General features: G+C 73.3%; 49 protein-coding genes (2 of these 49 only partly in view). 20 read left to right on the top strand and 29 right to left on the bottom strand.

Annotated features, from left to right (window positions below; translation table 11 throughout):
• Positions 1-1,196, top strand: the 3' portion of a protein-coding gene (locus ACFYOU_RS13465) for an ABC transporter transmembrane domain-containing protein (RefSeq protein ID WP_391305468.1). 583 nt of this gene lie to the left of the window's left edge; the window shows 1,196 of its 1,779 coding nt (coding positions 584-1,779); the start codon falls outside the window, past its left edge; the stop codon is at positions 1,194-1,196.
• The gene (locus tag ACFYOU_RS13460; protein WP_391305467.1) at positions 1,193-2,989 is read left to right on the top strand and encodes an ATP-binding cassette domain-containing protein; all 1,797 of its coding nucleotides are present in this window, start codon (positions 1,193-1,195) and stop codon (positions 2,987-2,989) included. The genes ACFYOU_RS13465 and ACFYOU_RS13460 overlap by 4 nt, the downstream gene beginning before the upstream one ends.
• Positions 2,990-3,105: 116 nt before the next feature.
• On the opposite strand, the gene ACFYOU_RS13455 is transcribed toward ACFYOU_RS13460, so the two are convergent.
• The 4 genes from ACFYOU_RS13455 to ACFYOU_RS13440 all read right to left on the bottom strand — a co-directional run bounded on the left by ACFYOU_RS13455 (position 3,106) and on the right by ACFYOU_RS13440 (position 7,548).
• Complete coding sequence (locus tag ACFYOU_RS13455) at positions 3,106-3,714, bottom strand: LuxR C-terminal-related transcriptional regulator (RefSeq protein ID WP_385492951.1); 609 nt, start codon at positions 3,712-3,714, stop codon at positions 3,106-3,108.
• 537 nt (positions 3,715-4,251) lie between these two features.
• Positions 4,252-5,250 (bottom strand): VTC domain-containing protein, encoded by a 999-nt coding sequence (locus ACFYOU_RS13450; protein ID WP_391305465.1) that lies wholly within the window; start codon positions 5,248-5,250, stop codon positions 4,252-4,254.
• Positions 5,247-5,864 carry a DUF4956 domain-containing protein gene (locus tag ACFYOU_RS13445; RefSeq protein WP_389766340.1) on the bottom strand — a complete coding sequence of 206 codons (618 nt, stop codon included), beginning with the start codon at positions 5,862-5,864 and terminating at the stop codon, positions 5,247-5,249. Before ACFYOU_RS13445 ends, ACFYOU_RS13450 begins: the two co-directional genes overlap by 4 nt.
• Before the next feature lie 367 nt (positions 5,865-6,231).
• Entirely contained in the window at positions 6,232-7,548 is a 1,317-nt protein-coding gene (locus ACFYOU_RS13440; RefSeq protein WP_391305464.1) for a DUF1266 domain-containing protein, read from the bottom strand.
• A 391-nt stretch (positions 7,549-7,939) separates the two neighbouring features.
• Between ACFYOU_RS13440 and ACFYOU_RS13435 the strand changes: the two genes are divergently transcribed.
• On the top strand, positions 7,940-8,536 hold the full coding sequence (locus tag ACFYOU_RS13435) for a copper resistance protein CopC (RefSeq protein WP_391305463.1): 597 nt from the start codon (positions 7,940-7,942) through the stop codon (positions 8,534-8,536).
• A gap of 125 nt (positions 8,537-8,661) precedes the next feature.
• On the top strand, positions 8,662-9,141 hold the full coding sequence (locus tag ACFYOU_RS13430) for a hypothetical protein (protein ID WP_389766346.1): 480 nt from the start codon (positions 8,662-8,664) through the stop codon (positions 9,139-9,141).
• 65 nt (positions 9,142-9,206) lie between these two features.
• Here the strand turns inward: ACFYOU_RS13430 and ACFYOU_RS13425 are convergent, their stop codons facing one another.
• The gene (locus tag ACFYOU_RS13425; protein WP_389766348.1) at positions 9,207-10,241 is read right to left on the bottom strand and encodes a methyltransferase; all 1,035 of its coding nucleotides are present in this window, start codon (positions 10,239-10,241) and stop codon (positions 9,207-9,209) included.
• A gap of 324 nt (positions 10,242-10,565) precedes the next feature.
• On the opposite strand from ACFYOU_RS13425, the gene ACFYOU_RS13420 reads away from it, so the two are divergent.
• Together ACFYOU_RS13420 and ACFYOU_RS13415 are read left to right on the top strand one after the other, a co-directional pair.
• Positions 10,566-11,015, top strand: a complete 450-nt coding sequence (locus ACFYOU_RS13420; RefSeq protein ID WP_387001100.1) for a hypothetical protein — start codon at positions 10,566-10,568, stop codon at positions 11,013-11,015.
• Positions 11,016-11,227: 212 nt separating this feature from the next.
• Positions 11,228-11,623, top strand: coding sequence for a TIGR03618 family F420-dependent PPOX class oxidoreductase (locus tag ACFYOU_RS13415; RefSeq protein WP_391305460.1), 396 nt, complete (start codon positions 11,228-11,230; stop codon positions 11,621-11,623).
• 21 nt (positions 11,624-11,644) lie between these two features.
• Here ACFYOU_RS13415 and ACFYOU_RS13410 read toward each other — a convergent pair whose 3' ends face one another.
• From ACFYOU_RS13410 to ACFYOU_RS13390, 5 genes are read right to left on the bottom strand one after another with little or no spacing between them, the layout of a single operon-like run.
• On the bottom strand, positions 11,645-12,271 hold the full coding sequence (locus ACFYOU_RS13410) for a hypothetical protein (protein ID WP_391305459.1): 627 nt from the start codon (positions 12,269-12,271) through the stop codon (positions 11,645-11,647).
• The gene (locus ACFYOU_RS13405; protein ID WP_391305458.1) at positions 12,268-13,629 is read right to left on the bottom strand and encodes a hypothetical protein; all 1,362 of its coding nucleotides are present in this window, start codon (positions 13,627-13,629) and stop codon (positions 12,268-12,270) included. Before ACFYOU_RS13405 ends, ACFYOU_RS13410 begins: the two co-directional genes overlap by 4 nt.
• Entirely contained in the window at positions 13,626-14,531 is a 906-nt protein-coding gene (locus tag ACFYOU_RS13400; RefSeq protein WP_391305457.1) for an ATP-binding cassette domain-containing protein, read from the bottom strand. The genes ACFYOU_RS13405 and ACFYOU_RS13400 overlap by 4 nt, the downstream gene beginning before the upstream one ends.
• Entirely contained in the window at positions 14,528-15,484 is a 957-nt protein-coding gene (locus ACFYOU_RS13395) for a zf-HC2 domain-containing protein (protein WP_391305455.1), read from the bottom strand. Before ACFYOU_RS13395 ends, ACFYOU_RS13400 begins: the two co-directional genes overlap by 4 nt.
• The gene (locus ACFYOU_RS13390; RefSeq protein ID WP_391305453.1) at positions 15,481-16,074 is read right to left on the bottom strand and encodes a sigma-70 family RNA polymerase sigma factor; all 594 of its coding nucleotides are present in this window, start codon (positions 16,072-16,074) and stop codon (positions 15,481-15,483) included. The genes ACFYOU_RS13395 and ACFYOU_RS13390 overlap by 4 nt, the downstream gene beginning before the upstream one ends.
• 130 nt (positions 16,075-16,204) lie before the next feature.
• Between ACFYOU_RS13390 and ACFYOU_RS13385 the strand changes: the two genes are divergently transcribed.
• A complete protein-coding gene (locus ACFYOU_RS13385; RefSeq protein ID WP_389766362.1) occupies positions 16,205-16,825 on the top strand; it encodes a DJ-1/PfpI family protein in 621 nt (206 codons plus the stop codon).
• A 17-nt stretch (positions 16,826-16,842) separates the two neighbouring features.
• Here the strand turns inward: ACFYOU_RS13385 and ACFYOU_RS13380 are convergent, their stop codons facing one another.
• Both ACFYOU_RS13380 and ACFYOU_RS13375 read right to left on the bottom strand, forming a co-directional pair.
• On the bottom strand, positions 16,843-17,736 hold the full coding sequence (locus tag ACFYOU_RS13380) for a phosphotransferase (protein WP_391305451.1): 894 nt from the start codon (positions 17,734-17,736) through the stop codon (positions 16,843-16,845).
• Positions 17,737-17,852: 116 nt separating this feature from the next.
• On the bottom strand, positions 17,853-18,605 hold the full coding sequence (locus ACFYOU_RS13375) for a DUF4386 family protein (protein WP_391305450.1): 753 nt from the start codon (positions 18,603-18,605) through the stop codon (positions 17,853-17,855).
• A 60-nt stretch (positions 18,606-18,665) separates the two neighbouring features.
• Between ACFYOU_RS13375 and ACFYOU_RS13370 the strand changes: the two genes are divergently transcribed.
• The 3 genes from ACFYOU_RS13370 to ACFYOU_RS13360 all read left to right on the top strand — a co-directional run bounded on the left by ACFYOU_RS13370 (position 18,666) and on the right by ACFYOU_RS13360 (position 21,382).
• Positions 18,666-19,325, top strand: coding sequence for a TetR family transcriptional regulator (locus ACFYOU_RS13370; protein ID WP_391305448.1), 660 nt, complete (start codon positions 18,666-18,668; stop codon positions 19,323-19,325).
• Between the two features lie 404 nt (positions 19,326-19,729).
• Positions 19,730-20,731, top strand: a complete 1,002-nt coding sequence (locus ACFYOU_RS13365; protein ID WP_391305446.1) for a hypothetical protein — start codon at positions 19,730-19,732, stop codon at positions 20,729-20,731.
• A gap of 276 nt (positions 20,732-21,007) precedes the next feature.
• Complete coding sequence (locus ACFYOU_RS13360; protein ID WP_391305445.1) at positions 21,008-21,382, top strand: peptidase inhibitor family I36 protein; 375 nt, start codon at positions 21,008-21,010, stop codon at positions 21,380-21,382.
• Positions 21,383-21,467: 85 nt separating this feature from the next.
• On the opposite strand, the gene ACFYOU_RS13355 is transcribed toward ACFYOU_RS13360, so the two are convergent.
• The 3 genes from ACFYOU_RS13355 to ACFYOU_RS13345 all read right to left on the bottom strand — a co-directional run bounded on the left by ACFYOU_RS13355 (position 21,468) and on the right by ACFYOU_RS13345 (position 26,235).
• Complete coding sequence (locus ACFYOU_RS13355) at positions 21,468-22,370, bottom strand: SigB/SigF/SigG family RNA polymerase sigma factor (protein WP_391305443.1); 903 nt, start codon at positions 22,368-22,370, stop codon at positions 21,468-21,470.
• Between the two features lie 116 nt (positions 22,371-22,486).
• Positions 22,487-24,352, bottom strand: coding sequence for an ABC transporter transmembrane domain-containing protein (locus ACFYOU_RS13350; protein WP_391305441.1), 1,866 nt, complete (start codon positions 24,350-24,352; stop codon positions 22,487-22,489).
• On the bottom strand, positions 24,352-26,235 hold the full coding sequence (locus tag ACFYOU_RS13345; protein WP_391305439.1) for an ATP-binding cassette domain-containing protein: 1,884 nt from the start codon (positions 26,233-26,235) through the stop codon (positions 24,352-24,354). Before ACFYOU_RS13345 ends, ACFYOU_RS13350 begins: the two co-directional genes overlap by 1 nt.
• Positions 26,236-26,810: 575 nt before the next feature.
• On the opposite strand from ACFYOU_RS13345, the gene ACFYOU_RS13340 reads away from it, so the two are divergent.
• Together ACFYOU_RS13340 and ACFYOU_RS13335 are read left to right on the top strand one after the other, a co-directional pair.
• On the top strand, positions 26,811-27,770 hold the full coding sequence (locus ACFYOU_RS13340; protein WP_391305438.1) for a PPK2 family polyphosphate kinase: 960 nt from the start codon (positions 26,811-26,813) through the stop codon (positions 27,768-27,770).
• Between the two features lie 2 nt (positions 27,771-27,772).
• Positions 27,773-30,547 (top strand): HAD-IC family P-type ATPase, encoded by a 2,775-nt coding sequence (locus ACFYOU_RS13335; RefSeq protein WP_391305437.1) that lies wholly within the window; start codon positions 27,773-27,775, stop codon positions 30,545-30,547.
• On the opposite strand, the gene ACFYOU_RS13330 is transcribed toward ACFYOU_RS13335, so the two are convergent.
• The 6 genes from ACFYOU_RS13330 to ACFYOU_RS13305 all read right to left on the bottom strand — a co-directional run bounded on the left by ACFYOU_RS13330 (position 30,520) and on the right by ACFYOU_RS13305 (position 36,582).
• Entirely contained in the window at positions 30,520-31,434 is a 915-nt protein-coding gene (locus tag ACFYOU_RS13330) for an NAD-dependent epimerase/dehydratase family protein (protein WP_391305435.1), read from the bottom strand. The genes ACFYOU_RS13335 and ACFYOU_RS13330 overlap by 28 nt on opposite strands.
• The gene (locus ACFYOU_RS13325; protein ID WP_391305433.1) at positions 31,431-32,573 is read right to left on the bottom strand and encodes a cytochrome P450; all 1,143 of its coding nucleotides are present in this window, start codon (positions 32,571-32,573) and stop codon (positions 31,431-31,433) included. The genes ACFYOU_RS13330 and ACFYOU_RS13325 overlap by 4 nt, the downstream gene beginning before the upstream one ends.
• Before the next feature lie 74 nt (positions 32,574-32,647).
• Positions 32,648-34,123, bottom strand: a complete 1,476-nt coding sequence (locus tag ACFYOU_RS13320) for an AMP-binding protein (protein ID WP_391305431.1) — start codon at positions 34,121-34,123, stop codon at positions 32,648-32,650.
• Entirely contained in the window at positions 34,123-34,863 is a 741-nt protein-coding gene (locus tag ACFYOU_RS13315; protein WP_391305430.1) for a glycosyltransferase, read from the bottom strand. Before ACFYOU_RS13315 ends, ACFYOU_RS13320 begins: the two co-directional genes overlap by 1 nt.
• A complete protein-coding gene (locus ACFYOU_RS13310) occupies positions 34,860-35,888 on the bottom strand; it encodes a 3-oxoacyl-[acyl-carrier-protein] synthase III C-terminal domain-containing protein (RefSeq protein WP_391305428.1) in 1,029 nt (342 codons plus the stop codon). The genes ACFYOU_RS13315 and ACFYOU_RS13310 overlap by 4 nt, the downstream gene beginning before the upstream one ends.
• A gap of 109 nt (positions 35,889-35,997) precedes the next feature.
• A complete protein-coding gene (locus ACFYOU_RS13305; protein WP_391305426.1) occupies positions 35,998-36,582 on the bottom strand; it encodes a helix-turn-helix domain-containing protein in 585 nt (194 codons plus the stop codon).
• A 147-nt stretch (positions 36,583-36,729) separates the two neighbouring features.
• Here ACFYOU_RS13305 and speB point away from each other — a divergent pair, with 147 nt between their 5' ends.
• The 4 genes from speB to ACFYOU_RS13285 are packed head-to-tail and all read left to right on the top strand — an operon-like array spanning position 36,730 to position 41,032.
• Positions 36,730-37,713 (top strand): agmatinase, encoded by a 984-nt coding sequence (gene speB, locus ACFYOU_RS13300; RefSeq protein WP_387001052.1) that lies wholly within the window; start codon positions 36,730-36,732, stop codon positions 37,711-37,713.
• 9 nt (positions 37,714-37,722) lie between these two features.
• Positions 37,723-39,171 carry a purine-cytosine permease family protein gene (locus ACFYOU_RS13295; protein WP_389766394.1) on the top strand — a complete coding sequence of 483 codons (1,449 nt, stop codon included), beginning with the start codon at positions 37,723-37,725 and terminating at the stop codon, positions 39,169-39,171.
• Positions 39,168-40,073: a nitrilase-related carbon-nitrogen hydrolase gene (locus ACFYOU_RS13290; protein ID WP_391305423.1), complete on the top strand. Its 906-nt coding sequence runs from the start codon at positions 39,168-39,170 to the stop codon at positions 40,071-40,073. Before ACFYOU_RS13295 ends, ACFYOU_RS13290 begins: the two co-directional genes overlap by 4 nt.
• Positions 40,070-41,032, top strand: coding sequence for a carbon-nitrogen hydrolase family protein (locus ACFYOU_RS13285; RefSeq protein WP_389766397.1), 963 nt, complete (start codon positions 40,070-40,072; stop codon positions 41,030-41,032). Before ACFYOU_RS13290 ends, ACFYOU_RS13285 begins: the two co-directional genes overlap by 4 nt.
• Positions 41,033-41,101: 69 nt before the next feature.
• On the opposite strand, the gene ACFYOU_RS13280 is transcribed toward ACFYOU_RS13285, so the two are convergent.
• Positions 41,102-41,497 (bottom strand): GNAT family N-acetyltransferase, encoded by a 396-nt coding sequence (locus tag ACFYOU_RS13280; RefSeq protein WP_391305421.1) that lies wholly within the window; start codon positions 41,495-41,497, stop codon positions 41,102-41,104.
• Positions 41,498-41,706: 209 nt separating this feature from the next.
• Between ACFYOU_RS13280 and ACFYOU_RS13275 the strand changes: the two genes are divergently transcribed.
• Genes ACFYOU_RS13275 through ACFYOU_RS13265 form a run of 3 tightly spaced genes read left to right on the top strand, consistent with a single transcriptional unit; the run spans position 41,707 to position 45,034 of the window.
• Positions 41,707-43,716 carry a DUF2264 domain-containing protein gene (locus ACFYOU_RS13275; RefSeq protein ID WP_391305419.1) on the top strand — a complete coding sequence of 670 codons (2,010 nt, stop codon included), beginning with the start codon at positions 41,707-41,709 and terminating at the stop codon, positions 43,714-43,716.
• Positions 43,717-43,769: 53 nt separating this feature from the next.
• Positions 43,770-44,162 (top strand): VOC family protein, encoded by a 393-nt coding sequence (locus tag ACFYOU_RS13270; RefSeq protein WP_391305417.1) that lies wholly within the window; start codon positions 43,770-43,772, stop codon positions 44,160-44,162.
• Entirely contained in the window at positions 44,159-45,034 is an 876-nt protein-coding gene (locus tag ACFYOU_RS13265) for a sigma-70 family RNA polymerase sigma factor (RefSeq protein ID WP_391305415.1), read from the top strand. Before ACFYOU_RS13270 ends, ACFYOU_RS13265 begins: the two co-directional genes overlap by 4 nt.
• 87 nt (positions 45,035-45,121) lie before the next feature.
• Here the strand turns inward: ACFYOU_RS13265 and ACFYOU_RS13260 are convergent, their stop codons facing one another.
• The 7 genes from ACFYOU_RS13260 to ACFYOU_RS13230 form a co-directional block, all read right to left on the bottom strand.
• Positions 45,122-46,732: a family 20 glycosylhydrolase gene (locus ACFYOU_RS13260; RefSeq protein WP_391305412.1), complete on the bottom strand. Its 1,611-nt coding sequence runs from the start codon at positions 46,730-46,732 to the stop codon at positions 45,122-45,124.
• Between the two features lie 123 nt (positions 46,733-46,855).
• Positions 46,856-47,836, bottom strand: coding sequence for an NAD(P)-dependent oxidoreductase (locus ACFYOU_RS13255; RefSeq protein WP_391305410.1), 981 nt, complete (start codon positions 47,834-47,836; stop codon positions 46,856-46,858).
• A 44-nt stretch (positions 47,837-47,880) separates the two neighbouring features.
• Entirely contained in the window at positions 47,881-48,807 is a 927-nt protein-coding gene (locus ACFYOU_RS13250) for an ABC transporter permease subunit (RefSeq protein ID WP_391305408.1), read from the bottom strand.
• 2 nt (positions 48,808-48,809) lie between these two features.
• Positions 48,810-49,658 (bottom strand): carbohydrate ABC transporter permease, encoded by an 849-nt coding sequence (locus ACFYOU_RS13245; protein ID WP_385753474.1) that lies wholly within the window; start codon positions 49,656-49,658, stop codon positions 48,810-48,812.
• Positions 49,659-49,833: 175 nt separating this feature from the next.
• On the bottom strand, positions 49,834-51,147 hold the full coding sequence (locus ACFYOU_RS13240; RefSeq protein WP_389766410.1) for an ABC transporter substrate-binding protein: 1,314 nt from the start codon (positions 51,145-51,147) through the stop codon (positions 49,834-49,836).
• Positions 51,148-51,327: 180 nt separating this feature from the next.
• The gene (locus tag ACFYOU_RS13235) at positions 51,328-53,094 is read right to left on the bottom strand and encodes a beta-galactosidase (protein WP_391305405.1); all 1,767 of its coding nucleotides are present in this window, start codon (positions 53,092-53,094) and stop codon (positions 51,328-51,330) included.
• Positions 53,095-53,244: 150 nt separating this feature from the next.
• Positions 53,245-54,357, bottom strand: coding sequence for a substrate-binding domain-containing protein (locus ACFYOU_RS13230; protein ID WP_391305403.1), 1,113 nt, complete (start codon positions 54,355-54,357; stop codon positions 53,245-53,247).
• A gap of 468 nt (positions 54,358-54,825) precedes the next feature.
• Between ACFYOU_RS13230 and ACFYOU_RS13225 the strand changes: the two genes are divergently transcribed.
• A protein-coding gene (locus ACFYOU_RS13225; protein WP_391305401.1) for a polysaccharide lyase family 8 super-sandwich domain-containing protein crosses the window boundary here: on the top strand, positions 54,826-56,555 show its 5' portion. The gene runs 727 nt beyond the window's last position; 1,730 of the gene's 2,457 nt are visible here — the first part of the coding sequence; its start codon is at positions 54,826-54,828; its stop codon lies off the right edge, out of view.

Genomic DNA, 56,555 nt, shown 5'->3' with positions numbered 1-56,555 from the left:
CCGCGATCGCCGCCCGGCTCACCGAGACGATCGACGGCATCGACACGGTGCGCGCCGCGGGGACCGCCGAGCACGAGCGGGCCCGCGCCCTCGAACCCCTCCGGCGCCTTGCCCGGCACGGCCGGCGGACCTGGCGCGTCCAAGGCCGTGCCGCCGCCGGTGCCGGGGCACTGCTGCCGCTGCTGACCCTGCTGGTGCTCGCCGTCGGCGGGCTGCGCCTGGCCCACGGCGCGCTCAGCACCGGTGACCTGCTGGCCGTCGCCCGCTACGCCGTCCTCGCCGTGGGCCTGGGAGCCCTGACCGGCGCGCTCGCCGCGGTGTCCCGGGGCCGCGCCGCCGCCACCCGCCTCACCGCCCTGCGGGACCTGCCCGCACCACCGCACCGCGGACTCGCCCTGCCCCCCGGGGGCGCCGGGGAACTGCGGTTGCACGGCGTCGGCATCGTCCGCGACGGGCGGCCCCTGCTGGACGGCGTCGACCTGGTCGTGCCCGGTGGCACCACGGTCGCCGTCGTCGGCCCCTCGGGCGCCGGGAAGTCCCTGCTGGCCGCGCTCGCCGGCCGCCTCCTCGACCCCGACACCGGGACGGTCACCCTCGACGGCGTCCCCCTCGACGGGGTCGACCCGTGCGCCCTGCGCACCGAGATCGCCTTCGCCTTCGCCCGACCGGCCCTCCTCGGCCCGACCGTCGCCGCGGCCATCGCCTTCGGCACCGAACCCGGACCCGACGCGCACCGGGTGCGCACCGCGGCCCGCGCCGCCGCGGCCGACGGTTTCATCGGCCTCCTCCCGCAGCGCTACGACACGCCCCTCGACCAGGCGCCCCTCTCGGGTGGCGAGCGCCAACGCCTGGGCCTGGCCCGGGCCTTCGCCCGCCGCGGACGGCTCCTGATCCTCGACGACGCCACCTCCAGCCTCGACACCGCCACCGAACGCCTCGTCCAGCGGGCGCTGGCCGGCGAGAGCGGACACCGCACCCGGATCGTCGTCGCCCACCGCATCTCCTCGGCCGCCGCGGCGGACCGCGTGCTCTGGTTGGACGGCGGCCGGGTCCGCGCCCACGGCCGCCACACCGAGCTGTGGCGCGACCCCGCCTACCGGGCCGTCTTCCGCCCCGGAACACCGGCCGCGCCGCCCGCTCCCCCCACCCCCGCCGCGCCGCCCGCCCGGCACTCCCCGACGGGGGACGCACGGTGAGCGGCCGGGGCGCGCTCGCCCGGGTGAGCGGGCAGGCACGGCCGTTCCTGCGCGCCCGGCTCCCGGACGTGGCCCGGCTGTCCGTCTGGTCCCTCCTGGAGTTCGCCCAGACCTTCATCGGCGGGTACGCCGTCGCCCGCGCGCTCGACGGCGGATTCCTCGCCGGCACCCCCACCACCGGACTCCTCTGGCTCTCCCTCGCCGCACTCGCCGTGCTGCCCGCGGCCCTCGCCGCCCGCGGCGTCTTTCGCGCCCTCGCCGACCTGGTGGAACCGCTGCGCGACGGACTCGTCCGCCGCGCCGTCACCCACGGCATCGCCGGGGCGCTCACCGCCCCCGCCACCGCGACCACCACCCGGTCCGTCTCCCGGGTGACCCACCAGAGCGAGATCGCCCGTGACGGCTGGGCCGGACTCGTCCTGTCCCTGCGGTCGTTCGTGTTCACCGCCGTCGGCGCCCTGGCGGGCCTGGCGGTCCTGTCGCCCCGACTGCTGCTCGTCGCGGTGCCACCGGTGCTCGTCGGATGTGGGTTGTTCCTCGCGACCCTCGCCCCCATGGCCGTGCGCCAACGCACCTACCTCGACACCGACGAGGCGTTCGCCGCCCACACCGGACGGACCGCCTCGGCCGTGCGGGACATCGCGGCCACCGGCGGCGCCCCGACCGTCCTCGACGGGGCGGACCGCCTCAGCCGCGAACAGAGCCGGGCGGCCCGCTCCCTCGCCCGGTGGGCCGCCGTGCGCATCATCGCGCTCGGCATCTGCGGAGCCCTGCCGCCCCTCCTGCTGCTGCTCACCGCCCCCTGGCTGCTGCGCCACGGGCTCACCACCGGGGGACTGGTCGGCGCGTTCGCCTACCTCACCCAGTCGCTGGCCCCGGCGGTGCACGCCCTGCTCACCGTCCTCGGCACCGCCGGCGGGCGCCTCGTCGTGGTGCTCGACCGCTTCACCGCCCCCGGGCGACTGCCACCCCCGCCGAACCGGCACCCCGCGTACGGCCGCCCGCTGCCCACCGGCGGGGCGGCCACCGCGGAACTGCGGGCCGTCACCTTCGGCTACGGGCCCGCCGCCCGCACCGTCGTCGACCGGCTCGACCTCACCCTGCGCCCGGGCGAGCGGCTGGCCGTCGTGGGCCCGAGCGGCAGCGGCAAGTCGACCCTCGCCGCCCTCCTCGCCGGGGTGCTCACCCCCGACCGGGGCGAAGTACGCTGGCTCGGACGCCCGTTGGCGGCACCCGACGGCCCCGAGCCCGGTGCGGTGCGCACCCTGTTGCCGCAGCGCGGGTACGTGTTCACCGGCACGGTCCGCGACAACCTCAGGTACCTGCGCCCGGAGGCGGCCGACCGGGACCTCGTCGAGGCCGCGGACCGGTTGGGCGCGACCCGGCTGGTGGACCGGCTCGGCGGTCTCGACGCCACCCTCGACCCGGCCCGACTGTCGGAGGGCGAACGCCAACTGCTGGCCCTGGTACGGGCCGGACTGTCCCCCGCCCCGCTGCTCATCCTGGACGAAGCCACCAGCCAACTGGACCCCGCGGCCGAGATCCGGGCCGAGGAGGCGCTCGCCCGACGTCCCGGCACCCTGGTCGTCATCGCGCACCGGCTCGGCTCCGCCCAGCGGGCCGACCGGGTGCTCGTCCTGGACGGGGGTACGGCGGTGTGCGGCCCGCCGCACGACATGCCGCGGCGCTCCGCGTTGTACCGGGATCTGACCGGGCACTGGGCGCCCGCACCGCCGGCGGCGGACGTCGTGCCCCTGACCGGCGGGGCGTCGACGCGCGACCGGGCGGGGTGAGGGCGGTCGGACGGGGGGACCCGCGGCGCACGGCGGCCCGGCCGCCCCCGGCCGGAGCCGGCCGGGCCGACGAGGAGCGGGCGGCGGCGCCCGGACGCGGCGCAGCCCCCGACCGGTCACAGCCAGCCGAACTCCCTGGACAACCTGATGGCGTCGAGCCGGTTGCGCGCCCCGGTCTTGCGGATCGCCGCGGCGAGGTAGTTGCGCACCGTTCCACTGGCCAGACACAGGGAACGCGCGATGGAGGCCACCGACTCCCCGTCCGCCGCCAGGGCGAGCACCCGCAACTCCCGTGCGGACAGGGGGACGTCAGTGGCCTGGAGGAGACTGAACGCGAGCGATTCGTCGATGTGTCGACCACCCGCCGCGACCTTGCGCACCACCTCGCAGAGGTGGTCGACCGGACCGCACTTGTCGATGTAGCCGGTGGCGCCCGCCTCGAACGCCCGCCGCAGGTCACCGGTGCGGTTGCTCCGGGCGAGGACAGCCAGGGCCATCTCGCTCTGCGTGCGTGGCGTGCGCAACGACTCCACGAGTCTCAACACGTCCCGGGAATCCGGACAGTCCAGGTCCGTGACCAGTATGTCCAAGGACGCCTCCGCCAGCGCCGAGGGCACGCCGCCCTTGTCCGTGGCGTGTATGTACAGTTCGCTGTCCTCGCTGAGCAGGGAAACCAAGGAGGCACGCCACAGGGACACCGCGTGCACCAGCAGAACCTTCGTCATGAGCTGCTCCTCAACGCCGTTCCCACCGAACGCCGCGGCCGGGCCCGCCGCGCGCGTGATCCCGATCATCCGCACCCAGCACACCAGGGGCGCGCGCCGGGCATCTCCCGTTTTCGGCGAGTGGCCAGATGACTGGATGCACGAGGGCGCAACGAAAGAGCGTGCCCGCCCAGGCCGTGCGCCCCTACGGTCACCGCCTGCCCCGAATGGGCGGGGGTGCGCACACTGCGGCGCTTTTGGCGGGAACTCGATTCCGGCCGGTCACGGATCACCCGAGGTGGCCGGTGTGATCGTCGAACGAACGGTGCCGAGACGGGGCGAACCACCCGGGCAGGAGTGGCGAATTGACGAAGGTGCGCCCCCGCGACGGCGGTGGTACGGGCTGCTGTTGCCGCCCGCGGGCCCAAAGCCAAAGACGCGGAACCGCCCCGTGCCGGCCGGGTGGGCGGAACGGGGCGAGCAGCGGGCGACGATCCGGTGGACCCCGGCTTCGTCGGCGGGGTCCCGCGGGTCGGGGTCGGGGGTCGGGAGCGCGCGTCAGTCGGTGGCGGTGAACGCGAGCCGGGCCGCTCGGCGCCAACGGTTGGCGGGTATCGCGGGGCGCAGTGCGGCGAGCGCGCCGCAGTACTTGGTGAAGACCGCGGGACGAATGCCCCGCGCGTGCAGGAACCGGTCGGCCTCGGTCAGCTTGCCCGCGTTCTTCGTCTCCACCAGGACCAGACCCGGATCACAGCGCACCGCCGTGCCCGCGCGCACGTCCGCGCAGCGCAACCCGGCGTCACAGGTGACCCGTTCCCCCCGGGAGACCAAGGTGGCCCGTCGGTAGTCCGTCGTGATCGACGGATGGAGCCGCCGCGGAGCCTCGATGCCGTATGCGGCGTGCAGTCGGTCCGCGAGGAACTCCCGGAACGGGGCGTCCAGCGGGGTGGCGCCCTCGCCCAGCGGACGTCGGTGCTTGACGGTCTCGCCGCGCCCGCTCTTGAGCTTGATCTCGAACTGCCGTTCCCCGGAGTCCTGGTAGACCCGTTCACGGATCTTGAAGCGCAGCCGGCGCCCCCGACGGTGGTCGTCGAAACAGCGCAGCTCCGGAGTGTCGTAGTAGACGGAGTGGTACCGGAACCAGCGGCGGCCGTCGATGGTGAGGGCGCGGAACGGTCCCCCGGGCCGGCCCGGGGCGGTGAGGTGGGCGGCCAGCTCGGCGAACACCTCGACGGGCACCAGATAGGCGTGGTCGAAGCGGGCGAGGAGTTCGGCGCTCGCCAGCACCTCGGGCAGGGAGATGGACGCGGCGGCCAGCACGGGGTCCGCCACGAGGGCCAGTTCGGGGGCGGGCGCGTCGTCGGGCGGGCGTGGTGCCTCCCGGACGGCCACGGCGTCGGCGGGGCCGTACACGCCCAGGGTGTCGGTGTTGTAGCGCCCCGGGCGGAACGTGCCCGCGTTCGGCGTGACCTTGTTGCGGGTGACGGTGCAGGGGTCGCCGGCCGCCAGGGTGACCGGGGCGGGCAAGGGGGCCAGGGGAGGGGCCGGCGGGCTCACGCGGCCTCCAGGGCGGACTCCGGGGCGGGCGCGGCGGCGATCTTCCCGCGGGGCTCCAGCGGCTCGCGGTAGCGGACGTCCACGACGGTGAGGTCCCGCACGAAGTCCACCTCCATCACGGTCCAGTTCATCGGTTCCCCGAGTCTGCTGACGAGTGCGGCGCGCAGTTCCACGGGCCCGTCGTACACGGCGTCCAGGACGACGACCGTGCGTCGGGAGCGGGCGAACAGCCGCGGGTGGTCGGCCAGGTAGACCACGGCGAGGAGCACTGCGGCGAACGCCGCCGCGTGGGTGAGCCGCAGGTTCGGCAGGCCGCAGATGAGGCCGAGCACCAGGGTGGTGAAGTAGTAGGCGACTTCCTCGTGCTGGATGGCGTCGGACCGCAGCCGGATGATCGAGAGCACGCCGAAGAGCCCGAAGCCGAGGGCCATGCCCCCCGATCCGCCGACCTGCGCGAGGGCCGCGACCACGGTGAACAGGGCGACGTTGAGGGCCAGGTACGCGGGCAGCAGATCACGGCGCCGGTGTCTCGGGTAGTACACGGCGAACGTCAACAGGCTGACGGCCGCGAGGTCCACGGCGAGATGGACCGCCAGATGTCGTAAGGACTCCATGGAAACCTTCCAGCAAAGGGAATGTGAGAGGGGTCGGAATGCTGGAACTCTAAGGGAACATCGGGTAAACGAGTCGGCAAGGGAAGCTCTGTCTATGGAAAAGAGGTGGAACTTGAATCGCGATATGCGGACGCCCTGTTATGGGTTCGGCGGGTGAGAAGGTTCTCATCTGCGTGGCGAAATCCGCTGCACCCCTTCGGCCGGTTGTCGACGCGTCGCAGGAAATGCCGTCGTGAAAGTGAATGAGTTCGGCTCTGATATCCTGCGAGGATTTCGCGACTCGATCTAGGAATTCCTGGACGCCTCTCCCGGACCGTCGTGGCGGCGCTCGTATCAGGCCAGCGGCGCCACCGCGACGTCCGCCCGGTCAGGGAGCCGTGAACGGCACCGTCCGCCAGGGTCCTTCCGGATGGGCCGTCAACTCGTGGTGCGCGGCCAGCACCGTGGTGTACCAGGAGCCGAACGCCTCCTCGTCGAAGTGCAGGCACCGCCCGAGGACGTAACCGGCGGAGAACTCTGCCCAGGAGCGGTACATGACCCGGGCGGCCCGGGCGACCCGTTCCAGGGCCGTGTGCATCTCCGCCTCCGCCGCGTAGCGGGCGCCCCGCCCCCAGCGCGCCATCTGGGAGGCCCGCCCCAGGTCCCAGGCGGCCACGGTGCGCACCGTCCCGTCCGGCGGCAGCAGACCGTCCGCCCGGAACCTGGCCTCGTAGCGGAGTACCGAACCCACCAACGACCGCAGACGGCAGACCAGTGCGGTGAGCTCGGAGCCGTCGGTGTGCTTCCCCTGCCGGGCGGCGCCGGACCGTACCGCCCGTTCCACCTCGTCCCGCCACCGGGACGGGTCGACCAAGCCGTCCGCGCGGTCGGCGTGCAGGGCGGTGCGCGCTTCGAGGACGAAGTCCCACACCCAGGGGCTCACCTCCCGGGCCAGCAGCCGTTCCTGCATCGCGAGCCAGTCCTCCCGGCCCCGTACGCCCCAACTGTCGGCGATCCGGTCCACCTCGCCGGAGTACCCCGTACCGCCGTGCCAGTGCGTGGTGTTCCAGGCGTCGCCGTTCTGGAAGCACAGGTGGGCCCCGCAGGCGAGTCCGTGCAGCAGGTCGCCCGGGCCGGGGCCGCCGGTGCGCAGGGTCACCACGCGGTCCGCCAACGTCGTCGGTTCGAAGAGTTCCTGGTGGAGATCCAGCCAGGTGTCCCGCTCCTCGGAATCGGTGGAGAAGTACTGCTCGCACGGAGTCGCGGCATTGACCGCGAGTACGTCGACATGGTCCGGCAAGTCATAAGCGAGGGCACCCAGCGTGGTGTGTTCGTAAACGAGGAACGGATGCGTGCGCGGCAACAGGCCCCCCGTGTACACCTGGGCAACGGTCCGTCCGTCCGGTACTTGGAACGTCAGCAGCGGCGCGTCCCCGGTTCCGCATTTCGGTTGCGCCATCGCCGCGTCGAGTCGCACCGGGTAGTACACGCCCTCCAGGGCCAGCGTCCGCAGATACGCGTAGCCGTTGTCCGCCCGGCTCAGTGCGTACAGGCGCTGCTCGACATCGGTGGGAGCGATCCAGCGACTCCCGTCGGACGGTGGTTCCACGTGCGGGAAGAACTCCTCGTGCATCTCCTCCTCGAATCCCGTGAGTTCGGCGACGCTCGTGGCGCCCGACTCCTCGGGTGCTGCCCCCCTGCTCATGCCCAACCCCTCTTCCCGGGCGCTCCCCGCGCCCCCGTTCCGGTCGCTCACCTGGCCGTTCGTACGCTAGCCGCCCGTCCACGGCGGGCGGCCCGCACGGCCGCCGGACGGCGGGGCGCGGACCGCCACCGACCCGTCGCCCCGCGGGTGGTCGGCCGCCCGTCCGACGGCCGGGCGCCCCTTGTATACGATCTTCACGATGCGGGCGCGGCGGTCGGCGGGTCGCACGGGCCGGCCCGTGGCACGTCCGCGCCCCCGTCCCGTCCGGATCAGAACCGGGTCGAGGCGGACCGGACCGTGGGCGGCACCGTCGCCGCGCCGTTCGGTCGATCGTCGGGCCCGCCCCGCCTGACCTTCGACACCCCCCACGCACCATCGGAGAGTTCCCCCCATGCAGGTCACCGACCGGAGGTCCGTGCGCGTCGCGGTCCGCTGCCTCGTCGCAGCCGTCCCCCTGGCCGCCGTCACCGGCACCTCGTCGCCCGCCTTCGCCCACCCGGGGTTCGTGCACGGCACCCCGGGCTCCGGTGCGGTGCTCGCCACCCCTCCCGACCGGGTGACCCTGACCTTCAGCGGCCCCATGAGCCAGGACTACGCCCAACTCGCCGTCTCCACCCGGCACGGCGGTTCGCTCGCCACCAGCATGCCGCAGGTGTCGGGGGAGCGGGCCACGGTGGAACTGGAGGGTTTCGCCCCCGCCGGGCACTACCGGGTCGGGTACCGGGTGCTGTCCGCGCAGGGCCACCCCGTCTCCGGCTCCTACACCTTCACCGTGCGCTCCGCCCGACCCGGGCCCGGTGCCACCCAGCCCGGCGGCCCCGCTGCGGTCGCGCGGACCGCGCGACACCACGCCCTGGGCGAAGGGGCGTCCCCGGCCCGGTCCGTCCCCCTGCTCGCCGGGGTCGGCGCGGCGCTGGTGACCGTCACGGCGGTGGGGGCCCGGGTGGCCCTGCGGCGACGCCCGGACACCCCGGGCGAGGGGCCCTGACCGCAGCACCCGTGTCCGACAATCGTCGGCCGAGGAGGCTCCGTTGTCCCCCTCCGCCCCACGTGTCACCGTCGGTCCGCACACGGTGACCGCCGCTGGGGCGGCCCGCTCGGGGAGGAGTCTCGATGAGGACACGCAGGTCCGGATGGATCGCGACGGTGGCACTGATCACGTCCGGGGCGACCCTCGCCGTCGGCGCACTGGCCTCGACGGCCCAGGCGGCCGAGTCCCGCCCCGGTGCGACCGCCGGGACCCGGGCCGAGGTGGCGTTCCAGAGCGATCCCACGCCGGAGGAGCAGCAACGGCTGCGGGAGATCGCGGGTGCGATCTGGACCCCGCAACTCGCCGCCGGCTGGAACATGAACGCCGAGGTGGCGAACGTGCTCTCGCAGGCGACGGAACGCATCCTCACCTGTTCCGCCGCGTTCGCGCTGGTGCCACGGCCCCCGGGGTTCATCCCGGGCCTTGGCTACCTGGTGCAGTACTGGAAGAACCTCAAGGACTACTTCCTGGCGGTGAAGGACAACCGCACCTACCGCGCCTGCGTGGTGTCCACCGCCGCGTACTACCGCTCGATCATCGAGATGGCCTCCGCCGGCATCTGACCCGGGGCCGCGCGACGCCCGGCGCCGCGCGGCCCGCTCGTTCCCGTTGCTTCATGCCCACTCGGCTACTTCACGGCCACGATCATCGACTCGGGCCCCGACAGATGGGTCACCCGGCTCTCGGCGAACCCGGTGGCGGCCAGCCACTCCTGGCACTCGGGGCCGGTGTACTCGAAGCCGCCGGGGGTCTCCAGCAGCATCGTCAGGCTCATCAGGAGGCCGTGCACGTTCTCCTTCCGCTCGTCGTCGAGCAGGGACTCGTAGACGATGAGGCTGCCGCCCGCCGGCAGCGCCTCGTACGCCTTCTCCAGCAGGCTCCGGGCCTTGGACCGGGAGAACCCGCTGATGATGTGCCCCAGGATCAGCACGTCGGCGCGGGGCAGCGGCTCGGCGAAGAAGTCGCCGGGCCGGAAGTCCAGCCGCTCGCCGAGCCCCGAGGCGTCGAGGCGGCGCCGGAAGCCGGAAGCCACCGCCGGGAGGTCGAAACCGACGCCGTGCAGATGCGGGTGGCGGTGCAGCAGATGGGTGAGGACCGCGCCCTCGGCGCAGCCGACGTCCGCCACGGTCCGGTACGGGGACCAGTCGAAGGTCTCCGCCAAGGCGTGCGCGGAGCCCATGGACAGGCCGGTCATCGCCTCCTGGAAGACGGCGAGGCGCTCGGGGTCCGCGTAGAGGTGGGCGTACATGCCGTCGTCGCTCTCGGTGCTCCCGTTCTGCGGCTCTCCACTGCGCAGCGCCGCTTCGAGGTTCCCCCACAGCCCGTACGTCCGGCTGTCGTTCATCTCCAGGAAGCCGCCGGCGTACGCCGGTCTGCCCCGGACGAGGTAGTAGTCGGCGGCCGGGGCGTTGCGGTAGCCGTCCGTACCGCGTTCCAGGGCGCCCAGGGCGACCAGGGTGTCGAAGAAGTCGTGCGCGGAGCGCGGATGCAGGTCCAGCCGGTCCCGCAGTTCCTCGCCGCTCACGGGGCCCTCGGCCAGGGCCGTGAACAGGCCCACGCGGGCGGCGACGAGCAGCACCTTCGAGGCCATGAATCCGGAGGCGAGTTGCATCAGGTGGTCGATCGGCGGGGCGTCCGCGGGATCGGCGGAGGGGTGGGTCACGGTCGGCTCCTCGTGGGGGTCGTCGTGCGTCGGGCACCGCACGCACAGGCCCTTGCCTACCCCGTCGGGTGAGCGGTCAGGCACGCTCCGTGATGGGCTCTGGTGTGCGTGGGGTCGTTGTGCGCCGCTGGGACGAGCCGTGGGCGCCGACCGCCGCCCCCGTCCGGCGGGCGCCCCGCGCTCCGGCGCAGTTCGGTCCCGGAGTGCGCCGGCACCGCTCTGACCTGCTGTTCGGTACGGTCAAACAGCAGATAACGGTTTGACTTTTACCCTGCCTTTACGATTGTGTGCGGGTCTCACCATCAAGACCCCGGGGGTTCCACCATGCGTCGTTCCATCCGTGCCACGGCCGTGTCGGCCGTGACCGTCGCCGGCCTCGTGTTCGGACTCGGCGCTTGTTCCGAGGCCGCCGACGCGGTCAAGGAGAAGAAGGACCAGGCCGTCGACGAGGCCGTCGACAAGGCGATGAACGAGGAGTACGAGGTCACCTACGAGGTCACCGGGAAGAGCGTCGACTCCATCGAGTACGCGTCCGGCGGCGGCACCGCGGGCAACCCGAAGACGACGACCGAGAAGAAGCCGTCCCTCCCCTGGACGAAGACCGTGAAGCTGCGCGGCATCATCCCGCCCTCCGTGCTTCCCCTCGCCCTCGACGCGGGCGGCGACGGCGCCGTGACCTGCAAGATCCTCTACAAGGGCAAGCCGATCGCGGAGGAGTCCGGCAAGGGCGTCGCCAGCGCCGCCGGTTGTGTGGCGATCTCGCCCCTCGTCTGACGGCACGCCCCCGAGCAGGGGGCCGCGAGAGCCGCCCGCGGCCGGGTACCGGAACGACTCCGGTACCCGGCCGCGTCGTTGTGTCGTCCCCGTGAAATGTCCGGCCGCCCCGTTCACCCGGCACCGGCCCGATGGGATGCTGACGGCCCCTCCCGTACGGTGCCGGCACCGTACGGGAGGCCCGTGAACACCGTGACGTCAGGGGAGTTGCCGTGTCCGTCGTGCTCGACCAGGAGACCCGCAGGTTGCTGGACGGAAGGAACTTCGCCACCGTCGCGACCCTGAACCCCGACGGGGGGCCGCACACCTCGTTGGTCTGGGTCACCAGGGACCTGGACACGGTGCTGTTCTCCACCACCGCCGGGCGCCGCAAGGCGCGCAACCTCGCCCGCGATCCGCGGATCAGCCTCACCGTCTTCGACCAGGCGGACCCGTACCGCACCGTGGACATCCGGGGGACGGCCGAACTCGTCGAGGACCCGCACAAGGACCTGCCGAGGGAGCTCGCCCGGCAGTACCTCGGTGCGGACCCGCCGCCGGAGTCGGACGACGTGCTGCGGCTCGTCGTCCGGGTGACCCCGCTGAAGGTCACCTCCTTCTCGGTCTGACGGCCCGCCCGGCTGTCCGGTCTACGTCTCCCGGGCCCGCACTCCCCACCGGGCGTACACCGCGACCCCCACCAGGAAGAGGGCGACGGCCGCCACCCAGGCACCGCCCCGTTCGGCCTGCGACACGGGCCAGGTGACGGCGTCCCAGACGCGTCCGCCGTCCGACCGGGCCACCAGGTGCAGCCCGCACAACCAGACCAGCGGGGGCAGCCAGCTCAGCCGGGCGCCCAGGAGCACCGCGGACAGGGTCGCCACCCCCGCCGTCCCCAGCGTGTTGCGGGCCAGCACCGCCGTCCCGTACTCCTGCGGCGGGCCGTGGACGGCGACCGCCAGGAGGAGCGCGGCGACGGCGGACAGCAGGGTGACGTGGGCCAGTCGACGCGGCCACCACGCACGCGCCGCAGTCCGGTCCAGCCCGTCCGCGTACCCGTGCAGGCTCGTCCCGACGACACTCGCCGCCGCCAGCGGGGCGAGCAGCGCCAGGGCCGTCCGCACGTCGAGTTGTCGATCCGCCCACCGGACCCCGAGGGCGATCAGGACCAGGGCGCCGAGACTTCCGGGCAGCTTCCGGGAGCGGGCGTACAGCCACCCGCCGGCCGGGGCGTCGCGTCGGGGCACGGGCGCTGCCCGGTGGAGGCGTGCGCTCACAGCGGCGGCACCCGCCCGGGTGCGCACGCCGCCCGTGCGGCGAAGTAGCCGGCCAACCAGGTGCGTCGATCGGCCGGTGCCAGGGCGTCGAGCCGCGCCACCGCCGCCGCGCGCGCATCGAGCGCGGCCAACTCCTTCGGTGCGCCCGCCGACCAGCCGCGTTGGCGCTCCGTCTCCCGGGCCCGCGCCGGGTCCGGCAGGAGCCACAGCGCCACCGTCGAGCCCGCCGTCGCCAACCGGTCCTCACGAGCGGCCCGGCAGGACGCCGGAGCCCCGGTCAGTTCGTAGGCGACCGTGGTCAGATACCCCTCGGGGTCCGACAGCCGCCCGCGCACCACCGTGCTGCCCGACTCCAGACGCGGCAGCACCGCGTCGTCGGGCCGTCCCCCGCCCCGGACGTCCCACAGCCGGGGGACCCCGGTGACGCCGCGCAGCCGCCCGTCGAGCGGCGCGAGGGCCCGCTCCACCTCCGGCAGCACCTGCGCGTACAGGCGGTTGGTGCAGATCCGGGGCGCCGTCGCGGTGGCGCACACCGCCTGCCGGGACAACGGGTCGGGCCGCCACACCCGGTCACCGGTCCGCACCAGCGGCACCGCGGCCACCACCAGGGCGACGAGCGGCACCAGCGCCAGGGACCGCCGCCGGGCAGCACGGGCCAGGACGGCGGTCAGCACGAGGCCGCCCCACCCCACGGCCACCGCCCACGGTTGCCACCCCACGGCGACCGAGTCCAGCGGCTGCTGGCTCCCGCCCACCGGCGTCAGATGGCGCGCCCCGGACGGCACGGACGAGACGAACAGCACCAGCACGCCGAAGAGCGGGGGAGCCAGTCGGTGCGGCCACAGCGCTCCGCAGACGTGGCCGAGCACCGCCACCGACACCAGGAACACCGCGTCCGTGAGGGCCGGGCCGAGCTGCGGTGCGCCGTCCCCCGCGTACGGCAGGGTCGCCAACAGGCACCCCGCCGCAACGACCAGGTAGCCGACGGCCGCCCAGAGCGCACCGGGCAACGCCGCGAGGGCCAGTTGGGGCAGGGGCCCCCGGGCCGCCCCGGCCCGCAGCTCGACGGTGCGCCTGCGGTGCTCCCGGGCGCCCTGCAAGCAGCCCGCGGCCCCCGCCAACGGGGCGGCGAAGACGGCCGCCGCATGCCGCAGCACCACCTGGGTCTCCCACCAACTGCCCTGCCACGAGGAGGAGGTGAGCAGCAGGGCGAGACCGGTCGTCGAGGCGACCACGAGCCCCGTCCACGGGGCGGTCCCGCGCAGCGACTCGACCCGCAGCGGATGGACGTGCCGGGGTGCCCGGCGCCCGGCGGAAGGTCCCGCGGCGGGTCGGGAGCGGGTGTCGACGGTGCTCACCGGCGTCCCCCGACCCATCCGCGGAGCCGCCCGCGCTCCGACGCCGCGCCGTGCTCCGCCACCCCGGTGGCCGACCGTTCCCGGTGCCGCCGCAGTGCCGTGGTGTACCCGCGCTCCCACGGGCTGGCCCCGCCGGTCTCCGGGTGCCCGGACCCCCGCGCCCCGTCGCCCGTCACCGCGGACGTGCCCAGCGCGGCCAGGCCCTGCGTCGTTCCGCGGTGCGCCACCCGGCCGGACTCGATCAGCGTCACCTCGGTGCACGCCGCCGCCACGTCCTCGACCAGGTGCGTCGACACGATCACCGTGGCCGAGCGGCCCACCTCCATGAGCAACGCACGGAAGTCCACGCGCTGTTCGGGGTCCAGTCCGGCCGTCGGCTCGTCCAGCAGCACGAGCGCGGGTTCGTTCACGATGGCCTGCGCGATGCCGACCCGACGGACCATGCCGCCCGACAGCGTCCGCACCTTGTCGTCGATGCGGTCGCCCAGCCCGACCCGGTCCACCGCGTCCTCCACCGCCCCCGCGACCGTGCGCCGCGGCATCTCCTTGAGCCACGCCACATAGGTGACGAACTCACGGACGGTGAACCCGGGGTAGTAGCCGAACTCCTGCGGCAGGTACCCCAGTCGGCGCCGCACCCAGGTGCGTCCCGCGGCGTCCGACACCTCACGGCCCAGCAGTTCGACCCGGCCGGTGGAGGCCGCGGCGACGGTCGCCAGCACCCGGATGAGGGACGTCTTGCCCGCTCCGTTGGGACCCAGCAGACCGTGCACTCCGGTACCGAAGTCCAGGTCCACGCCGTCGAGCGCCACCGTGCGGCGGTGCCGCACGGTCAGCCCGGTGGTCACGACCGAACGGGTCGCCGACCCGTCCTCCACCTCGCTGCGAAGGGTGGTGTTCATGTGCGCTCCAGATGGTCGAAGGACGAGCGGCGCACGGCGACCAGAGCGGCGCACAGCAGCGCCGCCACCGCCCAACCGGCTTGCTGCGCGGGCTCCGCGGCGTACCGCGACAAGGACAGGGACAGACGATCGGTGACGCCGGCGGAGCGGTGCAACAGCGGCGGCAGGAAGGCCGCCGCCAGCCAGGCGCCGCCCAGCACCGCCGCGGCCGGCCGGCAGCCGGTGAACGAGCCGAGCGCGAGGGTCGCCGCCGTCAGGGCCAGCGCGGGCAGCAACCAGGCCGCCGCCCCCGGGACCCCGGCGCCGGACGGCAGCAGCGCCCCGGCGGCGGTCAACAGCGGCACGCTCACCACAAGCACCGCGACGGTCCGGGTCAGCAACAGCCGCAGCCCCCCCGAACCGGTCGCCACGGTGATCTCGTGGAGCGGATCGCTGCGCGGGCCGTAGGACAGGGCGACCCCGAGCACCGGCAACGCGGGCGCCAGGGCCAACAGCAGCGGACGGGCCTGCGCCGCGAGACCGGCGACGTGCGCGAGCACCAGGGCCGCCACCGCGACCAGGACCACCCCCACGAGCCACGACCCGCGCACCGCGGGCCCCGCCGCCCACAGGATCCGGGTCGTGACCCGGGCCCCGCGGGGCGACTGCGGCACCCGCTGCGGTGCCCGGCCCGCTTCCGCGTCACGCACCTCGGGCCGGGCACCCGCCTCGGCGCGGGCCACCGCGAGGAGCTCCGTACGGACGTCGGCGAGCAGGGCCGCCGCGGAGCCGTCCCGTGCCGCCGCCGAAACCCGCGCCGCGCACCCCGGGCATCCCTCCACGTGCTTCTCCACGGACCACGCCTCGGCGTCCCGGACCCCGCCGTCGACGTACCGGGCGGCGAGCGCCCCGCTCACGTGCCAGGTGCCGTCGTCGTCCGACCACGGCCCGGAGTGCTCCTGTCGGCTGCTCATGCGGTGCCTCCCACCGGTCGGGTCTGCGGGGCGCACTCGACCAGTGCGGCCCGCAGCGCACGGCGGGCACGGGACGCCCGCGTCTTGACGGTGCCTTCGGGGATGCCGAGCAGCCGGGCGGTCTCGCGGACCGTCAGCCCGTCGACCACGGTGGCGCGCAGCACCTCGCGCAGTTCGGGGGAGATGCGCTCCAAGGCGGCGCCGACGTCGCCGTACTCCAGCCCCGCCAACACCCGTTCCTCGGCGGACGGTGCGCTGCCGGCGGGGGCCGCGGGGTGCGGCTCGACCCGTTCGCGACGGGACTGCGCCCGCTGCGCGTCCACCAGTCGGCGCGCGGCGATCACCCACAGCCATCCGCCCGCCTCGCCCCCGCGGTGGGAGCGCGCCGAACGCCACACCGTGACGAAGGTGTCCTGGAGCACCTCCCGCACCGTCTCCGCATCGGCACAGCGGCGGCTCAGCCGGGTGTGGAGCCAGCCCGCGTGCCGGTCGTACAGCATGCCGAGGGCGTCGGCGTCCCCACGGGCGACGGCCCGCAGCAACTCCGTGTCGTCCTCGGCTTCGGCCCCACCGGGGCGCATCGACCTCATACCCTCCCTATCGCTCGCGGCGCCCCTTCCGGTTCACCCGCCCGCCGACGGCACCCGGGGGCGCGGGGCCCGCGTTCCCGCACGTCGCGGCCCGGCCGGGGGCCACCGGTCGCTGGTTATGCTGGGCCGCATGGACATCGTGATACCGCTCTTCGACAACTTCGAGCCGCTCGACGCGATAGGGCCGTACGAGATCCTCGGCTACGTACCCGGAGCCACCGTGCGGTTCGTCACGAACGAACCCGGGCTGGTGCAGGACGTGTTGGGCTCCCTGCCGGTACACGTTCCGACCGGGTACGCCGAGGTGGAGCGGTGCGACGTCCTGCTGGTCCCGGGCGGGGGCAGCTTCCTGACCATGGTGGACGACACCGCGTTCCTGGACTGGGTGCGCCGGGTCCACGCCGGTACCCGCTTCACCACCTCGGTCTGCACCGGCTCCCTGGTGCTCGGCGCGGCCGGCCTGTTGGAGGGCCTGACCGCCACCACCCACTGGGACGCGGTCGCGGATCTGGAGGCGTACGGCGCCCGTTACACCGCCGAGCGGGTGGTCCGGCAGGACAGGGTGATCACCTCGGCCGGCGTCTCCTCCGGCATCGACATGGCCGTCCAGTTGGCCGCCCTGCTCACCGACGAGCTGACCGCACAGGCGATCCAGCTGTACACCGAGTACGACCCGCAACCCCCCTTCGACACCGGCTCGGTGGCCAAGGCCCCGGCGGCGGTGCTCGAACGGGCCCGCACCCTGGGCTAGCCCGTGGGGACGGGGCTTCAGCCGGCGAGCGCGGCGGTGATCTGACGGGTGGTCTGCGCCGCCACCCGGGGGTCGTGCTCGGCGTACGCGGTGTAGGCGTTCAGCCCGGTGGCCAGGGCCCAGCCGCGGCCCCGCGTCCAGGTCGCCCCGTCGACCCCGAGTTCCGTGCGGAACGCGGCTCGGCCCGGGGCGGACAGCAGGGTGAAGGCGACCATCAGGTCACAGGCCGGGTCGCCGACCCCCAGCCCGCCGAAGTCGATCACGGCGCTGAGTCGTCCGGCCGAGGTCAGCAGGTTCCCGGTGTGGAAGTCGCCGTGGAACCAGACCGGCGGACGGTCCCAGCCGGGTGCTGCCAGCGCCGCGTCCCACAGTGCGGTCATCGCCGTCCGGGCCGTCCGGTCGAAGGCCCCGGACACGTCGGCGATCGCGGCGCGGGTCGCCCGGTCGCGATCCCTCAGGGACCAGCCGGGAAGGTCGGGGTGCCCCGTCTCGGCCGGCACCCGGTGCAGCGCCTTCAGGAACCGGGCCAACTCGGTGGCCGCGCCGGTCGATTCCCCGAGCGCGCTGACCGTCGCCACCTCTCCGTCCAGCCAGCGCGTCACCGACCAGGGCCACGGATAGCCGAGGTCGGGCGCGCCGAGCGCGACCGGCACGGGGACCGCCAGCGGAAGCCGCGGAGCGAGCCGGGGCAGCCACACGGACTCCTTGGCCCCTTGGCCGGCGGCGTCCTGGTGCCGGGGCAGACGTACGGTCAAGGCGTCGCCCAGCCGATGGATGACGTGGTCCGAGCCGGCGGGTCCGTACGGGACGAGCGGGAGTGCGGCCCACTGCGGGAACTGCGTGTCGATCAACTGCTCGACCAGTGCGGTGGTGATGAGCGGGCGGGTGTCCGGGTCGGCGCCGAGGCCCAAGGACTGCTCCTGTCGCGGGCCCACTCCGGGCGGTGGGCGATGCCCCCATGGCACCACCTCGCGGGTGCGCCCGTCGAACGCATTTCCCGGCGCCCGCCCGCCCGAACGCCGCGCCGTCAGGCCGCTCCGGGGACGGCGGCGTCGGCCGCCGAAGGGCCCGGGGACGCGGGGCGGTCGGGCTGCGGCGAGGTCGGAGCGCGGAGCAGGGCGACGCCGTACGCCGTGGTCCACACCACCCAGAGCAGCCAGCCGACGAGGCCGAGCAGTCCCAGCGGGCCGCGTCCGTCGATGACCAGGGGGGTGAGCGTCGCGGAGCTGAACATCAGGGCCGCCGCGAGCAGCCCCAGCGCGCCGTGCCACCGGGCGATGAGCCCGGCCCGGGTCCCGGCCGTGGACAGGCCGATCAGGGCCATCGCGAGGAAGGTGCCGTTCAGGGTGAACAGCGCGTCGTGCACGGCCCACAGCGCCGTGGCGGGGGCGCCCGCGGGCAGGGCGACCGATGCGAGCGCCAGCCGGATCGCGACGATCGCGGCGAACGCGCCGTTCTGGAGGACCAGACCGGCGAAGCCGAAGAGGGACCACACCTCGGAGCGGGCCCGCGAGCCGTGACGGAGCGCGGAGACGACGCCGGCGCCGAACAGCGCCGCCAACAGCCAGGCGGTCGGGGTGAGTAAGGACCCCAGTACCACGCTGGTGCCTTCGGTGGCGAAGAACTGCGTGACCTCGTCGGTGGGGGAGCCCGTCGGCGGGAGCCCCGCGGGCACCAGGACCGCATTGCTGAGGGTGATGGACAGGGCGAAGCCGATCGCGGCGAACCCGCCGACCCGGGAAGTGGGGGCGGGGGTGCCGCGCCGTGAGAGGAGTATCATGTATTCAATATAAGCACGTTAAAATGAATGATGAGGGGAGCGGAAGTGGAGGAGCGGACGGTGGGGGAGCCCGAAGGGAAGCCGGCCAAGCGCCCGTACGGGTCGCTGCGCCGGGCCGCGCAGGCGCAGGTGACCCGGGCCGACATCGCGCGTGCCGCACGGCACCTGTTCCTCGACCGGGGATGGGCGGCGACGACGGTGCGCGACGTCGCACGCGAGGCAGGCGTCTCCGTTCCGACGGTCTACGCGGTCTACGGGAACAAGTCCGGGCTCGCCCGGGCCCTGGCCGACGCGGCGGACCTCTCGGCGGACCCGGGGCGTCTCCTCGCCGCGCTGGAGGCGCCGGGCGTCGCACCGGCGGGCCAACTCGCCGCGATGGCGGCCTTCGACCGGCGACTCTTCGAACGGGCCGGCGAGGTGATCGCGCTGGTCCGCGAAGCGGGCCGCAGCGAGCCCGAGTTGGCCACGTTCTACGCCGACGGGCGCCGACGTGCCGACGAGACCCGCACGGGTGTCTTCACCTCCTGGCCGCCCGGCGTCCTCCGGCCCGGGGTCGACCCGCGGACCGCGGCCGACGTCTACGCGGCGCTGTGCACGGTCGACGTCTACCGCACGCTCACCGTCGAGCGCGGTTGGAGCGCCGAACGCGTCGAGCAGTGGTGGATCGCGGCCCTCGCCCGCGAGTTGTTGGCGGAGGCGCCGGCGGCCACCGGGGGATGACGACGCCCCGCTGACCGTTCCCCGGGTTCATCCGCCGTCCGTCGGGCACCCGGACCGGATCACGCACCGGTCGACGCCCCGCCCGTCGCCGGCCCGGTGCCGCGTGCTCCCTGTCCGCCCGCCCCCGCCGCGTAGTCCCTGTCCGCCCGCCCCGCCGCGCAGGCCCTGTGCGCACGACTCGCCCGCACCGCGCGGCGGTTGCTCGACGAAGGGCGCCGGTCCGCGACGCCCTGGCCCCTTCGATGCGCGTAGGCGTACAACCATCGGCGGGTCCCGTTGGTCTCCCCCAGTGATCACACGGTGATCACGTACACGAGGAGACCGTCATCAGTACCGTCCGCAAGACCCTCGCCGCCACCGCCGTCGTGCCCCTCGTTCTCGTCGGGTCCGCAGCCTGCGGCACCATGGAGAATCTGTCGGCAGGTCAGAAGCTCGACCGCGCCTTCGACCGGCTCGGCGAGGAACACTCGCTGTCCTTCGAGCTCGACCTCGACACCGACGCCGCCACGCTCAAGGGGCTCGACGCCGCCGACACCGCGCCGGAGGACCGGATACCCGACGAGATCGCCGAGCTGATCAGCGGCGGGCGGATCTCCGTCTCGGTGGAGTCGAAGAAGCCGCTCGCCGAGTCCGGCGAGAAGGACCTCAAGGGCTTCGCCATGGAGGTCAGCGGTCCCGACAGCACCCTGCTGGAGTACCGCATGATCGGCGACTACGTGTACGGCCGCGCCGATTTCGAGCAGTTCGGCCAGCTGGCGGGCTCCTCGATGCCGTCCGTGGACCTGCTGTCCCCCGGCGATGAACTGCCCAAGGGCGCCGAGGACCTGGAGAAGTTCCTGAACGGGGACTGGGTCAAGATCTCCACCAAGGAGTTCAAGGAGGCCGGCCTCTTCGCCGGCGGCCCCGACACCGGCGGTGCCCCCGACTCCGGTCGCCCCACCGACCTGCCCACTTTCGACGCCTCGACCCAGAAGAAGCTGCTCAAGGCCGTGGGCGACGTCATCTCCAACGAGGTGGACTTCACCACCACGGACGGCGAGGACGGTGCGGAGCGCATCACCGCCACGGCCTCCCTGCGCACCCTCGCCACCTCGCTGATCGACGAGGTCCGCCCGTTGGCGAAGGAGTTCCCGGCGGGCTTCGAACTGCCGACCGCCAAGGAACTCAAGGAACTGCCCCGGAAGAAGGGTTCCGCCGACTTCACCCTGAAGAACGGCGACCTGACCGAGGTGTCCTTCGACCTCACCCAGCTCGACAAGAAGCTGAAGGGCGAGAAGCTCGGACTGGTGCTGCGCCTCGGCGAGGGCGAAACGCCGACGGCCCCGTCCGGCGCCACCGAGCTGAACCTGGAGGAGTTGCAGAAGGCCATGATGCCGGAACTCGACACGCTTCCGCTGGACGCCTGACCGCGTACGGTCGAGTCCGCCCGCTGACCGCCCGGTGCCCGCGGGCACCGGGCGGACTCGCAGCGGTCGGGGCGGACGCCGGTCGCCCGGCCGGGGCAGGGCCGTTGGCGGGTCGCTCACCGTCGTGCCCCCCGGCCGAGCCCCTGCGCGCCCCCGCCCGACCGGGCGAGCCCCGGCCGGACCGGGCGAGCCTCCGGCAGTGACGGCCGGGGCCGCGCGATCGTGTCCTGCGGGCCGGGAAGCCCGGTCCCCCCACCTTCCGCAGGAGGCACCACCATGCGTCGAATCGCACGCCTCGCCGCCGCTGCCGCGCTGACCTCGGGGTTGGCCGCAGTGCCGGCCCCCGCGTCCGCCGCGCCGACGGCCCTCAGCCACTTCACCGGCTCCCACTGTCCCTCGAAGAGCCTCTGCCTCTACCGCGACCGCGACTTCAGCGGCGGCGGCATCGCCATCCGGGCCGGGGACCACATCGGCTTCCTCGGGGAGCACGGCGTCAACGACCGGATGTCCTCCTGGTCCAACGACAGCGGAGCCACCTGCACCTGGTGGTCGGACGCGCACGAGCGCGGCACCCCGCACCTCATGTACCACGGCTACCGCGTCAACGTCCGCGCCGCCGAGAACGACACCGCGTCCTCCGTCCACTGCTGACGGGGCGGCAGCCCGGGGCGTCGACGGTCCTGCCGCTGACGCCCCGGGCCCGTCCGGTCGCACCCGTCCGTCGGACGACGGCCGCTCAGTGCTCGGTGAGCAGGCCGGAGCGGAGCTCCTTGAGGGTGCGCGAGAGCAGCCGGGAGACGTGCATCTGCGAGATGCCGAGCCGTTCCCCGATGGCGGCCTGCGTCATCTCGCAGCCGAAGCGCATTTCGAGGATCTGCCGGTCCCGCTCCCCGAGCTGCTCCAGGAGCGGAGCCAGCGCCCGGAGGTCCTCCACCAGCTCCATCGCCGGATCGGTGTCCCCGAGGACATCGGCGTAGGAGCGGGTCTCCTTGCCGCCCCCGGGGCCGTCCTCCGTATCGGTCCGCGGCGTGTCGAGGGAACTGGCCGTGTAGCCGTTCGCGGCCACCAACCCCTCGACGACCTCCTCCTCGTCGAGGTCCAGCGCGCCCGCCAACTCCTGCACCGTCGGTTCCCGGTCGAGCACGCCGGCGAGTTCGTCCCTGGCCCGGGCGATCTCCGTGCGCCGTTCCTGGAGCCGCCGCGGAACGTGGACGGCCCAACTGGTGTCCCGGAAGAACCGCTTGATCTCCCCGACGATGTAGGGGATCGCGAACGAGGTGAACTCCACCTCACGGCTCAGGTCGAAACGGTCGATCGCCTTGATCAGGCCGATCATGCCGACCTGGACGATGTCCTCCATCTCCCCGCCGCCCCGGTTGCGGAAGCGGCCCGCCGCGTAGCGGACCAGGGAGAGGTTCATCTCGATGAGAGTGCCCCGCGCGTACTGGTACTCGGGGGTCCCCTCCTCCAGGATCGCGAGCCGGTCGAAGAACACCCTCGACAACTGCTTCGCGTCCCTCGGCGCCACCCGGGCCGGGTCGGGGACGTACGGCAACTCCTGCGTCTGCTCCGGAGCCGTCCCGTCCGTGGTGGCGAACCGGTCGGTGGCACGGTGCGCGGTCGGGGTGCTGCTCGGCATCTTGTGGATCCCTTCGCGGAAGTCGGCGGGCCGGACGTGAGGCTGCGCCTGCCCCCGTACTCCGATCGCACACCTCGGTATGGCACGGTTCACAACACCGGCACCCCGGTCCGCCCTCAGGACGGGCCGTCGGCGGGGTCCGCGTCGGGCCGCTGGAACCGGAAGTACCGCTCGTACAGGCGCAGGTACGCCCCACCGCCCGCCAGGAGCGTCGCGTGGTCACCTTCCTCGACGATCCGGCCGTCCTCGACGACGACGATCCGATCGGCCTTGCGGACCGTGGGGAGCCGGTGCGCGACGACGAGGGTGGTGCGGTGCGCCGCGAGTGCGTCCAACCCCTCCTGGACGAGTGCCCCGGTCAGCGGGTCGACGCTCGCCGTGGCCTCGTCGAGGACCAGTACCGGCGCGTCCTGGAGGAAGACCCGCGCCAGCCCCACGAGTTGGCGTTGACCGGCGGACAGGCTCCGGCCGCCCTCGTCGACGGACGTGTCCAGTCCCGCCGGCAGTTGGGCCACCCAGTCACCGCCGGCCACCGCCCGGGCCGCCGCCTCGACCGCGTCCCGTCCGGCCCCGGGCCGCCCCCGGGCGATGTTGTCCGCGACGCTGCCCGTGAACAGGAACGGGGTCTGGGTGACCACGCCGAGGTGACGCCGGTACTCCACCGGATCGAACCCGCGCACGTCCAGGCCGTCGACGGTGAGGCTGCCCCGCTGGAACTCGTAGGCGCGGGTGACCACCCGGACCAGACTGGACTTCCCGGCCCCCGAGTGGCCGACCAGGGCCACCGTCTCCCCGGCCCGTACGGTGAGGTCGACCCCCTTGAGGACGGGACGCGTGCGGTCGTACCCGAAGTGGACGTCACGCAGCACGATCTCCCCCCGCAGCCGGGGCACGGGCGCGCCACCGGTCCGGTGCACCGTCGGGTTCCGGTCGAGGAGGGCGAACACCCGCTCGCCCGCGGCCAACCCCTGCTGGAGCTGACTCCAACTGGCCGCGATGCCGGTGAGCGGTGCCCAGAACAGCGCCAGGGCCTCCAGGAACAGCACCCACTCGCCGACCGTCACCCCGCCCCGGCCCACCAGGCGGCCCCCCACCAGCACCACGGCCACGGTGCCCAGCCCGGTGAGGGAGATGAGCAGCGGGAACACCCCGCTGAACAGCCGGTTCAGCCGTACGCTCGCACGGAACCACCGTGCGTCCACGGCGCGCAGCCCGGCTTCGGCGGTCCGCTGCTGCCGGTAGTTCCGTGCCACGGTGACCCCCCGCAGGGTCTCCTGCACGAAGCCCTGGACATCGGCCAGGGCCTGTTGCTGGCGGCGGGAGGCGTCGCGGGCGGCACGCCGGAAGGCCAGGCTCACCACCACGATCAGCGCGGCCACCGCGGTCGTCACCAGGGCGAGCGGCACATGGATGACGAACAGCGCGCCCATCAGCAACAGGACCGTCAACACCTGCCCGAGGGAACCGAGGACCAGGGTGGTGAGCAGCGCGAACGCCTGGGTGTCGTTGACGACCCGGCTGACCACCGCACCCGTGGGACGGGCGTCGTGGAAGGCCATGCCCTGGCGCAGTGCCGCGGCGAACGCGTGCTCCCGCAGTCGTTGCACCACCGTGCCGACCACGACCGCGGTCCGGCGCTCCTGGAGGAACGTGCACAGCCAGGACGCACCCCCCGTGCCGAGCAGCGCCCCCACCAGCAGGCCGACGGCACCGTTGCCGCCGTCCGTCCAGGCCGCGTCCACGGCGCGCGCCAACAGGACGGGCAGGGCGCTCCCGGTGACCGCGGCGGCGACCACGGCGAACGTCACGAACACCACCGCGGAGCCCTGCCCGCGGAAGTACGGGGCGGTGCGGCGCACCAGTTCCCGATCGCCGTAGCGCCGGCCGTCGTCGCCGGTGCGCCGACCGCCCGGAGCGTCGGAACGTTCCCGGCCGGCGCGGGCCTCCTCGGGAGCGTCGATGCCGTCCAGTGGATGTGCCATCAGGGGGCCTCCTGCGTGGTGCGGGCGGTGCGCGACCCGCTCGGTTCCTCGCGGTACGGCGCGAAGATCCGCCGGTAGTACGGGCACTCCCGGATCAACCGGTCGTGGTGGCCCTGGCTGACGATCCGGCCCGCGTCCAGCACGAGGACGTGATCGGCCGCGCGGATCTGGGACAGCGTGGAGGTCACCAGGACGGTGGTGCGCCCCGCCGAGGCGTGGTGCAGCGCGCGTTGGAGCTCGTGCGCGGTGGTGCTGTCGACGACGCTCGTCGCGTCGTCCACCGCGAGGACCCGCGGATCGGCCAGCAGGGCGCGGGCCAGGGCGAGGCGTTGGCGTTGCCCTCCGGACAGCGTGCCCCCGCGCTCCCCGAGGACGGTGTCGTACCCGTTCTCGGTGGCCATGACGAAGTCATGGGCGCGGGCCGCCCGCGCGGCCGACTCCAGCCGGTCCCGGTCGACTTCGCACTCCACCCCGATGCCGATGTTCTCGGCGATGCTGCGGGAGAACAGCACCACGTCCTGTTCGACGACGGCGACCTGCGCGCGCAGCGAGGTGGTGGCCCAGTCGGCGGTGCTCACCCCGTCGACCAGCACCCGCCCGGAGTCGGGTAGGTAGGTGCGGTTCAGCAGGTGCAGCAGGGTGGACTTGCCGCTGCCCGTGGCGCCGACGACGGCCACGGTCGCGCCGGGCGGTACGCGGAAGGACACCCGGCGCAGTACCGGCCGGGCGGGGTCGTAGCCGAAGCTCACGTCCTCCAGGGCGAGTGCGCCGACGACCGGTGCGGTGTGCGCACCACCCCGTTCGTCGTGGTCGCCGGGGTCGTTGACGACCTCCAGGATGCGCCTGGCCCCCGCGGCGCCCAGGTGGAGGAGCCCCAGACTGAAGGAGGCGAGTTGGCTCGGCTCCCGCAGGGTGCCCATCAGCCCCAGTACGGCGACGAGTTCACCGAGGCTGAGGGTGCCCGCGCGCAGCAGCGTCACGGAGTGCAGCAGGGCGCCCGCGGTGGCGAGGGTCAGCAGCAGCGGTGGCAGGGACAGCGCTTGGGCGCGTGCCTGACGGACCGTGGCACTGCGGTGGTGCGCGGCCAGTTCGGCGAACCGGGCCCGCTCCCGGTCGGTGCCGCCGGTCGACTCGACCACTTCGATCCCGGCGATGCTCTCGTCGGCCTGCGCGGTCAGCGCACCGAAGGACTCACGGGCCGCATCGGAGACGGGCCCCAGCCGCCGCCCGTGGGCGACCACGGAGACGGCGAACAGGGCGACGAACGCGACGGGGGACCACAGCAGACGCGGGTCGATCAGACCGATGAAGACGATCGGCAGGAGGACGTTCAGCGCCAGGTCGACGGCCAGGTCCCAGCCGGGCGACACCATCAGGTTCAGCGACTCGGCGTCCGCGGTGGCCCGCGCCGACAGGTCGCCGACCCGCCGCCGGTTGAAGTAGCCCTGCCCCTTGCGGAGCAGACTGCCGAAGACCTGGGCGCGCGCGGCACGTTCGAGGCCGCTGGCGAAGGACTCCAGTGCGTAGGTGGACGCGATGCCGGCGACGCCCCGCACCACCACGAGGGCCAGGAGCACCCAGACGACGGTGGTCAGGTCGTCAGCGGGCCCGGTGCCCGCCCGGTCGGGGGCCACCACCGCGTCGAAGGCCAGACCGGTCGTGACGGGGATCGCCGCGGTGAGGGACTGCCAGAGCAGGCTGCCCGTGAGGTGGACGGCGAGGGGCCCGCGGAAGGGCCGGGCCCGGGCGAGGAGCCAGCGGGCCACCCCGTCCCGGCGGCCGGGAGGATCGCCGGCCGGGGCGGGGCCGCCGCGGTGCGGGGAGGGTGACGACGGGGTCGGGAAAACGTTTTCGTCGGTCGTGGTGCATCGATCATCGGTCATGGTCCATCGATTTCCTTTTCGCCTGTGCCATCGAAATTCCCGACAGCACGAAAAAGGGCTCGGTAAAGTGAATCGAGCCGACCCGGATGAATTCAGGTCGGTGTGCGGCAGGCCCGGGTGGGTGCCGGCGCTCAGGTCGGTGAGCGGGTGCGGCCCGCACCAAAGGGGAGCCTGACCAGCGAATTCGTGGCCTTGACGGCAGGGTGGCGGGCCGCGGCGAAGGGGTCTGGGAGGTCTCCTGGGCCAGGGGTAGGTGTGCCGAAATACTCCGCGGACGCGACGGACGGCTGGGGCGTCGCCCTAGGGAAAGTACTTGTTTTCAGCGAAAAACAAAAGCCGACTCCGGTGGTGAAATGCGGAGGCGAATTCAAACAGTGCCGTGCGCGGTCCGCCGAGCCCGTCGACCGGCCGGGCCGACGGGACGTCACGGGCCCGCCGGACGGCTGGGTGCGATCCGGCCGGGCCCGTACCCGCGCACGCACCCTCACCCGAACGGCTCCCCGTCCTTTGACGCGCCCCGCGCCCGGCCGGATCGTGGCGAATGCCCCCTGCGTGGGCGGAAGGGCTGGTCGGCAATGGCGGACAAGCGGGCCGAACGCATCGCGCGACTCATCGCACCCCTCCGGGTGCCGCCGGGCACCGAGGTGGACCTGGCCAGGGACTACGACCCCCGCTACAAGGCCCATCTGAAGAAGCGGGAGGGAAGGGATCTGCTGGCGGTCGGGGTGGACCTCCTGGCCGAGTACCAGGCGCGGTTGGCGGCCCAGGACACGTACGGCGTCCTGTTCTGCCTCCAGGCGCTCGACGCCGGCGGCAAGGACGGCACCATCCGCCATGTGATGAGCGGGATCAACCCGCAGGGCGTCCACGTCAGCAGCTTCAAGGTGCCCTCCGCCGAGGAGCTGGACCACGACTACCTGTGGCGCTACGCGCGGCGGCTGCCCGCCCGCGGGGACATCGCGGTGTTCAACCGCTCGCACTACGAGGAGGTCCTCGTCGTCCGGGTGCACCCCGACGTCCTGGACCGGCAGCAACTGCCGCCGAAGGCACGCGGCAAGGGCATCTGGAAGCGGCGCTACCGCGAGATCAACGACTGGGAGCGCCACCTCACCGACAACGGCTTCGCCGTGGTGAAGATCTTCCTCAACCTGTCCCGGGAGGAACAGCGCACCCGCTTCCTCAAGCGCATCGACCTGCCGGAGAAGAACTGGAAGTTCTCCGCGGCGGACGTCCGCGAACGCCGTTACTGGGACGACTACCAGCGGGCGTTCTCGGAGATGCTGTCGGCCACCAGCACCAAGCGGGCGCCCTGGTACGTGGTCCCCGCGGACCGCAAGTGGTTCGCCCGGATCTGCGCATCGGCGGTGCTCGTGCACACCCTGATGGAGATCGACCCCCAGTACCCGGTGATCGGTGAGCGGGCCCGTGAGGACCTGCGCACCGCCCGCCGCGAGCTGGAGGAGCAGGCGCCCGAGGGGGCCCCGGCGGACCCGTACGCCGCCGGACGCGACCGGCGCGCCCGGACGAAGGAGTGACGATGGCCGCACAGCCGGAACCCGTCGGCCCGCACCCCGTCACCGCGTCGGGCTGGTACGCGCGCTCCCCGCAGGAGGTGGTCGCGGCGTTCGACGTGGACCCCGCGGTCGGGCTCACCGCCGCCCGGGCCGCCGGACTCCTGGCGGCGAACGGGCCCAACGCCCTGCCCGAGGAACATCCGCCGCCGGCCTGGCGACGGTTCCTCGACCAGTACCGCAGCTACATGCAGATCATCCTGGTGGTGGCCGCTGCCGTGTCCTTCGCGATCGCCCAGTGGAGCACGGCGATCCTGCTGGTGCTGCTGACCCTGCTCAACGCGGTCGTCGGCCTGCGGCAGGAGGGCAAGGCGGAGAGTGCGATGAACGCGCTCAAGTCGATGATGAAGGCGACCGCCCGGGTGCGGCGCGACGCCGCCGAATCGGAGATCCCCGCCGAAGGGCTCGTCGCCGGCGACATCGTGCTCATCGCCGCCGGGGACCAGGTTCCCGCCGACGGACGGATCCTCACGGCGAACTCGCTCCAGATCGACGAGTCGGCTCTCACCGGGGAGAGCGTGCCCGCCACCAAGGACGCCGGCACCCTCCCCGCCGGCAGCCCGGGGCCGGGCGAACAGTCCAACATGGCCTTCATGAACACCCCCGTCACCCACGGCAGCGGCGTTCTGGTCATCACCGGCACCGGTGCCGACACCGAACTCGGCAAGATCTCCGGGATGCTCTCCGCCACCCGTACGGAGGACTCGCCGCTCACCCGGCAGCTGAACAACCTGACCCTGTGGATCGCCGCGGCGGCCGGCCTCACCATGATCGTGATGTTCGCCCTCGGACGCACCCGGGGACAGGCGTGGGACACGCTGTTCGTCAGCGCGGTCTCCCTCGCCATCGCGGCCATCCCCGAGGCCCTGCCCACGGTGACCCAGGTGATCCTCTCCGTCGGCGGCCTCAACCTGGCCCGACGGCACGCCATCGTCAAGGAACTGCCCTCGGTCGAGACCCTGGGGTTCACCTCGGCGATCAACTCCGACAAGACCGGCACCCTGACCATGAACCAGATGACCGCCGTGGAGGTGGTCACCCCGACCGACCGGTACACCGTGTCGGGCACCGGCTACGGACTGGAGGGCAAGGTCCACCACGCCGCCGGTTCCACCGCGACCATCGACGACGCGATCCTCCCGTTCCTGATCGCGAGCGACGCGCAACTCGTCGACGGAACGGTGGTGGGCGACCCCACCGAGGGCGCCCTGCTCGTCCTGGGACACAAGGCCGGGCTCGCGATCGACGACACCCGCGCGCGGTTCCCCCGGCTGGCGACCCTGCCGTTCGATCCGGACTACAAACTGATGGCCACCTTCAACTCGGCGGTCGACGACACCGGCCGCCCCGTGGTGCGCTGCTTCGTCAAGGGCGCCGCGCCGGCCGTGACCGCGCGGGCGGCCAGCGCGATGGTCACCGGCGGACCGGACGTGCCGTGGGACGCGGGGCTCGACCGCCGCGCCCAGGAGGAGACCCGGCGCATGGGGGACGAGGGCCACCGGGTGATGGCCGCCGCCACCCGTGACCTCGACCCCACCGCCTTCGACCCCGGGGGCGACCTCCTGGACCACGTCACCGACCTGCGGATGACGGCCCTGGTCGGCATGGTCGACCCGCCGCGCGCCGAATCCAGGGCGGCGGTCGCCAGCGCCCAGGACGCCCACGTCCGGGTCCGCATGGTCACCGGTGACGACGTCACCACGGGCGCCGCGATCGCCCGGCAACTCGGCATCCCCGGCGAGGCGGTCCTCGGCGCGGACTTCGCGGCCCTCCCCGAGGAACAGCGGCTCGCCCGCATCGAATCCATCGGCGTCGTGGGACGGGTGGCCCCCGAACACAAGGTGCTGCTCGCCGAAACGCTGAAGAAGAAGGGCGACGTGGTGGCCATGACCGGCGACGGCGTCAACGACGCGCCCGCCATCAAGGCCGCCGACATCGGCATCGCGATGGGCAGCGGCACCGACGTCGCGAAGAACGCCGGCCGGATGATCCTCTCCGACGACAACTTCGCCACGATCGTGTTCGCCGTGGAGGAGGGCCGCAAGCTCTACGACAACCTCACCAAGTACATCCGCTTCGTCCTCCTGCTGCTGGTCGCGTTCGTGCTCACCTTCCTCGGCGCGACCGTCCTCAACATCGCCGCCGGCCAACCCTTCACCCCCGCGCAGGTGTTGTGGATCCACTTCATCGTCAACGCCCCGTTCGGCTTCGCCCTGGGCTTCGACCGGGAGAGCCCCGGACTGATGCGCCGGCTCCCGCGCCCCCGCGGCGAATCGGTGCTGACCCGACCGCTGCTCGTCACCGTCACTCTCGCCGGACTGGTCGTGACCGTTCTGCTGCTCTCCCTGATCAAGCTGGGCGAGCACCGGTTCGACAGCGTCGCGACCGGCAGTTCGATGGCGTTCACGGCGTTCGCCCTGTGCCTGATCGTCGCCGCCTTCGAATGCCGCAGCGAGACGGCTTCCGTGCTGCGCGCCTCCACCTTCGACAGCAAGCAGATGAACTGGGCGGCCCTGGCCGAGTTCGCGCTCGCCGTGCTGGTGACCCAGATGGACGGCTTCCGCCGGCTCCTCGGCACCACCCGGCTCGATCTGGGGCAGTTCGGCTGGGCGCTGCTGGCCGCGCTCGTCCTGTTCGTGGCCTGGGAGACGGGCAAGCTCATCGCCCGCGTCGTCCGCCGCCCCTCCCGCCCCGAGCCCACCGACCGCCCCGCTCAGCGTGGTTCCGCCACCGGACCGTAGGTGTCGCCCAGGGTCCGACGGGCCGTCCACCCCTGGCGCTGCGCCTTCTGGACATCGAGCACCACCGACCGGGCGAGCTGGTCCACCGCGTACCGGGTCAGCGGCGGCTCGGCGTGCCGACGCACCCGGGACAGCGTCTCGCCCGCCAGCGCCGCCGCGTGCGCCAGGGGCAGCGGAACCCGGCCGATCCGCGCCCGCACGCCGTGCGCGCGCAGCACCCTCGCGACCGCCTCGTCCCGTCGGTACGCCACCGGGTCGGCGATGTTGTAGGCGCCCGGCGGCCACCCGGCCGCCACCACGCACGCCTCGGCCAGGTTCTCCACCGCGGTCAGACTGAGCGGTACGTCGTCCCCCGGCAACAGCAGCAGACCGCGCCGGACCCGGCCCAACAGCCGGGGCACCAGATGCGGGTCCCCGTCCCCGTAGACCGCGCGCGGGCGCAGCACCACCGCCCCCGCGGCAAGCGCCAGGGCCTCACCGGCCGCCTTGGTGCGCCCGTACGCGTTGAGCTGCCCGCGCACCGGGTGGTCCTCCGTGATCGGGGACCGGGTGGCCCGCGGTTCGTACACACTGGCGCTGCTCACCCAGACCACCGGGCGCCCGGCGGCGGCCTCCAGCAGCCGGGCCGTTCCGTCGACGTTCACCGCGTGCATCAGCCGCTCCGCGGGCGAGCCGGGCACGGGGTCGCCGACCGCCGCCGCACAGTGGACGACGACCTCCGCGCCGCCGAGGTCGGGAAGCCCGCGGGTGGCGTCCCAGGGGAGGTGCCGACCGACCGGCCCCGGGCGGCGTCCCACGCACCGCACCGCCATCCCCCGGGCCGCAGCGGCGACGGCGACGTGCGAGCCGCAGAACCCGCTCGCCCCGGTCACGGCGACCACCGTCACGACTGCTCCCCGCGCCCGTCGTGGGCGCCGGACCGGACGGTGAGCGACCGCCAGCCGGGCAGTGCGGCCCGCCGGTCCACCCGGGCCCGCACCACGGTGGGCCGGTGTGCGGCGAGTGCGGCGAGCGCGTCGTCGAGTTGGGTGCGGGCCAGCCGGGCGCCCGGGCAGGCGTGCGGACCGGCCCCGAACACCAGCTGCGCCACGGCGGGTTCGACCGGGTGGTGGGCATCGGGCGGGGCGTCGTGGGCGCGCACCGCGTGCCGGGCCACCAGGAGCAGCCGGTCCCCGGCCCGTACCGGTCGCCCGCCCAACCGGGCGTCGGCCGCCGCCACGCGCGGCAGCAGCGGGGAAGGCGCGGTGACCCGGAGCAGTTCGCCGACCAGGGCGGGCCGCAGCCGATCGTCGGCCGCCTGGTCCCACAGCCGGGCGTCCGCGCACCAGGCCGCCGCCCGGGGCAGCGCGGCGACGGTGGTGGTGACGGCGGCCACGGCGAGCACCGCCCGGAGCGCGGCGTCCGGCCGGTGGCCGCCCGGGTCGAGCAGGTGCTCCAGCCGGGCGGCGGCTTCCACGGCGGCCCGTGTCCGGTGGGCGAACCGGGGCCCCGGGAGGTGATCGCGGACCGCGGCGGCCGCTGCGGTCGTCGCCGCCGCGGCCAGCTCCCGCGGGTCGGCGGCGCTCCCCAGCAGGGCGCACACCGTCGCCCCGGACAGGACCCGGGCCACGTCCACCAGGTCCACGGTCCCGCCGGCGCCGAGCGGGGTCAGCTCCTCTTCCAGCAACCGCCGCCACACCGGGCGCAGTTGATCCACCCCGACCGCGCCGAGATCCGCTGCGACGGCCCGGCGGGCCCCCCGGTGCTCCGCCCCCGTCTGGTCGAACAGCGTCCCGCCGTCGGAGAGTTCACGCGCGGCACCGCCCGTGGTGCCGGCGGCGGTCCGGTCCAGGGGGACGCGCGTCAGCGCCTCCCGGTAGGGGACGCCGTCCTGGACGAGGACCGCACGGCCCAGCCGAGTGACCGGGCGGCCCCGGGTGGCGGCCAGCAGCGCGAACAGCACCGGATGGGAACGGGTGTAGACGCGCCGGTCGCGTCGTCGGGCGGCGCGGGTTCCCGGGGGAGCGGCGGTCGGGGGAGCGGTCATCGGACGTCCGTCTCGTACGGGTCGGTGGGAAGCGTCCGGCCCCCGCGGGGCGGACGGTCGGGGTGCCGGCGCCGTCATCGGACGGGCACCCCGGGGCGGTCGGCGGCGAGCCGGGCGGTGGCCGCCCGGTCGGGCTTGCGGGACCGGCCGGACAGCGGGACCTCGGTGAGCAGCAAGGTGTCCGGGCGGGCGGTCCCCATCCGGTCGAACACCTCGGCGAGCGCGGTGCGCACCCGGCGCGGGTCGGCCCCCCGACCGCTCTGCACCACGGCGACCAGCCGTTCGTCACCGTCCCCCGCCGGAACGCCCACGAGGAGGGCGAGTTCGACGCCCGGGACGTGCAGGGCCGGCTCGTACAGGCCGGGGTAGATGTTCTCCGCCCGGCGCAGCACCATGTCCTTGCAGCGTCCCGCCAGCACGATCCGTCCGTCGTCGATGCGGGCCCGGTCCCCGGTGGCCACCCGGGGGTCGGGCTCCGCACCGAGGTAGCGGTGACGTGCGGCGGGACCGGCCAGCAGCAGTTCCCCGTCGGCCGAGACGGTGGCGGACACCCCGGGCAGCGGCGCCCCCACCAGGTCGCCGGAGCCGGTGAAGGCGGCCTTGTCCGCCTGTTCCACGGCCGCGGCGGGGAACAACTCGGTGAGCGCGTACACCCCCCACGCCTGGTGGGCCCCGGCGGCCTTGACCCGGGTGAGCAGATCCTCGCTGGCCGGGGCCGAGCCGGTCCACACCCGTCCGCCGAAGCGGGCTCCGGCAGCGAGCGCCGCCCGTAGCTGAGGTGGCGTCAGATAGGTGGCCTGGGGGTCCAGCCGACGCAGTTGTCGGGCCAGTGCCCGGGGCCCGCGCGCCGGCAGCGCGACCGGTGCGCCGGCGGCCAGGGACGGCACGAGGACGAAGAGCGTGCCGCCGAGCACCGGCGTGCCGGGCACGGGGCGCACCAGGTCCGTGACCGCCGCCATGCCCGCGGCCAGCGAGGACCGGGTGTGCACCACGGCCCGCGGACGGTCGGTGGTGCCGGAGGTGAAGACGATCACGGCGTCCCCGTCGCCCCCGGTGTACCGGGGCGGCGTCCTGTTGCCGGGCGTTCCGCGCAGGGCGGGGGCGCAGCCCGGTAGGCGGGGGCCGACCGTGGCCACCGGACCCCACTGGGCCAGGTCCGGCAGGACGAGACGGGCCCGGCGGGCCAGGGCCCCGCCCCACCCGGCGGCGGCCTGTGCGACGGCATCGGCCAGGACGAGGTCCGGGCGGGCCAGGGCGAGCCGGGCCCGCAGCACGTCCGGACCGGCGCCCGGATCGAGTACGGCGACGCGTGCTCCGACGCGGTGCGCGGCCAGCAGCACGGCCAGGGCCCTCGGCCCGGGGCGCACGGCGACCCCGATCGTGCCGCCGCGCCCGACGCCCCGGGCCCCCAGGCCCTCGGCGTACCGGTCGGCGAGGTCCGCCAGGTCACCCCGGGTGATCCAGGTGCGGACCGTGCCGCGGCGGGTGGTGCCGAGCACGGCGGGGCGGTCCGGGGCGGCCCGCAGCGCGTGGTCGAGCCGTTCGAACATCAGCGCGGGTCCTCTCCATGAGCACCGGGACCCCGGTCGAGGTACCAGCGGGCGGTGCCGAGGACGCCGTAGGCGCGCAGCCGTCGGGTGGAGTTCTCCACCACCATGTCGCGGGCGTGCACGATGGCCGTGGTGTGGCGCCGCACCCGGTTGAGGAAGAGCCGGTCCGTGGGGGAGGGCCGCCGGGGCATGCCGCCGACCGCCTCGTACAGCCGGGCGGTGACGGCCATGTTGTTGCCCGCGTGCATCCGGTACGCACAGCGGTAGCCGTGGCTGCGGCGGTGCGCGGGACGCACCCGGCCGAAGAACGCGGCCGCGAGGACCAACGCGCGGAACGCGGCCCGGCCGAGCGGTCCGTGTTCGTCGCGCCGGGCTTCGATCCGGCCGCAGACCAGACCCGCCCCGCGGTCCGCCGCCGCCCGGGCGGCGGCCGTCCAACCGGGGTGCGGCAGACAGTCGGCGTCGGTGCGGGCGAGGAGCCGGGCCCCGCGCCCGATCGCGAACCGGAAGCCGGTGTCCACCGCGCAGCCCACGCCCTTGTCGGGTTCGTGGAGCACGTGCACGGGGAACGGTGCGCGCCGGGCGAAGGCACGGGCGATCGCGGCGGTGTCGTCCCCGGAGGCGTTGTCCACCACGACGAGGGTGAAGTCCCGGTCGTGTTGGGCGGCCAGCGCCTCCAGGGCGCCGCCGATGCGCGCGGCCTCGCGGTGGGCGGGCACCACCACCCACAGGTCGCTCATGCCTTCTCCCAGACCATCGTCATGATGCTGACGCCGCCGCCCAGGCCCACGAACAGCACCCGGTCGCCGGGCGACAACCCGTCGTGCACGCGGTCGAGTTGCACGCCGAGGGTGGCACTGGCCAGATTGCCGAGTTCGCCGACGGTGACCACCAGCCGGTCCCGGGGCACGCCGGTCAACTCCGAGAAGCGCTCCAGGTAGGGCGCGGTGACCTGGTGGACCAGGACGTGCCGGAAGTCCGTCCACTCCAGCCCGGTGCGGGCGCGCATCCGGTCCAGCACCTCGGTGCCGACGTCCTCGAACACCTCCCGCAACGCGCTCCCCTCCCCGCGGAAGTAGGTGTGCTCGTCGCCCCTCGGGTGGCGTGAGCCGCCGCCCGGTATGCCGCCGACCCGCCAGTGCTCGGAGTGGGTGACGGTGTCCACGTCGAGGATGCCGCCCGAGGACACCTCCTCCAGGACGACCGCCGCACCGGCGTCCCCGAAGGTGTAGCCGGCGAACGCGTCACGGAACCCGGCCAGGTCGGCGGGGTCGTGGCGCACGGCGCGGCTGGGCGTCTCGCCGGTCACCACCAGGGCGCGCCGGGCCCGCCCGGCGAGGATCATCGCGCGGGCGGTGTCGATGCCGTTGACGAAGCTGTTGCAGGCGTTGGTGAGGTCCAGCGCGTGGGCGCGGGAGCCCAGTTCGTCCTGCACGATGTGCGCGGTCGCGGGCTCGGCCACGTCGCGCGAGGCGGAGGCGAACAGCAACAGGTCGATGTCCGCGGGGTCCAGGGCGGCCCGGCGCAGGGCGACCCGGGCGGCGGCCGAGGCCAGGGTGGAGGCGAACTCGTCGGGGCCCGCGGCCCTGCGGGTCGCGATCCCGGTGGCCCGGGTGAAGACCCCGTCGGGCAGCGGCAGTCCACTGGCCGCGGCCACCCGCTGCCGCAACTGCTCGGATTCCACGACCCGGTGCGGGAGGAAGGCGCCCACGGAAGTGATGCCCACCCGCGGTGCCCCGGCCCGGTGGGCGTTCGGTCTGTTCATGGCGGGAACGCTACGGAGCGGCCGGGGCGGGGCGCGTGAGCTGTCGTACTCAATCGGCCCTGGGGGAATCCGGCAGTCCGCCCGGGGTCGGGCGGGTGGGACCGGTCGGTCAGCGGGAGCCGCTCCAGGGGGCCGGCACGAAGGTCCAGGTGACCTCGGCGGGCCCCGGGCCCACGTTGCGCCAGGTGTGCGGTTCGCGGCCGGAGAAGGTCAGGGTGTCCCCGGCGGCCAGGGTCTCCGTACGGTCCGTGAACTGCACCGCGACCTCGCCGCTGACGATGTGCAGGACCTCGACGTCACAGTTGATCGTGTACAGCCGTTCGCCCCCGTGCGCGCCCATTTCGAGTCGGGAACGCAGGATCTGGATCTTCGACTGGGCACGGGGCGTGACCATGCGGTCGACGACACCCTGACCGCCCATGTTCAGGTGCGGGGCATCCGCCAGTCGGACGACCTCGGTGTCGGCGTCCTCGAAGAGCGAACCGACCGGCAGTGACAGCACCTGACACAGGGTGACCAGGGTGGTGACGCTCGGCGAGGTCTCGTCGCGCTCGACCCGGCTGAGGAAACCCCTGGTCAGGCCGGTGGCGGCGGCAACCTGCTCGATGGTGAGGCCCTGGGCCTTGCGGGACGCCCGCAGACGCGCCCCCACGCGGACCGGATCGCCGGACGGCGTCGGGTGCAGCGCTCTCATCGAACTCCTCGCGTCGCTCGGACGACTCACGGACGACCCTTGACAGGGTGGTGACCCAGGGCAACACTACCCGGAATACAAGTTGCCTAATAAGCATTCTTTGTTGTGTATAGGTAACTTCCCTCCTGGAACAGATCCGAGATCCCGATGAACTCCGTCGAACCCCCGATCGGCCCCCCGGACGCGAGTGCCAGCCCCCGGTACGCGGGCCTCGCGACCTTCGCGCGGCTCCCCCGCCTCGAAGACGTACCGCGCGCGGACATCGCCGTCGTCGGCGTCCCGTTCGACAGCGGCGTCAGCTACCGACCGGGCGCGCGCTTCGGACCGTCACACATCCGTGAGGCGTCCAGGCTGCTGCGGCCGTACAACCCGGCGCAGGACGTGGAACCCTTCGCGGCCCAGCAGATCGCCGACGCGGGCGACATCGCCGCCAACCCGTTCAGCCTCGACGAGGCGGTCACCCAGATCCACACCGCCGCCCGGGAGCTGACCGCGGACGGCACCCGCCTGCTCACCCTCGGCGGCGACCACACCATCGCGCTCCCGCTGCTGCGCGCCGTCGCCGAACGGCACGGACCGGTCGCCGTCCTCCACTTCGACGCGCACCTCGACACCTGGGACACCTACTTCGGTGCCCCGGTCACCCACGGCACGCCCTTCCGCCGCGCGTCCGAAGAGGGGCTCATCGACCTCACCGCGAGCCTCCACGTGGGCACCCGCGGACCCCTGTACTCCCGCCAGGACCTCCGGGACGACGAGCGCCTCGGGTTCGCCGTCATCTCCAGCCCCGAGATCGAGGCGGAGGGCCTGGCCCGCGCGATCGCACGCATGCTGGACCGCCTGGGCGACCGCCCCGTCTACCTGTCCATCGACATCGACGTCCTCGACCCGGCACACGCCCCCGGCACCGGGACCCCCGAGGCCGGCGGCATGACCAGCCGCGAACTCCTCGCGATGATCCGTGCCCTGCGCGCGGTGCGGCTGGTCGGCGCGGACGTCGTCGAGGTGGCCCCCGCCTACGACCACGCCCAGCTCACCGCCGTCGCCGCGGCCCACGCCGCGTACGAGATCCTCTCCGCGATGACGCCCGACCACCTGCCCCCGCCGGACGCCCGGCACCACGAGCGATAGGGGATGGCGATGTCCTCCTCGGAAACCGCGACCCAGCGCGAATCCGCGATCGAGCAGCACTCGATCGACTACGTGCCCAGCTCCGAGCGGCACGGCAAGGTGTGGCACCAGGGACCGTTCTGGTTCACCGGGAACTTCGTCCTCCCCACGATGGTCGCCGGCTTCGTCGGCGCCTCGATGGGGTTGAGCGTCTGGTACAGCGTGCTGGCGATCGTGCTCGGCGTCGGCGCCGGCACGTTCTTCATGGCCTTCCACGCCAACCAGGGCCCGCGGATGGGCCTGCCGCAGATGATCCAGTCGAGGGCCCAGTTCGGCAGCCGCGGATCCACCGTGCCGTTCGCCGCCACCGTGTTCGTCTACGTCGGCTTCCTGGTCTTCGACACGGTCCTCGCCGAGCAGGGCCTCGGCCTCCTGCTGCCCGACGGCAAGCTCTTCTGGTACCCGGTGCTGATCGCGGTCTCCATCGTCATCGCCGTGGTCGGCCACGACCTGCTGCACTTCGTGCAGCGCTGGCTGACGTACCTGCTCGTCGTGGTGTTCGCGATCCTGACGGTCGTGGCGATCGTCCACTTCGGCGGCAACCCCGTGGGCGCGGACGTGCCCGCCGCCACCGCGGGCTGGGACCTGACGGCGTTCCTGGTCCAGTTCTCCCTCGCCGCCGGCTACAACATCAGCTACTCGGTCTACGTCTCCGACTACACCCGCTACCTCCCGGCGAACGCCCCCGCACGCAAGCTGATCACCGCCGTCTACGCCGGCGCCGCGTTCTCCGCCGTCTGGCTGATGTCACTCGGCGCGATCCTCGCCAGCTACCTCCCCGACCCGGACCCGATCCTCGCCCTGCGCGAAGTCGGCGACCTGCTCTTCCCCGGCTTCGGCCTGATCGTCGTGATGACCTCGGTGCTCGCACTGATCTCCATCATGGGCGTCAACGCCTACGGGGCGATGCTCACCGGAGCCAGCGCGCTGGACGGCTTCCGCAAGGTGCGCCCGACGGTGCGGCTGAGGATCGTCGGACTGGTGGTCGTCGGCGTCGTGTCCCTGGTGGTGGCCCTGCTGATCCCGGACGACTACATCGGCAGCTTCAACAACTTCGTGCTGATGATGCTGTACTTCCTCGTCCCGTGGACCGCGGTGAACCTGGTCGACTTCTACTTCGTGCGCCGCGGCAAGTACGCCATCGCCGAGATCCTCAAGCCGGACGGCATCTACGGCCGCTGGGCCTGGCGGGGCGTCACCGCCTACGTCCTCGGGTTCGTCGCGATGATCCCGTTCTTCTCCACCACCTTCTACGTCGGCCCGGTCGCGGACGCGCTCGGCGGCGCGGACTTCTCGTTCGTCGTCGGTCTGACCGTCTCCGGCGTGCTGTACCTGCTGTTCTCGCGGAACCTGGACCGTGACGCCGAGGCCGCCGCCCGGGTGGCCAGCGAAGCCGAACTGGAGGGACCCGCCCGATGACCCAGCACCCACCCCGGTCCGCCGCGCCCGAGCGCACGCCGGTCACGGTCGCCGTCTGCCAGATCGCCCCGCAGGTCGGTGACGCCGAAGGCAACCGGCGACGCATCCGCGAGGCCGTCGAGGAGGCCGCGGACCGGGGTGCGCGCATCGTGGTCCTGCCGGAGCTGGCCAACACCGGCTACGTCTTCACCGACGCGGACGAACTGCTCGCGGCGGCCGAACCGCTGGACGGCCCCACCCTGAGGGAGTGGGAGGCGCTCGCGGCCCGCCGGGACCTGGTCATCGTCAGCGGATTCGCGGAACTGGGCGAGGACGGCCGGGCCTACAACGCGGCCGTCCTCGTCGACGCCACCGGACTGCGCGCCGCCTACCGCAAGGCCCATCTGTGGAACGGCGAGAAGACCTGGGGCTTCACCCCCGGGGACCGGCCCCCGCCCGTGGTCGACACCGCCCACGGCCGGATCGGCTTCATGGTCTGCTACGACCTGGAGTTCCCCGAGTGGGTGCGGCTGGCGGCCCTGGCCGGCGCCGAACTGCTCTGCGGACCCGTCAACTGGCCGCTGTACCCGCGGCCGGAGGGCGAACGACCCGGTGAGGTCGTCCGCGTCCAGGCCGACGCCGCCGTCAACCGGATGTTCGTCGCGGTCGCCGACCGCACCGGCACCGAACGGGGCCAGGACTGGCTCGGCGGCAGCGCGATCATCGACGCCGACGGCTACCCGGTGGCCCCGCTGCGCCTGGGCGAGGAAGCGGTCGTCACCGCGACGCTCGACCTCGCCGAGGCCCGGAACAAGGCCATCAGCGAACACAACGACGTCCACGCGGACCGTCGGCCCGCGCTGTACGCCCCACCCCCCGGACGCCCGGGCACCCCGGGACCCGGAGCACAGGAGCAGCCATGAGCACCACGGTCGCCATCGTCCAGCAGCCACCGGCCCTGCTGGACCTCGACACCTCCCTGCGCCGCGCCACCGCCCATGTGACAGAGGCCGCGCGGGCCGGTGCGGACCTCGTCGTCTTCCCCGAGACCTGGCTCACCTGCTACCCGGCGTGGGTGTTCGGCCTCGCGGGCTGGCGGGACGCCGAGGCGCGGCACTGGCACGCACGGCTGCTCGACCAGAGTCCCGTCCTGGACCACGAGGGCGGGGACGACGCGCTCGCACCCGTCCGGACGGCGGCCCGGGAGCACGGGGTGACCGTCGTCCTGGGACTCAACGAGCGGGCGGCCCGGTCCTCCGGGTCCCTCTACAACTCCCTGGTCACCATCGGCCCGGACGGCGGCACGCTCAACGTGCACCGCAAGCTCACCCCGACGCACACCGAACGCATCGTCTGGGCGGCGGGCGACGGGGCGGGGCTGCGGGTCGTGGACACCCCGGCCGGACGGGTGGGGTCCCTGGTGTGCTGGGAGCACTTCCACCCCCTGGCCCGGCACGCGCTGCACGCACAGAACGAGGAGATCCACGTCGCCGCCTGGCCCGACATGCCGGAGAGCCATGTGATCGCCGCGCGTTCCTACGCGTTGGAGGGCCGCTGCTTCGTGGTCTCGGCCGGGCTGGTGCTCTCCACCGACGACGTGCCGGCCGACCTGCTGGACGCCTACCGGGCGGGCGTCGGCCCGGACGCCCCGGCCGACGGGCCGCTCTTCACCGGCGGTTCGAGCATCGTGGGACCGGACGGCTCCTGGATCGTCGAACCGGTCTACGACGAGGCCCGCCTCATCACGGCCACCCTGGACACGGGACGCCGCTACGAGGAGGCCCTCGACCTGGACGTGGCCGGTCACTACGGCCGGCCCGACGTCTTCACGCTCTCCGTCGACCGGTCCCGGCGCGGCAGCGGGGTCGACTTCACGGAGTGACATCCGGCTTGACGGAACGGGCGGGCGGGGGGCGTGGCAGCGGTGCCGCGCCCCCCGCCCTCGTCCGTACTAGAGCGCGATCAGCCCCGCCGGGGTGGGAGCGAAACCGCACGCGTCGACGTAGAACCCGTGCAGATGGTCGTCGAAGTCGACGTGCAACCACTCACAGCCCGCCGCCCGGGCGCCGCGGACGGCCTCGGCCACGAGTCCGCCGCCGATGCCCCGTCCGCGCAGCTCCGCGGTGACCACGGTGTCGAGGACGAAGGCGTGCACCCCGCCGTCCCAGGCGACGTTCACGAAGCCGACGAGCCGCCCCCCGCTCCGGGCGCAGACCCAACCGAGGCTGTGCCGGTGGACCTGGGCGTGCCAGCCGATGGGCAGCACCGGGTGCCCGAACCCCTCCGCGTGCAGGAGGTTGACGTCCTCGTCGGCGAAGTCTCCGCGCCAGGTGTAAGCGATCGTCACGACGGCATCGTAGGTGCTGCCGTGACGTGCGGAACCTCTCCTCGGCCATGTGGGAATCCGTCTGTTCATGGTAACTTTTGGTGCTTACTGTGAGCTATTGGGGTGGGGGGTGGGGCGGTGCCCTGGCCGTGCGGTGCCCGGGCGTTCACGCCATGGACGGGCCCCGCCCCGGACCGGCCGGCGCTCCGCTCCACGAAACGGGGGACCGCATGACCGCCGACGACACCGGACGACCGGCCGACGCGGGATGGGACCGGGCGCGCTGCGAGCGGGCCGCCGACGCCCTGCTGAGCGCCGTCACCCGCCATGCCTCGCCCTCCTTCGCCCGCATCGAACTCCCCGGCCGGAGCTCCTGGTCGGGACCCGACTCGGACGCCCTGGAAGGCTTCGCCCGGACCTTCCTCCTCGCGGCACTGCGCATCGCCGGGGCCCGGGGCACCGGCCCCGAGGCGACCGCCCTGCTCGACCGGTACGCCTCGGGGCTGACGGCCGGCGCCGACCCGGACCACCCCGAAGCCTGGCCCAGGATCTCCGCGGACCGCGGCCAACCCATGGTCGAGGCCGCGTCCGTGGCGCTGGCCCTGCACCTGACCCGCCCCTGGCTCTGGGACGCACTGGACCCGGGCGCCCGGGAACACGTCCTCGACTGGCTCGGCGGATTCGTGGGGCGCCGCACCGTCCCCAACAACTGGATGCTCTTCCAGACCCTGGTCGAGGAGTTCCTGTGCTCCGCCGGCGCCGAGCACCGCCACGACGAGATCGTGCGCGGCCTCGACGCCCTGGAGGGCTGGTACCTGGGCGACGGCTGGTACACCGACGGCGACAGACGCCGCATCGACCACTACAACGGCTGGGCGCTGCACCTGTATCCGCTGATGTGGACCCGCATGGCCAGCGGGGGACCGCGCCGGGCGCTCGCCGAGGAACGGGCCGCCACCTACCGCGCGCGGCTGCACCGCTTCCTCACGGACTACGTCCACCTGGTCGGCGCCGACGGCGCACCCCTCCACCAGGGCCGCTCCCTCACCTACCGCTTCGCCGCCGCCGCACCGCTGTGGACCGGCGCCCTCTTCGACTGCTCACCGCTCGCTCCCGGGCTCACCCGCCGCGCCGCCACCGGCGTGCTGCGGCACTTCGCGGACCGCGGCGCCCCCGGACCCGACGGACTGCTGTCCCTCGGGTGGTACGACGCGTTCCTGCCCATGACCCAGCCCTACTCGGGCCCCGCCTCGCCCTACTGGGCGGCCAAGGGCTTCCTCGGACTCCTGCTGCCCGCCACCCACCCGGTGTGGACGGCGCCCGAAGAGCCGCTGCCGGTCGAACGGGCGGACACCCTGACCCGGGTCGCCCCGGCGAACTGGCTCGTCCAGGGCACGGCGGTCGACGGCATCGTCCGGCTGCACAACCACGGCAGCGACGGAGCGGGACTCGGCTCGCACGGCGACGACCCCTTCTACGCCCGCCTCGCGTACTCCACCACGACCGGCCCCTGGATCGAGCCCTCCGAACACCGGCCCGACAACCAACTGGTCCTCACCACGCCCGACGGCACCACCCTGCGCCGCGGCCCGCTCACCCCGCTCGGCACCGTGCGCGGCGACACCTGGGCCACGGCCGGCTCCCGGTACGTGCCGCTGCGACCGGGTGCGGACGACACCGTGACGCCGGAACCCGACGTCCGGGTGGAGACCCACACCGTCGCCCACGGGCGGTTCGAGATACGTCTGCACGCGGTCACCGCCCCCGCGGGCTGGCGGGTCCGGGAGGGCGGCCACCCGCTGGCCGCCGCCTCCCCGCCGGCGACCGGAACCGGCCGTTGGGCCAGCGCCGTGCGCGTCGACGGCACCGTCAGCGCCCTCGCCCCGCTGCACGGTCACGACCGACTCGGCGTCAGCGAGGCCGAGGGCGTGAACGCGCTGGGCCGCCACGCCGCCCTCCCGTACCTGACGGCGGACCACCCCGGTGGCACCGCCCTGTACGCGAGTTGCGCGGTCCTCAGTGCGGCCCCCCTCGACCTGGCCGCCCCGCCGCCCCTCACCCTGCGGGTCCGGGAGACCCGGGTGGAGATCGACCTGCCGGACGGCCGCACCGTCCGTTTCGACCGCACCCGGGACACCGCGGGCCCCCGACTCGTACCGCGTCCCGACCGAGCGGGGCCGGTTGGTCACGACGGTGGGCACACCGGTCCGGTTACCTTCTCCCGTCGGCACTCGTCATAGGGCCGAGGACCGAAACGAACGGTCCTCTCGGCAACGAGTGAATCGAGAACCGGATGTTGAGCAACCTCATGTACGTGACGGTCTACGTCACCGATCAGGACCGCGCGCTGGCGTTCTACACCGAGGGGCTCGGCCTGGAGAAGCGGATCGACTTCCCGGGTCCCGACGGGCGCTTCCTCACCGTCAGCGTTCCCGACGGCCCGGTGCAGATCATCCTGTGGCCGCACGCGACGGCCGCGGGGCAGCCGGGCGACCCGGACCCACAGGCCTCGCCCGGGCCGCTGGTCCTCGAATCCGACGATCTGCGCAAGGACGTCGAGATCCTGCGCCGGCGCGGCGTCGTCTTCGAACAGTCCGCACCCGAGGACTATCCGTTCGGGGTCCGCATCGAGGCGGTCGACCCGGACGGCAACCGGGTCTCGCTCCGTCAGCAGCGGAAGCCGTGACCGCCCGCCCGGCCGACCCCGTGACCGAGGCGTTCGAAGCCCAGCGCGAACGGCTGCGCGCCGTCGCGTACCGCGTGCTGGGCACGCACGCCGACGCCGAGGACGTGGTGCAAGAAGCGTGGATGCGCCTCGTCCGCCAGGACGCGGCGACCATCGACAACCTCGCGGGCTGGCTGACCACCGTGGTCGGTCGCCTCAGCCTGGACCTCCTGAGGACCCGTCGGGCCCGCCCCGAAACCGCCTACGGGAAGGAGTGCGCGGACCTCGTGGTGACGCCCGCCGACGACCCCGCGCCCGACGAGCAGGTGGCGCTGGCCGATGCGGTCGGCCTCGCCCTGCTCGTCGTGCTCGACTCGCTCAGCCCGAGCGAACGCCTGGCGTTCGTCCTCCACGACATGTTCGCGGTCCCGTTCCGCGAGATCGGCCAGATCCTGGGCACCTCCGCCGACGCCGCCAAGATGACCGCCAGCCGCGCCCGTCGCAAGGTCCACGCCGCGGACCGGACGACGGCGCCCGGCCGCGAGCACCGGGAGGTCGTCCGGGCCTTCCGCGCCGCCGCCCGCGGCGGCGACTTCGAAGCGCTCCTGCGCGTCCTCGCCCCGGACGTGAAGCTGACCGTCGACACCCCGGACGGCGTGGTCGTCACCCTCGGCGCCACCGAGGTCGCCGCCGGCGCCCGCAGGTTCTCGGGCGAGGTCGCCCGCCACCGACCCGTGCTCGTCAACGGCGTCCCCGGCTACCTGTCCTGGCGCCCCGACGGAACCCCTCTCTCCGTCATGGCCTTCACCGTCACCGAAGCCCGGATCACCGGCATCCACATCGTCGTCGACCCGGCCAGACTCGCCTCGATACCGCTGCCCGCCCCGGACTGAGCCGGGGCAGGCCCGTGCCGGGGTACGGCCGGGTGCGCGCACGGAACGGACCGCGCACCCGGCCCTACCCCCGCGGGAGGGGACGGGTCAGTCGCCGGGCGTCGGCTCCGGGCCGCCCAACACGTCGTCCAGCATCTCGGCGCGCGACCGCGGCCAGCCGAGCGCGTCGGGACGTCGCTGCCAGGGGTGCGGCCCGGCCAGCGGACGGTACTCCACCCCGAGCGCGTCGAGCCGGGCCAGATGGTGGACCAGCCGCGGCTCGAACTCCGCGTAGTCACGCGGTCCGCGCGTCCAGACGGCCTCGGCGAACGCGGCCAGCCGCGGGAAGGCCAAGTAGTCGAGGGCCCGTGGACCGTCCACCGGCTCCGTCCACAACTGCGCCTGACCACCGAGGACATGACCCGTCTCGCTCAGCGACAGGCCCTCGGGAACGGGCTCGAAGGCATAGGCGTCCGCCAGGCCGATCACACAGCCCACCGGAATCGGCTCGTCCGGGTCGTCCGACTGGCGGTAGTCGAAATAGACGTCGGTGAGCGGGCAGGCGATGACGTCGTGCCCGGCACGGGCCGCGGCGACCGCTCCGCCCGTGCCCCGCCACGACATCACGGTCGCGCCCTCGGCGAGGCCCCCGTCCAGGATCTCGTCCCAGCCCAACAGCGCCCGCCCGCGCGCGGTCAGGTACTCGTCGAAGTGCCGCACGAACCAGGACTGGAGGGCGTCCTCGTCGGCGAGACCCCGCTCGCGCATCCGCTGCTGGACCCGTGCGTCGCTGCGCCACTCGGTCTTCACGCACTCGTCCCCGCCGATGCACACGTACCGGGAGTCGAACAGCTCCAGCACCTCGTCGAAGACGTTCCGGAAGAACGCGAGCGTCGACTCCTCCGCGTTCAGGACGTGTTCGCCCGGCCCCCAGGCGGTGCGGACCTCCACCGGCGCGTCGCTGTTGCCGAGTTCGGGGTAGGCGGCGATCGCGGCCTGGGTGTGACCGGGGAGGTCGATCTCCGGCACCACGGTGATGGCGCGCTCCGCGGCGTACGCCACGATCTCGCGGATGTCGTCCTGGGTGTAGAAACCGCCGTGCGGACGGTCCTCGTGACGACCGTGGCGCGACGACCCCACGGTGGACCCCTTGCGCCAGCCGCCGGTCTCGGTGAGCGCGGGATAGCGCTTGATCTCGATCCGCCACCCCTGGTCGTCCGTCAGGTGCAGGTGCAGCACGTTGATCTTGTGCAGGGCCATCAGGTCGAGGTAGCGCAGGACCTCCCGCTTGGGCAGGAAGTGCCGGGCCACGTCGATCAGGGTGCCGCGCCAACCGAACCGGGGCGCGTCGGCCACGGTGACGGCGGGCAGCCTCAGCGCAAGCGGCGCCCCCGCGCTGCGGTACACCGCGGGCGGCAACAACTGCACCAGCGACTGCGCCGCGTAGAAGGCGCCGGGGTGCGCGCTCGCTTCGGCCAGCACCCCGCCCGGGGTGACCGTGAGCCGGTACGCCTCCTCGGCGAGGTCCGGGGCGTGCCGGAAGCGGACGGCCGGTCCGTCCCCCTCGGCGGGCGGGGGTCCGCCGAGCGCGGGGGCGAGGGTGCTCCGGAGCCACCGGGCGGCCCGCTCCAAGGGCGGGTCGGCGCTGATCGGGGTGGTGGGCGTGATCGTGAACGCGCCCTCACCGGGGTCGAGTTCGGCCGGGCGGGGGATGAGCATCGCGACTCCAACATCGGTCGGGCGGCGGTCCGGATCCGTGCGGCGGACGGGACCGGGTACGGGGTGCGTGGACGTGCGGCCGGTGCGCGCCGGGGTCGATCCGGCGCGGACCGGCCGCACGGGTCACGCGGACCGGGCGAGGGCGTCCGGGCGCACCGGGTCGGCGAACGGCAGACCCGCGGCGTAGCGGGCGAGTTCGTCGACGGCGGCCCGCGCCATGCGGGTCAACTCGTTGCCGAGCGATCCGGCCACATGCGGGGTGAGCAGCACGTTCGGCAGCTCGTACAGGGGTGAGGACGCGGGCAGCACCTCGGGTTGGGTGACGTCGAGCACGGCGTTCAACCGGCCGCTGACCAGTTCCGCCGTGAGCGCCTCGGTGTCCACCAGGGAGCCGCGCGCCGTGTTGATCAGCGTCGCCCCGTCCGGCATCCGCCGCAGCTGCTGGGCGTCGAAGAGATGGTGGGTGTCGGGCAGTTGGGGGGCGTGGATGGTGACCACGTCACTGGAGCGGGCGAGCACGTCCAGGTCCACCGTGCGGACCCGGAGCGCCGCGGCCTGCTCGGCGTCGACGTACGGGTCGTACAGCAGGACCTCCAGGTCGTACGGGCGGAGCAGTTCGATCACCCGGCGGCCGATGCGGGAGGCACCCACGACACCGACCGTCCGACGGTAGTTGCCGCCGCGACCGATGGTGTCGATGGGGCTGATCCAGGTGCGCTTGGCCCGGTACGCGGCGGCGGCGGGCAGCACGCCCTTGCCGGCCAGCAGGACCATCGCGACCGTGTACTCGGCGACTGGCACGGCGTTCGCCCCCGCGGCGGAGGCGACCGTGATGCCGCGTTGCCAGCACGCGTCCGTGATGTGGTGCTTCACCGACCCGGCGGCGTGCACGACGGTGCGCAGCCGGGGCATCAGCTCCAGTGCCCGCGCGTCCAGCGGCGGGCACTCCCACCCGGTCAACAGCGCCTCGGCGCCGGCGAGGGCGGGTGCCACCGCGGGGTCGTGGAAGTCGGTGACGACGAGGGCCGGGTCGGTGTCCGCGACCTGGGTCAGCAGGTTCAGCGTCTCGTCGTCGAACAGGGCGTCGCGCACCTCGGGCGCCATCGCGAGAACGGTCCGCGGGCGGTGGGGGGACGTGGCGGCGTCGGTCACTTGACGGCTCCGGCGGTCAGGCCCGAGCGCCAGTAGCGTTGCAGGCAGAGGAAGGCCAGGACGAGGGGGAGGATCGACACGAGCGAGCCGGTGATCAACAGCGCGTACTGCTCCGGGTACTGCGACAGGTTGGCGTTCCAGTTGAACAGGCCGAGTCCGACCGGATACAGGTTCTGGTCGTTGAGCATCACCAGCGGCAGGAAGAAGCTGTTCCAACTGCCGGTGAAGGAGAAGAGGAACACCGTCATGAACGCGGGCTTCAGCATCGGCAGCGCGATCGAGACGAAGGTGCGGATCTCCCCGGCGCCGTCCATCCGGGCCGCCTCCAGCGTCTCGCCCGGTACGTACCCCTCGGAGAACACCCGGGAGAGGTAGACGCCGAACGGGTTCGCCAGGGACGGGATCAGCACCGCCCAGTAGGTGTTGACGAGGTCCACCTTGGAGGCGAGCAGGTAGATCGGCAGCGAGACGACGGTCGCCGGCACCAGCAGGCCGAGCAGGACGAAGCCGTAGATCCGCTCCTTGCCCGCGAAGTGGTACTTGTCGAAGGCGTAGCCCGCCGCGACGCACAGCATCGTGGACAGCACCGAGCCCACCAGGGAGTACAGGGCGCTGTTGGCGAGCCAGCGGCCGAAGACGCCGTCCTGGTAGGTGAACAGGTCCGACAGGTTGGACAGCAGGCTGAAGTCGCCGAGCTGGAAGCCGGGCTTGCCGAAGAGGTCGCCGTTGTCCTTCGTGGCGGCGAACAGCAGCCACAGGACCGGCATCAGGGTGTAGAACGACATCACGATCAGCACGGAGTTGACCGCGGCGCGCGAGAAGCGCTGGGTGCGGGGCCGCCGTCCGGAGCCGGACGGCTCCTGGGCGGGTGACGTCGCCGTCGAAGCGGTCCGACGGGCGTCCTCGGGGGTCAGGGTGGTCATGCTCACGCCTCCTTCCACCGGTTGCCGAGCTTGGTGACGACGAACGACAGGGCGATGCCGAGCAGGGCCAGCAACAGGGACGCGGCGGCGGCGAGGCCGAAGTCGTGCTTGGAGAAGGCCGCCTGGTAGATGAACATCGTCGGGGACCACTCGGGCGACAGGCCCTGGGCGTGCAGCCGGAACGTCTCGGGCTCGGTGAACAACTGGATCGCGCCGATGCAGGTGAACAGGGTGGTCAGCACCACCGAGGAGCGGATCATCGGCAGCTTGACGGACAGCGCGGTGCGCAGCCCGCCGGCGCCGTCGACGATCGCGGCCTCCAGCGTCTCGCGCGGAATGGCCTGGAGCGCCGCGTAGAAGATGACCATGTTGTAGCCGATCCACTGCCAGGCGGCGGCGTTGACCATGGAGAACAGGATCGCGTTCGGCCCCAGGAAGTCGGCCTCCGTGCCGAACCACTCCAGGAACTGGTGGATCGGGCTGAGCCCCGGGGTGTAGAGGAAGACCCAGATGATCGCGGCGATCAGTCCGGGCACCGCGTGCGGCAGGAACGCCGCGAGCTGGAAGAAGCGCTTGGCCCGGGCGAGCGCCGAGTCGATCAGCAGGGCCAGGAACAGGGCTCCGCCGATCATCACCGGGATGTACACGGCGCAGTAGGCGGCGATGTGCACGAACCCCTGTTGGAAGCCGGGGTCGGCCAGGGCGCGGGTGTAGTTGCCCAGGCCGGCGAAGAGGGTTTCGGTGCCCCCGAAGCCGAGTCCCGAGGACTGCTCACGGAACAGGCTCAGATAGGCCGCGTAGCCGATCGGGACGATCAGGGTGAGGACGAAGAGCAGGAGGAACGGGCCTATCAGCAGGGTCGCGGCGACGCGCTGCCCGCGGCGGGCAGCGGCGGACGCGCCGCCTGAGAGCCTTGTGGTCACCAGGGGCTCCTTGGTGGGTGACGAGGGGTGCGGGGAGCGGGGGGCCGGTTCCGGGCCGCCCCCGACCGGGGGTCGGGGCGGGCCCGGTGGATCCCGGCGGGCCTCACTCGGCGAGCTTGAGCCCGCGGTCCTTGATGAGCTTCTCGGCGGTGGCCTGGCCCTTGGCGAGGGCGGCGGAGAAGTCCCCGTCGGAGGCCTTGCCGAGCGCCGCCGTCAACTCGACCGAGGTGGCGTTGTGGACGGGACTCCACACCCAGCCGGCGTTGATGTTGGGCACCTGCTCGGAGGCCGCGGCGTAGAGGTCCTGACCGTCGAAGTACGCGGTGTCGAAGGACTGCTTGGCGACGTCGCGCAGCTTCTCGTCGGCGGGCAGCGCGGAGGAGGTGCCGGCCGCGAGCCGGGCCTTGACCGCTTCGTCGGAGGTCGTGGCCCAGGTGACGAACTCCGCGGCGGCCGCGGCCTTCTTGCTGTCCTTGACCACGGCGAAGGAGGAGCCGCCCACCATGCCGGTCTTGCCGTCCCCCCAACCGGGCAGCGCCACCGAGGCCCACTTGCCCGCCTGGTCCGGCTGCTCGGTCTTGAGGGCGCCCGCGCCCCAGGAGGCGCTGATCCGCGTGTACACGCGGTGGTCGGCGGTGGCCTTGGTCGACTCGGGGCTCCACGCCTTGTGGTTGAAGACCAGGTCGTCCTTGACCAGTCCGCCCCAGAAGTCGGCGACCTTGTTGGTGGCCGCGTCGTTGATGTCGACCTTCCAGGAGTCGCCCTCGGCGGTGTACCAGGTGGCGCCCGCCTGCTGCGCGAGGGCGGCCCAGGTGGCCGTGTCGTCGCTCCAGAACGCGGTGATGCGGGCCTTGGAGTCCGCCTTCTTGATCTTCTCGGCGGCCTCGGCGTACTCGGTCCAGGTCTTGGGGACCGGGATCTTGTGCTTCTCGAAGAGGTCCTTGCGGTAGTACATCATCTGCGGGGCCACGTCGAACGGGGCCGCCCACTGTTTGCCGCCGAGGGTGACGAGGTCCTGCACCTGCTGGGGTGCCTTCTTCACCGTGTCGCCGAGCAGTTCGGAGGAATCGGCGATGAGGCCCTGGGTGACCAGGTCGGGCAGGGCCTGGTACTCGACGTTCATGACGTCGGGCGCGTTGCCCGCCTTCACCCCCTTGGCGAGCTTGTCGTAGCCGCCCGCGAGCCCGGCCGGCACCTCGGAGAAGCGCACGCGGACGTTCTTCTGCGACTTGTTGAACGCCTCGGCGGTTTCCTTGGTGCCCGGCATCCACGACCAGTAGTCGATCGTCACCGGCTTGTCCGGGCTTCCGGCGGAGCCCGACGCGTCCTCGTCGCCGCTGCCGCAGGCGGCGACGAGGGCCAACGAGGCCACGGCTGCCACGAGGGCCATGGGGGACTTGATGGAGGTGGGCTTCATTGCACTACTCCTCGAAAAAGGCCGATTGATGACGGCGAGTTGGCGAACATCTTTCGACCAAAAACGATCAGGGTCAAGAGTGAATGAGCGAACGATCATCTCGGAACGGTTTCGATCGTTCGACGGTCGATCAGGAGGGCTATGTCCGGACACGGGTGTGCGAACGAACGGAAGGGTGCATCAGCCCAGGTCGGGCGCGTCCCGGAACTCCACCACCGGGGACGGGGGAGCGTCGTCCAGCTCCAGCACCACGACCTCGTTGCGTCCGGCGCGCACCAACGGCCAGGGGACGTACAGGGTGCGCTGCGGTCCGCGGTCCCAGTACCGGCCCAGACAGAACCCGTTGACCCAGACGTAGCCCTTGGTCCAGCCGGGCAGCGCGAGGTACCCGTCGGCGGGCTCCGCCGCCTCGAAGTGCCCCCGGTGGAAGACGGGCCCCGGCCCCTCGCCGGCCGCACCCCAGGGCAGACCCTCGGGCGTGCCGTGCCCCAGCTCCACCGCCCGCGCCGACCAGCCGTGCAGGGCCTGTTGGGTGTGCAGCACCCGACGCACCCCCTTGCGGTCGCCGAGGCCCATCCCGTAGTTCACCCGCCCCATGGACTCCACCAGCAGTCCCACCCGCGCCCCGCCGGCCGGCACCGACACCTCGGGCACCTGCTGCTCCCCGTCCCGCTCCAGTACGCCCCTGGGTCGACCGTCCACGTACAGGTGGGCCCGGTCGGCGAGTCCCTGCACGGACAGCGGGTAGGGGCCGCGCGGCCCCGGGACGGTCGTCTCGTAGAGCACGAGTCCGTGCGCGAGGCCCAGTTCCTCGAACGAGGGCGGCTCGGGGGAGCGCACCGGCTCCCCGGTGCCCAGCCGGTCGAGCACGTCGAAGAGGCGCACGGAACCGGTGAGCTCCACCCGACCCGACGGCAACAGCGCGGGAAGCGGCAGGGGTTCGGGCGGCGGGGCGTCCGCGTAGCGGCTCAGCACCTCCCGGAAGGCGTGGAACTTCTCCGTCACCCCGCCGCGCTCGTCGATCGGGGCGTCGTAGTCGTAGGAGGTGACGGTCGGTGCGTAGCGCTCGCCGGTGACGGGGTCCTTGGTGTTGGCCCCGGCCCAGGTGGCGAAGTTGGTCCCGCCGTGGGCCATGTACAGGTTCACCTGCCCGCCCGCCGCCAGGATCTCGTCGAGCGCCGCCGCCGCGTCCTCGGGGGCGCGGACGACGTGTTCGTCCCCCCAGTGGTCGAACCAGCCGCACCAGAACTCCATGCACACCGGCGGATCGTCCGGCCGCACGGCCGCCAGTTGCGCGAACGCCTCGCCGGCCCGGCTGCCGAAGTTGACGGTGGCCAGGTGCCCCGGCACCGAGCCGCCGGTCAGGAAGAAGTCGTCGGGCCCGTCGGAGGTGAACAGGGGCACGTCGACGCCCCGTTCCCGCATCAGCTCCGCCACGTGGCGCAGATAGCCGGTGTCGGTGCCGTACGAGCCGTACTCGTTCTCGATCTGCATCATCAGCACGTTGCCGCCCCGGGTGGCCTGGTGCGGGACGAGCCGTGGCAGCAGTTCGTCGAACCACCGCTCCACCCGGGCGAGGAAGCCCGGGTCCTGGCAGCGCAGCGCCCGCACCTCGGGGTCGGCGAGCAGCCACCAGGGCAGCCCGCCGTTCTCCCACTCGGCGCAGATGTAGGGGGAGGGCCGCACGATCGCGTGCAGTCCGGCCTCCCGGGTGGCGGTCAGGAACCGGTCCAGGTCGGCCGGGCCCGAGAAGTCGTAGCTGCCCGGCCGCGGTTCGTGGAGGTTCCACGGAACGTAGGTCTCGACGCAGTTGAGGCCCATCGCGCGCAGTTGGCCCAGCCGGTGGGGCCACTGTTCGGGCAGCGTCCGGAAGTAGTGCAGGGCACCCGACAGCAGGCGCACCGGGCTGCCGTCGAGGGAGAACCCTTCGGGGGACACACGGAACATCGGGAACTCCTGGGGAGAAATCGGGTGTGGGCCGGGGCGTCGGAGGGCAGGGCGGTGGTGCGGACCGGCGGATGCGGGTCCGCACCACCCCCCTGGAGCGAAGGCGCTACGGGACGGTTCGGGGCCGGACGGGTCGGCGCGGGGCGCTGACTACGTGCCGGGGTGCGCCGGGGTCGTGGGGGCGCTGGACGCGCGCACCCGCAGCTCCGGCAGGATCGCGAGCCGGTGCCCGGGACGTCCGGGGTCGGCGAGCCGATCGGCCAACAGACCGACCGCACTGGCGCCCACCGCGAGCTTGGGCGGCGCGACGGCACTGAGCGGGATGTCGGCGAGGGCGGCGACCTCGTCGTCGTACGCCACGATCGCGAGGTCGTCGGGGACGCGCAGCCCCCGTGCGCGCAGCCGTTGGAGCAGCACGATCGCGTCGTGGTCGTTGTGGACGAGGGCGCCGTCGAGTTCGCCGGCCGCCGCTGCGTCGGCGAAGCGCTCGACGGGGGCCGAGCGCCCCGCCGGATCGGTGCCCGGCGGCGACAGCCGCAACCTGAGCGCGGCTGCGGGGTCGAGTCCGGCCGCGGCGAGTCCGGCGAGGTAGCCCTCCTCGACCAGCGGGGTGTGCGGGCTGTCCTCGCGCAGCAGCAGCCCGATGCGGCGGCGACCGAGGTCGGCGAGGTGGCGCACGGCGGCCAGCGCGCCCGCGGCGTGATCGGTGACGACGCTCTCGGTGTCCGCGAGCCCCGGGCCGGGGCGGCGTTCCACGAGGAGGTGCGGAACCGTCAAGGCGTTGAGCCACGCCTGGTCAGCCGCCGGACCGCACGGGGTGATGAGCAGCCCGTCGACCCCGTCCTCCAGCAACTGTGCGGCCTGCGCCTGCTCCTCGGCCGGGCTGTACTGGGAGATGCCGAGGACCAGCCGGATGCCGCGGGCCGCGGCGGCGGCCCGCGCACCCTTGATGACGTCCGGGTAGTAGTAGTCGGCGGCCGGAACGATCAGCCCGAAGGTGCGGGGGGCGCCCCCCGCCGGGACCGCTCGGGGCGTCCCGCCGAGCGGAGTGCGCGGGGCGCCGCCCGCGGGTTCCCGGCGACCGGACCGCTGCACCGCACCCCCGTGGACCCGGTCCAGCATTCCCCGTTCGGCGAGGGCCTCCACATCACGGCGGACGGTCACCGAGGAGACCCCCAGTTCCTCGGCGAACTCCGTGACCCGCAGCGAGCCGTGCTCCCGGAGCCTGCGCAGAATCGCCTGGTGCCGTTCTTCGGCGTGCACGTGAATGGGTCTCCTTAGTCCTTGTCCGCGGGGGCCGTTCGGTCGCCCGGGTCCCGTTGCTGGTTCCCCGGGACCGACCCGCCCCCGCCCGCCGGCCCTCCCCGGCTGAGCCGAAGCCTAGCCGGTGGCCGATCGTTTGTGAACGTTTGTGTTCGAACAATCAATTCAGTGCTGAGATGTGCAGACCGTTGCCGCTTCTTGAGCGGGCATGTTAGAAATCGCTCACTCTTGAGCGTTGCGAGCGTCGCCCCTTTCTCGCCCCTCTCTCGTTCCTTCTCGTTCCCTTCCGCGGAGGTCCCGCAGACGTTCCCGCGCGCTCGTCGCCCCGTCCCGTCCCCGTGCCCCGCCTTCCCCTGCTCGCTCCTGCTCGTCCCCGGCTGTCCGCAGCCCCCTTCAGCTGCCCCAGCCCCGATACGCCCGCGTGCCGGATCCCCCGTCCGGCCGCTCGTCCGCCCGGAGGTCCTGCCCATGTCCGAAGCAGCGTCCCGACCGTCCCGTGCACCGCAGCCGCGCCCCGCCCTCTCCCGACGCACCCTGCTGCGCCTCTCGATCGCCACCGCCGCCGCCGTTCCGCTCGTCGGAGTCTCCGCCCTCCCCGCACACGCCACCACCGACGTGTACGACGTCCTGCGGCTGAAGTGGCGCGAGTTGGTGCTCGGCACCGGATTCGACCCCGCCGCCGCCCCGTACGCGGCCAAGCTGACCGCACTCGGAGCCACGGCCGGCACCCTGCGCACCACCATGAACCCGGCGAACGGTTCCCTGTGGCCGGACCTGCCGTACGCGGACCCCGAGCCCGACCTCGACCCCGAGTCGTACACCTTCTCCGGCAACCTCGGCATCAGCTACCACCGGCTGCGCACACTGGCCGAAGCCCACGCCCAGCCGGGCACCGGGCTCACCGGCGACCCGGGCCTGCTCGCCGACGTGCTGACCGGCCTCGACCACCTGCACACCCAGGCGTTCAACGCCGGCCAGGCCCGGTACGGCAACTGGTACAACTGGCAGATCGGCATCCCGCAGGCGCTGCTCGACATCTGCGTCCACCTCTACGACCACCTGGGCGCCGCCCGGTTGACCAACTGGATGGCCGCGATCGACCACTTCGTCCCGGACAGCGTGGTCGCCTCGTACACCGGCACCTCGACGGGCGCCAACCGCGTCGACCTGTGCCGGGTCCTCGCGCTGCGCGGCGTCGTCGGCAAGACCCCCGGCAAGATCGCCACGGCCCGCGACGCGCTGTCCCCCGTCTTCCCCTACGTGACCTCCGGCGACGGACTGTACGCCGACGGGTCGTTCATCCAGCACAGCACCGTTCCCTACACCGGTTCCTACGGGTCCGTCATGCTCGGCGGACTGTCCCTGCTGTTCACCCTCCTCAAGGGGTCGCAGTGGGAGGTCACCGACAGCGGCCGGCAGATCGTACTGGACTCCGTGGGCCAGGCGTACGCGCCGTTCCTCTACAACGGCCTCGCCATGGACAGCGTCTCCGGCCGTTCCATCAGTCGGGGCCTCCAGAAGTCCGACACCCGGGCCGTGCGCCAGGACGACCACCTGCGCGGCCACGCCATCATCGCCTGCATCGCCCTGTTGGCGCGCAGCGGCTCCCCCGCGGAGCGCAGCAGCATGGACGCGATGGTCAAGGGCTGGATAGCCCGCGCGACCATCAACCCCCTGCTCACCAGCCCCGCGCTCGGCGTCGCCCAACTCGCCCGGCTCAAAGCCGTCAACGACGGCGCCGGGCCGGCCGCCCCCGAGCCGGTCGGTCACCGGCTCTTCCCCGCCATGGACCGTGCGGTGCACCGTCGCCCCGGCTGGGCAGCGAACGTCTCGATGGCCTCCCGGCGCATCACCTACTACGAGAACGGGAACGGCGAGAACCTCCGCGCCTGGCACAGCGGTTCCGGAATGCTCTACTGGTGGGGCAGCGACTTCGCGAACGGCCAGTACAGCGACAGCTTCTGGCCCACCGTCGATCCCTACCGGCTGCCCGGCACGACGGCCTCCACGAAGAAGTTGGCCGACGGCGCGGGCGGCGCCTGGGGCGCGGCCCGTCCCGACGTGCGCTGGGTCGGCGGCGCCACCGACGGCACGTACGGGGCCGTCGGCCAGTACCTCAAGGGCCTGTCCTCCACCCTCAAGGCCAAGAAGTCCTGGTTCTTCCTCGACGACGCGGTGGTGTGCCTGGGCGCCGGCAT

The organism is Streptomyces sp. NPDC005955 (assembly GCF_042871255.1).
In the GTDB taxonomy this organism is placed as follows: Bacteria; Actinomycetota; Actinomycetes; order Streptomycetales; family Streptomycetaceae; genus Streptomyces.
This window is presented reverse-complemented; position numbering and strand designations above follow the sequence as displayed.

Excerpts from the sequence above, each read along its gene's own strand:
- ACFYOU_RS13455 (WP_385492951.1), bottom strand. The coding sequence starts at position 3,714 with ATGACGAAGGTTCTGCTGGTGCACGCGGTGTCCCTGTGGCGTGCCTCC.
- ACFYOU_RS13445 (WP_389766340.1), bottom strand. The coding sequence starts at position 5,864 with ATGGAGTCCTTACGACATCTGGCGGTCCATCTCGCCGTGGACCTCGCG.
- ACFYOU_RS13440 (WP_391305464.1), bottom strand. The coding sequence starts at position 7,548 with ATGAGCAGGGGGGCAGCACCCGAGGAGTCGGGCGCCACGAGCGTCGCC.
- ACFYOU_RS13435 (WP_391305463.1), top strand. The coding sequence starts at position 7,940 with ATGCAGGTCACCGACCGGAGGTCCGTGCGCGTCGCGGTCCGCTGCCTC.
- ACFYOU_RS13430 (WP_389766346.1), top strand. The coding sequence starts at position 8,662 with ATGAGGACACGCAGGTCCGGATGGATCGCGACGGTGGCACTGATCACG.
- ACFYOU_RS13420 (WP_387001100.1), top strand. The coding sequence starts at position 10,566 with ATGCGTCGTTCCATCCGTGCCACGGCCGTGTCGGCCGTGACCGTCGCC.
- ACFYOU_RS13400 (WP_391305457.1), bottom strand. The coding sequence starts at position 14,531 with ATGAACACCACCCTTCGCAGCGAGGTGGAGGACGGGTCGGCGACCCGT.
- ACFYOU_RS13395 (WP_391305455.1), bottom strand. The coding sequence starts at position 15,484 with ATGAGCAGCCGACAGGAGCACTCCGGGCCGTGGTCGGACGACGACGGC.
- ACFYOU_RS13390 (WP_391305453.1), bottom strand. The coding sequence starts at position 16,074 with ATGAGGTCGATGCGCCCCGGTGGGGCCGAAGCCGAGGACGACACGGAG.
- ACFYOU_RS13385 (WP_389766362.1), top strand. The coding sequence starts at position 16,205 with ATGGACATCGTGATACCGCTCTTCGACAACTTCGAGCCGCTCGACGCG.
- ACFYOU_RS13375 (WP_391305450.1), bottom strand. The coding sequence starts at position 18,605 with ATGATACTCCTCTCACGGCGCGGCACCCCCGCCCCCACTTCCCGGGTC.
- ACFYOU_RS13365 (WP_391305446.1), top strand. The coding sequence starts at position 19,730 with ATGGAGAATCTGTCGGCAGGTCAGAAGCTCGACCGCGCCTTCGACCGG.
- ACFYOU_RS13360 (WP_391305445.1), top strand. The coding sequence starts at position 21,008 with ATGCGTCGAATCGCACGCCTCGCCGCCGCTGCCGCGCTGACCTCGGGG.
- ACFYOU_RS13355 (WP_391305443.1), bottom strand. The coding sequence starts at position 22,370 with ATGCCGAGCAGCACCCCGACCGCGCACCGTGCCACCGACCGGTTCGCC.
- ACFYOU_RS13350 (WP_391305441.1), bottom strand. The coding sequence starts at position 24,352 with ATGGCACATCCACTGGACGGCATCGACGCTCCCGAGGAGGCCCGCGCC.
- ACFYOU_RS13345 (WP_391305439.1), bottom strand. The coding sequence starts at position 26,235 with ATGACCGATGATCGATGCACCACGACCGACGAAAACGTTTTCCCGACC.
- ACFYOU_RS13340 (WP_391305438.1), top strand. The coding sequence starts at position 26,811 with ATGGCGGACAAGCGGGCCGAACGCATCGCGCGACTCATCGCACCCCTC.
- ACFYOU_RS13335 (WP_391305437.1), top strand. The coding sequence starts at position 27,773 with ATGGCCGCACAGCCGGAACCCGTCGGCCCGCACCCCGTCACCGCGTCG.
- ACFYOU_RS13325 (WP_391305433.1), bottom strand. The coding sequence starts at position 32,573 with ATGACCGCTCCCCCGACCGCCGCTCCCCCGGGAACCCGCGCCGCCCGA.
- ACFYOU_RS13320 (WP_391305431.1), bottom strand. The coding sequence starts at position 34,123 with ATGTTCGAACGGCTCGACCACGCGCTGCGGGCCGCCCCGGACCGCCCC.
- ACFYOU_RS13315 (WP_391305430.1), bottom strand. The coding sequence starts at position 34,863 with ATGAGCGACCTGTGGGTGGTGGTGCCCGCCCACCGCGAGGCCGCGCGC.
- ACFYOU_RS13310 (WP_391305428.1), bottom strand. The coding sequence starts at position 35,888 with ATGAACAGACCGAACGCCCACCGGGCCGGGGCACCGCGGGTGGGCATC.
- ACFYOU_RS13305 (WP_391305426.1), bottom strand. The coding sequence starts at position 36,582 with ATGAGAGCGCTGCACCCGACGCCGTCCGGCGATCCGGTCCGCGTGGGG.
- speB (WP_387001052.1), top strand. The coding sequence starts at position 36,730 with ATGAACTCCGTCGAACCCCCGATCGGCCCCCCGGACGCGAGTGCCAGC.
- ACFYOU_RS13295 (WP_389766394.1), top strand. The coding sequence starts at position 37,723 with ATGTCCTCCTCGGAAACCGCGACCCAGCGCGAATCCGCGATCGAGCAG.
- ACFYOU_RS13290 (WP_391305423.1), top strand. The coding sequence starts at position 39,168 with ATGACCCAGCACCCACCCCGGTCCGCCGCGCCCGAGCGCACGCCGGTC.
- ACFYOU_RS13285 (WP_389766397.1), top strand. The coding sequence starts at position 40,070 with ATGAGCACCACGGTCGCCATCGTCCAGCAGCCACCGGCCCTGCTGGAC.
- ACFYOU_RS13275 (WP_391305419.1), top strand. The coding sequence starts at position 41,707 with ATGACCGCCGACGACACCGGACGACCGGCCGACGCGGGATGGGACCGG.
- ACFYOU_RS13270 (WP_391305417.1), top strand. The coding sequence starts at position 43,770 with ATGTTGAGCAACCTCATGTACGTGACGGTCTACGTCACCGATCAGGAC.
- ACFYOU_RS13260 (WP_391305412.1), bottom strand. The coding sequence starts at position 46,732 with ATGCTCATCCCCCGCCCGGCCGAACTCGACCCCGGTGAGGGCGCGTTC.
- ACFYOU_RS13255 (WP_391305410.1), bottom strand. The coding sequence starts at position 47,836 with ATGGCGCCCGAGGTGCGCGACGCCCTGTTCGACGACGAGACGCTGAAC.
- ACFYOU_RS13250 (WP_391305408.1), bottom strand. The coding sequence starts at position 48,807 with ATGACCACCCTGACCCCCGAGGACGCCCGTCGGACCGCTTCGACGGCG.
- ACFYOU_RS13240 (WP_389766410.1), bottom strand. The coding sequence starts at position 51,147 with ATGAAGCCCACCTCCATCAAGTCCCCCATGGCCCTCGTGGCAGCCGTG.
- ACFYOU_RS13235 (WP_391305405.1), bottom strand. The coding sequence starts at position 53,094 with ATGTTCCGTGTGTCCCCCGAAGGGTTCTCCCTCGACGGCAGCCCGGTG.